The sequence below is a fragment of the Ruminococcoides intestinihominis genome (assembly GCF_040096285.1).
GTDB classification, from domain to species: domain Bacteria; phylum Bacillota; class Clostridia; order Oscillospirales; family Acutalibacteraceae; genus Ruminococcoides; species Ruminococcoides intestinihominis.
In genome coordinates, this window is record NZ_JBBMEY010000009.1 from 1 (window position 1) to 57,671 (window position 57,671).

Genomic DNA, 57,671 nt, shown 5'->3' on the forward strand with positions numbered 1-57,671 from the left:
GATCTGGGGACATCATTGATGTCCCCTACACCTGTGAGTCATAGTTTTATATAAATTTAGGGTATATATTCTCACTACAAATTTTCCTTTAACTACAATCAAAATTAAAAAGACAAACCCAAATTTATAGTGCTAATTACAACTCACCACAACAAAATCAAAATCACCTATTCAACTTTTCAATAATCTTTTCAGCACATTTGATGCCATCAACACCGGCAGAAACAATACCACCGGCATAACCTGCACCTTCGCCACAAGGATAAAGTCCCTCAACACTAACACTTTCAAGGCTTTCTCTGTCACGAAGAATTCTGATAGGTGATGAACTTCTTGACTCAACACCGGTTAGTAATGCATCATTATCAGCAAAACCTTTGAGCCTTTTATCCATCTGTATAATGCCACTTCTCATTGAATTAGTGATAAATTCCGGTAGCACATCATCCATTTTACAGAACTTTGTACCGATTTTATATGATGGCAATACTTCACCAAAGCTATCACTAACCTTATTGTTAAGGAAATCCCCAACCTTTTGTACAGGTGCTTTGTAGTCACTGCCACCAACTAAAAATGCCTTTCTCTCAATTTCTTCTTGAAAGTACATTCCGGAAAGTACATCATCACCAAAGTCATTTGGATTAACACCAACAAGTAGAGCAGAGTTTGAATTTACTTCATCTCTGGCATAATAACTCATACCGTTGGTAACAACAGTTTCTTCTGTACTTTGTGCCGGTACAACCAAACCACCGGGACACATACAAAATGTATAAACACCTCTACCGTTTTCAAGGTGACTGTTTAGCTTATATACTGATGGTGTTAGCTTTTTGCATTTTGCAAATTCACCGTATTGTGCAATGTCAATTTTTTCTTGTAAATGCTCAATTCTTGCACCTACTGCAAAAGGCTTTGCCTCAATAGAAAGGTTCATATCCTTAATCATTCTAAAGGTATCTCTAGCTGAATGACCGATTGCAAGAATAATATTGTCGCAGAAAATTTCTTTTTCTTGACCATTACTTGTAGCAATAATTGACTTAACCTTGTTGTCTTTAAGATTAATTTTACTTAAACAAGTTCCAAATAATACTTTGCCACCAAGTGACTTAATTTCTTCTCTAATGTTTTTAATAGTAGGTTTTAATTTGTCAGTACCAATGTGAGGTTTTGCATTGTACATAATGTCTTTAGGTGCACCATGACTGACAAATTCTTCAAATAACTTTCTAACTCTCTTGTCCTTAGTACCGGTAGTTAACTTACCGTCAGAAAAAGCACCTGCACCACCTTCACCAAATTGTACATTAGAATTAGTGTTTAATTGGCCACCATTCCAAAATGTATCAACATCACTTGTCCTAGTGTCAATGTCCATACCTCTTTCAATCAAAGTTACCTTAGCACCTGACCTTGCAAGTATTAAACTTGCAAATAATCCGGCAGGACCTGCACCAACAACAACTGTGTTGCTACTGTTATTTTTGCAAATAGGTTGTTCATATTTGTAGATTTTACTTTCAGAAACCTTTTTACTTTTGGTTCTTTTTAGTGTAGAATTTTCATTCTTAACCTTAACATCAACAGTAGCCAAGAAGTGAACATCACTTTTCTTTCTGGCATCAATAGATAACTTGAAAAGTTCATAGCTAACTATTTCATCTTTCTTACAGTTAAGTTCCTTAACTATTTTTTTAATCAACTCATCTTCCTTGTAATTAGGAGATAATCGTAAATTATTTATTCTTATCATTCTAAAGCACCGGCTTTCATTCCTGAGGCAAAAGCAAATTGTAAATTGTATCCACCACAAATGCCGTCAATGTCAATAATCTCACCACAAAAATATAGGTTAGGAATATATAGACTTTCCAGAGTATTAGTGTTAATTTCTTTACCTGATACACCACCACAGGTAACCTGACTTTTTGAATAATCATTTTTACCGGTAGTAACAAAGTCAAATTCATTTATTATTCCGGCAAGATTTTCAATTTCTTTGTTAGATATATCATTGCACTTTCTGTTGAAAGAACCCATTTTTCCAACCTTTAATAATGCGACAGAAAGTTTATTGTTAAACATACCAAGGAAAAAGTCCTCAATACTGTTGTCTTTAAACAAAGTTCTTCTTTCTTTTAATATATCAATAATTTCATTTTTACTGTAGTCAGGCATTAAGGAAACTCTTACTGTATCATAGTCAAGATAACTAAGATTAAATGCACAGATACCTGAAATACTTTCACCTGTAAACTGAATTTCACCACTATCACTTTTAACTACTTTACCTTTTTTCATAACAGATACTTTACCGTCAGCTCTGACACCTTTGATAGTTTTTAGAATATCAGACTTAACATTAATAGGGCAAAGTGCAGGTTTTAGCTTGGTAATAGTGTGGCCTAAGTTTTCTACAAGTGAATACATACTACCGTCACTACCAAGGTTAGGACTGCTTTTGCCACCTGTAGCAATAATTAATTTGTCACAACTGAATTTATATAAATTAGTCTTAATTTCAAAAGTCTCACCAACTGAAATATCAGTTACCCTACAGTCTGTATATATTTCAATATCCTCTTGATAAAGTCTGTTTCTAAGAATATCCAGAACTGCTGAGGCTTGTTTACATTTAGGATAAACTCTGCCACAATTATCTGCAAAGGTATATAAACCCATACTGTTAAAATAATTTACTATATATTTTGGAGAATATTCGGAAAATAAATTTTTAATTCCATAGCTAAAGCTACCATGATAATCTTTAATTTTAGCACCTATATTTGTCATATTGCATTTACCGTTACCTGTAGCTAAAATTTTCTTGCCGATTCTACTTTCCTTTTCAATAATGGCAACATTTTCGTATTGCTTTTTAGCTTCAATAGCTGCTACAATACCTGATGCACCACCACCGATTATTACAACATCATACTTCATATATTTCCTCATAAAAAACAATAGTGGGATTGCTCCCACTATCTAAAATTTTAATATTTTAATATAATTTTATTTTGCCTTTTTCTTCTTTAGAATATGTCTTACAACAAAGATACCAATTACTACTGCAACAATACCACAAAGAGCAGCTACAACAACACTTGTTGGAATGTTAAATGTTGTTACAATGTAAGGAATACCGTAAGTGATAATTGTCATAATAGTTGCTGACATACATAGTCCCAAAATAGTAGCAATAAATGTTTGCTTTAAACTAAAGTTAAATAAACCGGCTACAAGACCACCTGTCCAAGCACCTGTTACAGGAAGTGGAATACCGATAAATACTGTAAGACCGAAGGTTTTGTACTTCATAATTTTTGGAGCACTTGTGTTTGCTTTATTCTCTAAGAAGTCAACAAACTTAACAACAGGACTTAACTTAGTTTTTCTCAAGAACTTTAGTAGCTTTTCAATAAACAGTACTACGAATGGGATTGGTAAGAAGTTACCAACAATACAAATTGGCAATGCTTGCCATAGTGGTACTTTACATAGAGCAGCAGCAATCAGTCCACCACGAAGTTCCAAAATAGGGAACAATGATACTAAGAAACAGAACAACTGTCCGTTCATATGTAGCGTATCGTTTAACATATTAATAAATGATTCCATAACATTCTCCTATCGGTCATTATTACTAAAATATTATATATTAATTTATTCAATTTATCAATAGATTTCATTGACTTTCTTGTTAAATCTTTGTAAAATAATAGTGTATTGTGAAGGAGTGTGCTATGATATCTTTACATATGAGCAAAAAAGATAAATTAAAAGCAATTATACTCATAATTATGACTTTATGTGTTGTTGCTTTTATTTTTATGCATTCATTAACCCCGGCAACTCTCAGTGCTGAGGAGTCAGGTGCAGTTACTGACTGGCTAACTAATTTAATACCCTTTCAGTTAACAGACCATATTGTCAGAAAAATGGCACACTTTACGGAATATTCAGTTCTTGGGTTTGTAACCTCTTTTACTGTTTATTCTTTCTTCAAGAAACCAACCGGTGGAATTTTCATAAAATTGTTTGTTACTCTTTTTACAGCAGTAATTGACGAAACAATACAACTTAATGTACCCGGTAGAAGTGGACAAGTAACAGATGTGCTACTTGATTTTTCAGGTGCAGTTACGGGTATAATAGTATCCACCTTGTTGATTTTGATTTACTTACTATATAAAAAAAGAAAGGAAATGAAAAATGGAAGGAACTAAACAAAACAAAATGGGTACTGCCCCAATGTTCAGACTTATTTTAGGTATGAGTTTACCTGCTATGTTTAGTATGCTTATTCAGGCACTATACAACATTGTTGATAGTATGTTTGTTAGTAACTATAGCAATAGTATTTTAACCGGTAATGACTCACTACTTTCTGTTAATATTGCTTATCCGTTACAGATGATTCTTATTTCTGTAGCAGTTGGTTCAGGTGTTGGTGTTAACTCACTAATAGCCAGAAGACTTGGTGCAAGACATCAAGAACAAGCTGACTCAGCAGCAACTCATGGATTTTTCTTAACATTTATTGACTGGTTTATATTTGTTCTTATTGGTATATTTCTTGCAAAACCATTTATCTCACTATATACAAATGACCAAGCTATTATGGATGCCAGTGTAGCCTATATCAGAATTGTACTTATCGGTTCATTAGGTTCAAATATCACTTGTATGCTTGAAAAGGTATTGCAGTCAACAGGTAATATGATAATGCCAATGCTTAGTCAGTTAACAGGTGCAGTTATTAATATTATCCTTGACCCAATCTTTATTTACACATTTGACTTAGGTGTAGCCGGTGCTGCTATTGCAACAATTATTGCTCAGCATATTAGTGCTGTTCTTTGCTTGTTCTTCTTATTTGGAAAGAAACAACTTGTAAAAATCCATGTTAAAGGATTTAGATTTAGGGCAGAAACAGTAAAGAACATTTATGTAGTTGCTTTACCTGCAATGGTTATGCAAGCTATCGGTTCATTTATGGTTATGGGTATTAACTTTATTATCTCATTGGCTCATGATACAGTAGCAGCTAAGAATGCAGCAACAAATGTATTTGGTGTTTACTTCAAACTTCAGTCATTTGTATTTATGCCTGTATTCGGTCTAAACCAAGGTTCAACACCTATTATCGGTTTTAACTACGGTGCTAGAGATAAAAAGAGAATGTACAGTGCTATTAAGTGGGCTATTCTCTTTGCAGTAATTATTATGACTGCCGGTTTTATTGTATTCCAAATTGTTCCGGATGTACTACTTGGTTTATTTAACCCAACAGAAGAAATGCTTGATATTGGTACAGTAGCTTTGAGAATTATCTCTCTATGCTTTATTCCGGCAGCACTTGGTATTGTATTCTCAGGTGTATTCCAGGCAGTAGGTAAGGGTGTCAGAAGTCTTATTATGTCACTACTTCGTCAACTATGCTTAATTGTTCCTATTGCTTACTTCCTATCAAGTATCAGCCTAAAGGATATGTGGTATGCTTTTCCTCTAGCTGAAATCGGTTCACTTATTGTTGGTATTATCTTCTTTATCACTCTTGTAAAGGGTGACTTCAAGAGACTTGACCACAAGGAATAATTAACCTTTTACAGCATATATTTTAGTGGTGATAATATGCAGTATGATAGAAATGATGAAATTGTTTATGACAAAGAATTCTTAGAAACCACTAACAGAGAATATTATAATCCCGAGGACTACAAGAATAATGACGAATTTTGTAGTGAAGAAAAAGTTTTTTCCGAAAAAAAGAAAAAACCACTGCCAACTGTTATTTTGTGTCAGCTGATTATATGTATTCTTCTTGGCATTTTCCTTTATTGTTCCAGAACTTATGCACCTGACCTTTTCAGCAATATTATGAGTAGTGTCAATGATATGATTAACGATTCATTGGTTGTTGACGGTAATAACCTTAATGATTATTTTGTAAATAATGGTTAAAAGGTTTTTAGGTGTAGAAATCTCTTTTCAATTTTACTATTTTGCTTTACTTACTATAGTCCTTATATTTGATAAAAGTGGTGGAATTTTCTGTTGCTTTTTGTCTTCATTCTTTCATGAGATAGGACATCTTCTTGCCATTTTAGTTTTAAAGCAAAAGGTGGATAGAATAGAATTTTCATTATTTGATATAAAGATAAAGTCTAACTATTATGTTAGTTTTAGTAAAGAACTTATCATCACCCTTAGTGGTGTGGCTTTTAACTTTATATTATTTTTATTCTTTATAAGAACAATAAGGATTTTTGCCTTAGCAAATTTATTTATAGGAATTTTCAACTTATTGCCTGTTTCCACATTAGATGGGGGACAGGCAATAAATATTATATTAAATAAGTTTATTTCTGAAGAAAAATCTGTTATAATCTTAAATATACTTACAGTGGTTTTTGCAATACCTGTTTTCACTTTAGGTATAATAGTTTTATTTAATACAGGATATAATTTTTCTTTCTTACTTTTAGGTGTGTATTTATTCCTAACACCTATCTACAACAGAAAGGCTATTTCAAGAGGTAACTATGATTAATAAGGAAGTAGAAAAATATTTATTAAAAGTTCAGAAACCGGCAAAATATGTTGGTGGTGAACTTAATGCAGTTGTAAAAAATAAGGAAGATGTAGATGTACGATTTGCATTTTGTTTTCCCGATACTTACGAAGTAGGTATGTCCCATTTAGGAATGAAAATTCTTTACAGTCAGTTTAACAGTGTGCCATATATTTGGTGTGAAAGAGTTTTTGCACCTTGGATTGATATGGAAGATGTTATGAAAGAACATAACATTCCACTGTATGCACTTGAAAGTGGTGACCCACTATCTGACTTTGACTTTATCGGTTTTACTTTGCAGTACGAACTATCATTTACAAATGTTCTTAATATGCTAAAGCTAGGTAATATTCCGATTTGTTCAAAGGACAGAATGAACTTAGGTCTAAAGAATATTGTAGTAGCAGGTGGCCCATGTGCTTGTAATCCGGAACCAATAGCAGATTTTATAGATATTTTCTTTATCGGTGAAGGTGAAGAGGTTGATATGGAGGTTATGGAGCTTTACCGTCAATGTAGAGATGAAAATGTTTCAAGAGAAGAATTCTTGATCAGAGTATCTAAGATTAAGGGTTGTTATGTGCCATCCCTTTATGATGTAACTTATAACGAAGACGGTACAGTAAAAGCAGTAACACCAAACCATGGTGCACCAAAGAAAATTGAAAAAAGATTAATGATGAATATGGATGAATGTTATTATCCTGATAACTTTGTTGTGCCAAATACTGAGATTGTCCACGATAGAGCAATGCAAGAAATTTTCAGAGGTTGTATTCGTGGATGTAGATTTTGTCAAGCCGGTTTCCTTTATAGACCTGTTAGAGAAAAGTCACCTGAAACTATCAACAAGCAGTGCCATGACCTATGTAACAATACAGGTTATGATGAAGTTTCACTTTCATCCCTTAGTTCAAGTGACTATACACAGATTGTTCCACTACTAACCGAATTAAATAAATGGTCAGTTGATGAACAAGTCAGTATCTCTTTACCGTCATTAAGAGTTGATGGCTTTACCGATGATATTATGTCAAAAATTAAGACAGTTCGTAAAAGTGGTTTAACCTTTGCACCGGAAGCCGGTTCACAAAGATTAAGAGATGCAATCAACAAAAATGTAAAAGAAGATGAACTGTTAAATACTTGCAGAACTGCTTTCTCAGGTGGATGGACAAGAGTAAAACTGTACTTTATGATTGGTTTACCAACAGAAACAATGGACGATGTAAATGCTATTCCGGCACTGGGCAAAACGGTTGTTGATGAATATTACAAAACTGAGGATAGACCAAAGGGTAAGTCAGTTAGTGTTACAGTTTCAGCATCCAGCTTTGTACCAAAGCCATTTACTCCATTCCAATGGGAACCACAGGATACTATTCCAACAATTCACGAAAAGCAGAAAAGTATTCTTGACCATATTGAAAGTAAGAAAATTAATTTTAACTACCACGATGCTGATACTAGCTTCCTAGAAGGTGTATTTGCCAGAGGTGACAGAAAACTTTGTAAAGCTATGAAACTAGCTTGTGAAAGAGGTTTCCATTTTGATGGTTGGAACGAATGTTTTGACTTACAGAAATGGTTAGATTTATTTGAAGAATGTGGAATTGACCCATCATTCTACGCTAACCGTAGAAGAAGTTTTGATGAAGTTTTACCTTGGGACCATATTGATTATGGTATCAAAAAGCAATTTTTAATTGACGAATGTCACAAGGCTTATTGTTCTACAACTACACCAAACTGTAGACAAGAATGTAGCAAATGTGGTGCAAATCGTTACGGTGGAGGTGTTTGTTTTGAAGCCCGTTAGAATTTGGTTTACTAAAGATAATGAATGTAAGTATATAAGTCACCTTGACCTTAACCGAGTTGTAATGCGTGCATTACACAAAAGCAAACTTAACATTTGGCATACTGAGGGCTTTAACCCACACCCATTTGTAACCTTTGCTTTGCCACTTTCTCTTGGCTTTAAAGGTGTAAAGGAAACAATGGATATTAAGCTACTTGATGATGATTATAATAAGGAAGAAATTATTTCTGCCCTTAATAATTGCCTACCTTCCGGCATCAAGGTTTATGATGTTACTGAACCTGTTATGAAAGCCGGTAAAATTGCTCAGGCACTTTTTGAAATCACTTTATATCCTGAAACAGTTGACCTAGACACTCTATACAGTAATTTTACGGAACTTCTAAATCAACCTGAAATTTTAGTTATGAAGAAAACTAAGAAAAAAGGTTTGAAAGAAATTGACATTAAACCTCATATCTTAAAGGTCAATGTAACTAAAGAAGCTGATTGTGTTAAGTGTAATATGCTACTACCTGCCGGTAGTACAACCAACATTAATCCTACATTATTTATTAATGCTTATAACGAAAAGTATAGTGATGATGTAATTTATCGTATTACAAGACTTGATGTATTTAACGATAAAGGTGAAAGTTTCAAGTGATGAGGTACAATTCTTTAAACAACTATTTGCGTAATAAATTCGGCAAAAAAGTTTACAAGATTTCCATTGACGGTGGTTTTACTTGTCCTAATCGTGACGGTAAAATTTCTACAGGTGGTTGTATATTTTGTTCTGCAAAGGGTTCAGGTGACTTTGCAACAAGTAAATCCCTTTCCATAACCCAGCAAATTGAACAAGGCAAAGAGAGAGTAAGAAGTAAAACAAAGGACAATAGCTTTATTGCTTATTTTCAAGCCTTTACAAATACTTATGCACCAATAGATGTGTTGGAAAGTAAATTTACTGAGGCTATAAATCATAAGGATATTGTAGCCTTGTCAGTAGCCACAAGACCTGATTGTGTAGATGATAATGTACTTAAGTTACTTGAAAAGCTAAATAAAATCAAGCCTGTATGGGTGGAACTTGGACTTCAAACTATCAAAGAAAGTTCAGTTGATTATATCCGTAGAGGGTATGAAAATTCTGTATATGTTGATACAGCAACAAAACTTAGAAATATAGGCATAGAAGTTATAACCCATATTATTTTAGGTTTACCTAATGAAAGTAAACTTGATATGCTAAGGTCAGTTGATTTTGCTTGTAAATATTCTGACGGTATTAAACTTCAATTACTTCATATTCTAAAAGGTACAGACTTACTGAAAGATTATGAAGACAGTAAATTCAATGCCCTAACTATGGAACAGTATATTGACATCCTATGTGATGCAGTTTCTATAATTCCTAAGAATGTTATAATCCATAGACTTACAGGTGATGGGGATAAGAAGATATTAGTTGCTCCACTATGGAGTGGCAACAAAAAGGTAGTGCTAAACACAATTAACAAAACCTTTGAAGAAAGAAATATTATTCAAGGTTCAAAAACTTTACAAGATTATATTTAACTCGTAAGAACAGTAGAAAACCTACTGTTCTTTTCTTTTGTTTATAATATTAGCAATAACTACAAATTATTATATTGATATTTTCACATATTATACAATATTACTAATATACACAAAACATATCGAAATAATAGGAATACTTCTTGACATTTATGAGATGTGATAATATAATATACAACATAGCATACTAAACAGATAGGTAATGTATTAAATTATTATTGAGGTGAACAAAATGAAAAAATTATTATCAAAAAACTTAATATCATTGCTTCTAGTAATTACTTTACTATGCACTTCAGCAGTAGTTTTTTCAGGTTGTAGTTCATCAAAAGCAAAGAATGGTGAAGTGTCTATTGTAAATGTGTCTTATGACCCTACAAGAGAATTTTACGAAGAATATAACAAAATCTTTGCAAAACATTGGTACAAAACCCATCAGCAAGATGTTGAGGTTATTCAGTCACATGGTGGTTCAGGCAAACAAGCCCTTGAAGTTGCAAACGGCCTGGAGGCTGATGTGGTAACTTTAGCACTTGAATATGATATAAATTCAATACAGGATGCCGGTTTAATTAAAAAAGGTTGGGTAAATAACTTCAAGAACGACTCAGCACCATATACATCAACAATAGTTTTCTTAGTTCGTAAGGGTAATCCTAAGAACATTCACGATTGGGATGACTTAGTAAAGAATGGTGTAGGAGTGATTACTCCTAACCCTAAAACATCAGGTGGAGCAAGGTGGAATTACCTAGGTGCATGGGCTTATGCAAATGAAAAGTATAACGGTGATGAAACCAAAGTTAAAGAATTTATCAAAAAGTTATATCAGAATGTTTTAGTTCTAGATTCAGGTGCAAGAGGTGCAACAACTTCATTTATAGAAAACGGTCAAGGCGATGTGCTTATAGCTTGGGAGAATGAGGCTTACCTTTCATTACAGGATTATAAGGATGAATACGAAATTATTTCACCAAGTATTAGTATTTTAGCTCAACCATCAGTAGCAGTTGTTGATGATGTAGTTGATGACAGAGGTACAAGAAATGTTGCTACAGAATATTTAAAGTACCTTTACAGTGATGACGCTCAGCGTATAGCCGGTAAAAATTATTACCGACCTACTAATAAGAAAATTCTAAAAGAATTTAGCGATAAGTTCGATTTATCAATGAAACTTGTAACTATCAAAGATTTTGGTGGTTGGGAAAAGGTTCAGAAAAAGCACTTTGCAGATGGTGGAATTTTTGATGAAATTTATGCAAAGTAATGTATAGAAGAAATAACGGAGAATTGGGTGTAACAAAATGAAGAAAAAGGTAAATAAAAGGGTTATTCCTTTTTTTGGATTGTCAATGGGTGTCACAGTAACAATGCTGAGTTTAGTTGTTTTGATACCTCTTGCATCCCTAATAATTTATACTTCAAAATTAAGTTTTAGCGAAATTATTGCAACAATTACTGCTCCAAGAGTTGTAGCAAGTTATAAAGTCAGTTTCATAACTGCTTTCATAGCTTCACTTATTAATGCAGTAATGGGTGTTATCTTAGCATGGGTTTTAGTAAGATATAAATTTCCTTGTAAAAGAATTTTAGATGGTATTATCGAATTGCCTTTTGCTTTGCCTACAGCAGTAGCAGGTATAGCATTAACAAGTTTAACTGCCGATAACGGTTTGGTAGGTAAGTTCTTTGCTAAGTTCGGTATCAGTATTGCCTATACAAAGGTAGGTATTACAGTAGCTTTAGTTTTTATAGGTATTCCATTTGTAGTAAGAGCAGTTCAGCCTATTCTCGAAAAACTGGACTCAACTTATGAAGAAGCAGCCGGTGTACTTGGTGCTAGTAGAGTAAAAATATTTTGGAAAATTATTTTTCCGGAAATTTTCCCATCAGTGCTAACAGGTTTTGGTTTAGCATTTGGCAGATGCCTTGGTGAATATGGTAGCATAGTTTTCATAGCCGGTAATAAACCATTTGAAACAGAAATCACACCACTTATTATTATGTCAAAGTTACAAGAATTTGATTATTCGTCAGCAACTGCAATTGCACTTGTAATGCTGATAGTTTCATTCTTAGTACTATTCTTAGTTAACCTAGTTCAAATTCATAACACAAAAATTCTAAAGGGAGGTAGATAAAATGGAAAACAGTTCAAAAGGCTCAAAAGTAGTTAAGTGGGTACTAATTGGAGTTAGCTTTCTTTTCATAGCAATTATGCTTATTCTACCTTTGATTACTGTACTGACAGAGGCATTTAAAGATGGCATAAAAGTCTTTTACCAAGCAGTAACAGATAAATATACAGTAGATGCAATTGTCTTAACACTTGAAGCAACAGGTATTGCAGTAATTGTAAATACTCTTTTCGGTATCTTTGCATCATGGTCAATTACTAAGTTTCAGTTTAAAGGTAAGAAAATTTTAACTACATTAATCGACTTACCGGTAACAGTTTCTCCTGTTATTGCAGGTTTGATTTTTGTATTAACATACGGTAGACAAAGTCCTATTTATCCAATACTTGATGCACTGCATATTAAGGTTATCTTTGCAGTACCGGGTATTATTTTAGCAACAGTATTTGTTACATTCCCATTTATTTCAAGAGAGCTTATTCCTGTTCTTGAGTCACAAGGCAGTGATGAAGAAGAGGCAGCAGCTTTGATGGGTGCTAATGGCTTTACAATCTTTAGAAAGATTACTTTCCCTCATATTAAGTGGGCATTCCTATATGGTGTTGTACTTTGTGCAGCAAGAGCAATGGGTGAATTTGGTGCAGTATCAGTTCTTTCAGGTCACTTACGAGGAAGAACAAACACCCTACCATTACATGTAGAAATTTTGTTTAACGAATTTAAGTATGTACCGGCATTTGCAGTTTCAGCAATACTTGTACTAATGGCTGTGGCAATACTTGTAATAAGAAGTGTTGTAGAATATAGAGGAAAGAAGGAACTATAAGATGTATGTTGAATTAAAGAATATTAACAAAACATATGGAGATTACAAAGCATCAAGTGATGTAAACTTCGGCATAGAAAAAGGCAAACTTATCGGCTTACTAGGTCCTTCCGGTAGTGGCAAAACTACAATCCTTCGTATGATTGCAGGACTTGAAAATCCCGACAGTGGTGAAATTATTATTGACGGTGAAGTTGTTAACAATATTCCTGCAAGTAAAAGAGGTATAGGCTTTGTATTCCAAAACTATGCACTGTTTAGATATATGACCGTTTTTGATAATATTGCTTTCGGTCTGAAAATTCAGAAAAAAAGTAAGAAGTATATTAGAGAAAGAGTAAAAGAACTTATTAAGTTAATCGGTCTTGAAGGTCTTGATAACCGTTATCCAAGTCAGCTTTCAGGAGGTCAAAGACAGAGAGTAGCTTTTGCAAGAGCATTAGCACCAAACCCACATTTACTTTTACTTGATGAACCTTTTGCAGCTATTGATGCAAAGGTTAGACAGGAACTTCGTTCATGGCTAAAAGAGATGATTCAAAAGCTTGGTGTTACAAGTATTTTCGTAACACATGACCAAGATGAGGCAATTGAAGTAGCTGATGAAATCATCATCACCAACAAAGGCAGAATTGAACAAAAGGGAACACCTTTTGAAATTTACCAAAAGCCGGAAACTGCTTTTTCAGCAACATTCTTTGGTAAAACTTCTTCCCTAGAAGATTACACAAAGTTCAATACTTTTGAAAGAATTGAAGGTGCAGAAAAAGCAATTGTAAGACCTGAATTTGTAAAAATTTATAAATATGGTGAAAAGCTAAAGTACAAGACTTCTGCTTCTATCGGTAAAGTTGTGAAAACTGCCTTTATGGGCGATAGAATAGAAATTACTGTTGAATGTAACGGTAGCACACTAGTTGCCACAAGAGGACTTGATGAACCTTCAGTTTCAGTAGGTGAGGAAGTAAGAGTGTTCCTATACAAAACTATTGTAACAGTTGGCAACAAAGCCCATATCCTAGATAACCTAGCACTAACAGAGGTTTCAATGGTTATCTAATATTGACAATATTCATTTCAAGTATTAAAATTTACATTAGAATTTTAAATGGGTGAAAATATTGAATTGTATTAGTCTTAACTATAAGCAAATAAAGCTTGATATTAGAAAGTCATTTGCTTTTGATGATAATGTAAAACTAAATATTATGAAACAACTTACACTGGGTGACAAAATCACCCAGTGCATTTTACTATGTACTTGTAACCGTACAGAAGTTTATTTTGACGGTAGTAAAATGTACTTTGATTATGTAATAAATGTATTGTCACAGTATTCTAATGTGTCAAAAGATGCAATCAAAAAGTACGCTATGTTCTTTGAAAATGAAAAAGCTACTTTCCATCTTTTTAAAGTAACAAGTGGAATTGACTCAATGGTTATGGGTGAGGATGAAATCCTTAGCCAAACAAGAAGTGCATATATGTTCTCTAAAAATAATAACTTTACAAGTTATGAATTCAATATGATTTTCCAAAAGTCATTTGAATGTGCAAAGATTATTAAGAATGAAACACCTTTATCCACAACATCAATTTCAGTAGCTACATTAGTAGGTAATGTTGTGTCAAAATTAGGGGACAACACAAATGTACTTGTAATCGGTGCAAGTGGTAAAATCGGTACAACAGTTGTAAAAAATCTTCTTTCACATAAAAATATAAATGTAAAAATTACTATAAGAGAACACAATAAGCAACTGTCAACTGTTGATGATAATATTGAGGTTGTACCTTATAATGATAGATATAATTATATTAACAATTCTGATTGTATAGTAAGTGCAACAAAAAGTCCTCATTATACTATTACTAAGTATGATGTTGATAATAGTGATATTAATACAAAGTCAAGATTACTTATTGACCTTGCAGTACCACCTGATATTGACAGTGAACTTGACGGTTACAATGGTTTTTCAATTTTAAACATTGACCACTTTGAAGAAATAGCAAATTACAATAATAAAATCAAAGAGTCAAGTGTTGAGTCAGCGTTGAAAATTATCTGCAGTGAAATTGATGAACTAAAGAAAGATATTATCTTTCATTCATTTTTACCTAAGATGAAGAATATGGATGATAAAGAGAAGAAAATTATTTATAAGATGAAGTCAAATTTATCTTCAAAGTCATTTGAAGAATTTATTTCAGTATATGAGAAAGAGAGTTAGTATGGGGTATTTTCCATTTTTTGTAGATGTAGAAAATCAAAATTGCCTTGTTGTAGGTGGTGGTGTGGTAGCTTTGAGAAAGATTGAAAAGTTACTGCCTTTTAACCCAAACATTACTGTTGTTTCTCCTAAAGTACATAAAGAAATTTTATCAATAAAAAATATAAATATAATTAAGAGAAAATTTGATTTTAATGATTTAAAAGAAAAATCATTTGTAATTACTGCAACTGATGATAAAGTCCTCAATAAAGAGATTTATAATTCTTGTAAAGAAAATAATATTCCTGTAAATACTGTTGATGACAAGGACAATTGTTCCTTTATTTTCCCTGCACTAGCTAGGAATAATGGTGTAACTGTTGCAATCTCAACATCAGGAAAAAGCCCTATATACGCAAAGTATCTTCGTAAAAAGATAGAAAGCTTAATCCAAGATAGCGAAAGTATAGTTGATAACCTAAGCAAATACAGAGAGAAAATTAAGAATGAAATTTCTTTAGAAGAAAATAGAAAGGTAGCATTTGAAAAGCTACTTGAATATTCTCTAAGTAATGAAAGTATTACAGATGATTTAGTAGATAAAATAATTAAGGATTTGTCAGTATGAATATAAAGATAGGTACAAGAAAAAGTAAATTAGCACTTGCACAAACAAATATGGTTGTAAATGAAATCAAAAAGCACTTTCCCTCAATTAATATTGAGGTAGTACATTTTACAACTAAAGGTGATAAAGTCCTTAATAAACCACTTATAAATATAGGTGGCAAAGGTGTCTTTGTAACAGAAATTGAAGATGCTTTATTAAATAAAGAAATTGATTTAGCAGTTCATAGTGCTAAGGATTTACCACTAAAGTTGCAAGATAATTTAACTATTTCTTCAGTTTTAAAGAGAGGAAATTATCGAGATACTTTAGTAACTGTTAAGGGTAAAGAAATAGATTTTTCTAAGGAAACTGTAATCGGTACAGGCAGTAACCGTAGAAAGTTAGCTTTTAAAAATTTATATCCAAATGCTACTTTTAAGGATATTAGAGGTAATGTAGATACTCGTTTAAATAAACTTTATAATGGTGAATATGACGGTATTATCCTTGCAATGGCAGGTCTTGAAAGGTTAGATTTATTAAGTGACAGTAGGTTTACTTTCACACCGTTTGACTATAAAGATTTTGTACCGGCACCATGCCAAGGTATAATTGCTATTGAGTCAAGAAACAATGATTTAACGGAAATTTTATCTAAAATAAATCATAAAGATACCTTTTATTCGTTCCAAACCGAAAGACATATTTTAAACATTCTTAATGCAGATTGTGGAATGCCACTGGGTGCACATAGCTTTGTAGAAAATAATAAAATCAATGTAGTATATACAAGTGACAGTAAAGAGATAATCACAAAAAGTGATTTAATAGAAAATAGATTTAACCTTGCAGAAAGTGTGGTGAGATAGTGGGGGTAGTATATTTAGTAGGTGCCGGTTGTGGTGATTATGACTTAATCACTATGAGAGGCTATGAACTAATCAAGAAGTGCGATGTATTGGTTTATGATAGTCTAATAGACAGTAAATTCCTTGACTTTGTAAAGGATAATTGTGAAAAAATTCCTGTAGGCAAAAGAGCCGGTCAAAAAAGTGCAAAACAAGAAGATATAAACAATATCCTAGTTACAAAAGGAAAAGAAAACAATATTGTTGTAAGACTAAAGGGTGGTGACCCATTTGTCTTTGGCAGAGGTGGAGAAGAAATTTTTTCTTTAAAAGAAAATAATATTCCATATGAAGTAGTACCGGGAATTACTTCCTCAGTAGCAGTACCGGAGCTTTCAGGAATTCCTGTAACTCATAGAAAAACTGCAAGAAGTTTCACCGTAATTACAGGTCATACAAAGGATGATTTGTTACCTGAGAATATGGAGCATTTTGCAAAGTTAAAGGGTACATTAGTATTTCTAATGGGACTAAATAATATTGAGAAAATTACCCAAAGTTTAATTGCAAATGGCAAAGATAAATCTACACCGTCTGCAGTAATTTCAAATGGTGCAACTAAAAATCAAGTTGTAGTAAAAGGTACTTTGGAAAATATCGCAGAAAAAGTTAAAGAAAATAATGTAAAGTCACCGGCAATTATAACTGTGGGAGAAACTTCTTCCTATGACTTTTCAAGAACAATTAAACTTCCACTTGACAACACCTCAGTTACAGTAACAGGTACTAAGAGATTTTCAGAAAAATTACAACAGAAACTTTATGAAAAAGGTGCGTCTGTAACTCACCTAAATTATCTAAAGGTAGAAAAGTATAATCAAAATAGAAATTTAGAAAATGCACTAAAGAATTTATCTGACTATTCTTTAATAGTGCTGACAAGTATTAACGGTGCAGAAATTTTCTTTGAAAAGTTAATTGAATATAAGATTGATGTACGAAAATTATCCAACATTAAGTTTGCAGTAATAGGCTCAGGAACTGCCAAAACTATGGAGAACCATGGTATTATTCCTGACATGGTACCGGCAGAATTTACTTCATTGGCACTGGGTAACTTAATTGCAAAAACCTATGAAAACGGAAAAGTACTAATCCTAAGAGCAGAGAAAGGCTCAAAGGACTTAACAGAAGTTTTGTCAAAAAATAATATTGACTATGATGATATAAAGACTTATGATGTAATTAACAGTAGCAAAAGTATGGAAAAGGAAGTAACAACCGACTACATTACTTTTGCAAGTTCTTCCGGTGTAGAAGAATTTTTCAAAAACAATTTTACAATATCAGATAGAACAAAGATTGTTTCAATCGGTAACATAACTTCAAAGTCACTGCTAAAGCATAATGTAAAGGACTTTATAACTTCACAAGTTGCCGATACAAATGGTCTTTTAAGTGCTATAATTAATGATGTGAAATTTAGAAAATAGGGGAATAGATAATGGAAAGAATGAGAAGACTTCGTCAGTCAAAAGCAATTCGTGATATGGTGGAGGAAACAAGAGTTAACAAAAAGGATTTAATCTATCCTATCTTTGTTGCTGAAGGTGAAAATATCAAAACACCTGTTGACTCAATGCCCGGTGTTTATCAGTATTCAATAGATAACCTTGACCCAATTTTAAAGGAAATAAATGATAGTAAAATTTCAGGACTTTTAATTTTCGGTGTACCTAAACATAAGGATGAAGTAGGTTCATCAGCTTATGACGACAACGGTATTACCCAAAATGCCATTAGATATATTAAGTCAAAGTATCCTAATATGATTGTTGTTGCAGATGTATGCTTATGTGAATACACTTCTCATGGTCATTGTGGTGTAGTAGACGGTGATGAAATTCTAAATGATGCAACCTTACCACTACTTTGTAAAATGTCTGTTAGCCTAGCAAAAGCAGGTGCAGATATTATTGCACCGTCAGATATGATGGATGGTAGAGTAGAGGCTATCAGAGACAGCCTTGACCATAACGGTTTTATTAACACACCTATTATGGCTTATAGTGCAAAGTTTGCATCAGCCTATTATTCACCGTTTAGAGATGCAGCAGATTCTTGTCCACATTTCGGTGACAGAAAGTCATATCAAATGAATGTAGCAAACGGTAGAGAGGCTTTAAGAGAAATTTTAGCTGATGACTATGAGGGTGCTGATATGTTAATGGTAAAACCTGCTTTAGCTTTCCTAGATATTATTGCTAAAGCTAAGGAATATACCAACAAGCCTATTGTTACTTACAATGTTAGTGGTGAGTATTCAATGGTAAAAGCAGCAGCACAAAACGGTTGGATTGATGAAAAGAAAATTGTAATGGAAAATATGATTGGAATGAAAAGAGCCGGTGCTGATATTATTATTACATATCACGCATTAGATGTAGCAAAATGGCTTGATGAAGAGGAATAATATGATTACTACAAATTCAGAAAATTTATATAATGAAGCACAAAAGTTTATGCCCGGTGGTGTAAACAGTCCTGTAAGAGCTTGTCGTTCAGTAGGCAGAACACCACTATTTATTGATAAAGCAAAGGGCAGTTATATCTATGATGTTGACGGAAATAAATATATTGACTACATTTGTTCTTGGGGTCCTAATATTTTAGGTCATTGTAGGGAAGAAGTTATTAATGCAGTTAAAGCAACTTGTGACAAAGGACTAACATTCGGTGCTTGTCATAAGGGAGAAATTACTTTAGCAAAGTTAATTCAAAAGCACTTCCCATCAATGGAAATGTTGCGACTTGTTAATTCCGGTACAGAAGCAGTTATGAGTGCCATCAGAGCAGCAAGAGGCTATACAGGCAAGGACAAGATTATTAAGTTTGAGGGTTGCTACCACGGCCATTCCGATGGATTACTAGTAAAGGGTGGTTCAGGACTTTTAACAAACTCAATCCCTAATAGTGCCGGTGTACCAAAGGGTTACACAGATACAACCTTACTTGCAAAGTACAATGATGAAAATTCTGTAGAAGAATTATTCAATGCTAACAAAGGTGAAATTGCTTGTGTTATTGTAGAGCCTTGTGCAGCTAATATGGGTGTTGTACCACCAAAGGAAGGCTTTTTACAGTTCCTAAGAGATATTACAAAGAAAAATAATGCACTTCTGATTTTTGATGAAGTTATTACAGGTTTTAGACTTTCAATAGGTGGTGCTCAAAAGTATTACAATATAACACCTGACCTTACTACACTTGGTAAAATTGTTGGTGGTGGTATGCCACTTGCAGTTTATGGTGGTAAAAGGGAAGTAATGGAGTGTGTTGCACCACTAGGCTCAGTATATCAAGCAGGTACACTTTCAGGTAATCCGGTAGCAGTTACTTCCGGTATAGAAACTATCAAGATTCTTGAAAATAGTGTATCTGAGTATGATGTACTAAATGAAAAGTCAGCAAAGATTGAAAAAACTATGAAAGAAATAGGTCTTAATGTTAACAGAGTAGGTTCAATTATGACACCATTCTTTACTGACAAAATGGTTATTGACTACGATACAGCAGTAACTTCAAATACAGAAAATTTTGCAAAGTTTTTTAACCATATGCAAAGTAACGGTATCTATTCAGCACCATCACAGTTTGAAGCAATGTTTGTTTCAATGGCTCATTCCGATGAAGATATTGATTACACTTGTGATGTAATTAAATCATTTAAGCTATAATGAATTTTATATAACAAAAAAGTGGGGACTACTTATTAATTTAAGCAGTCCCCATTTTTAGGAGTATAATAGTAGATTAAATATAATACATAAACTCAGATTCTTTTTTACCACTCTTCTGTTTACACATTTCTGTAATATCAGAAAGAGTAATTTTTTCTGTAAAATTCTGAAGAAAAGCAGTAATGTTATCCCAAACTTCTGACTTTAAGGTTTTTACAATGACAGAGTCTTCATTAACATTATAGAAGTTTACATTTTCAAGTACAGAAATATCAAGTGTATCAATAATTTCCTTTAATGTGATTTCATCACTTGGTCTTGCAATGTTATATCCACCACGAGAACCTTTGATACCTCTAATCAAATTACCTTGTCTGAGAATTGTCATTATCTGTTCAAGGTATTTGCTTGATATGTTGTGTCTTTGAGAAATGCTATACATTGTAACTGCCTCATTCTTGCCGGAGTTAAGAGCAATATCTACAAGAGCAATAATTCCAAATTCAACTTTAGTAGAGATTTTCATACAAATCCTCCCTTCTTACAATACATACAATACATATCAACTTACTAGTATTATAACACACCTTATTTTTATATTCAATATGGTAGTTTTCAGTATTAATCACGAAGAATTTTGTAGAAATAAAGAAAATTATGTATAAATTACTGAAAATACACTAAACCTATTGAAATAATAGGATTACTATATTATAATAACTACAAAATCTACTGAAAACGTAGGAAATAAAAATTAGTGGGTGATATAATGAAGTTCAATACTAAGTTACTTCATAAGGGTTTTAATGGCGACAAAGAAACCGGAGCAACAGTAACCCCAATTTATCAGGTAAGTGCTTTTAAGCATGAGTCACCTGAAAAACTGGAAAAGGTTTTTAACAACACTGCTCCGGGTTTTGCTTATACAAGAATTAGTAACCCTACAGTTTCTTCTTTTGAAAATCGAATAACTGCAATAGAAAATGGTATAGGTACAGTTGCTTGTGCCTCAGGTATGGCAGCAGTTACAATGTCACTACTAAACATTTTGCAGTCAGGGGATGAAGTTATTGCAGGTTCAGGACTTTTTGGTGGAACAATTGATTTGTTCGGTGACTTAAGTAGTTTTGGAATCAATACTAAATTTGCAAAGCATATTACAGTTGAAGATGTAGAACCTTTAATAACTGATAAGACAAAAGCAATTTTTGCTGAGCTAATCGGTAATCCTGCACTTGATATTGTAGATATTAAAAGTGTGGCTTCTTTAGCACACAGTAAGGGTATTCCTCTTATTTTAGACAGTACAACAGCAACACCTTATCTTATCAATCCATTTAAGTATGGTGCTGATATAGTTATTCATTCATCATCAAAGTACATTAACGGTGGTGGTAACTCAATCAGTGGTGTAATTGTTGACAGTGGTAATTTTAAATGGGATTATGAAAAGTATCCTAACTTAAAGGAATATTCAAAGTATGGCAAGTTTGCTTATTTAGCAAAATTAAGAAATGGCATTTGGAGAAACACAGGTTGTTGTCTTTCACCAATGAATGCCTTTATGAATAGTGTAGGCCTTGAAACTTTAGGTTTAAGAATGGAAAGACTTTGTAGTAACTCCTATAAACTTGCAAAGTTTTTTGAAGACGAAACTCCTCTTGAAGTTAACTATCCCGGTCTAGAGAGTAGTCCTTATTACTCTTTAGCCAAGAAGTACTTTAACGGCAAGGGTGGTGCTATTGTAACAATCCGTACTGGAGGCAAGGAAAAAGCATTTAAATTAATGAATAACTTGCAAATTCCTTCAATAGCGACTAATATAGGAGATACGAGAACCTTGGTAATTCATCCGGCCAGTACAATTTATATACACAATACACCGGAACAAATGGAAAATGCCGGTGTGTATGATGATACAATCAGAATTAGTGTTGGCATTGAAGATATTGAGGATCTTATAGATGACTTTAGTCAGGCTATAAAAAATATTTAAGGTATTAATTAGGAGAAAAGGTATGGCAGTAGATTACAAAACCCTAAAAAAGGGTGGCTTTATGAGACAGAAGCAGAAGAACAATTTTTCACTTAGACTAAGAGTAGTTGGTGGTAACTTAACTGCAACCCAACTTGCAAAGGTTGCAGAAGTTGCAGAAAAGTACGGTGACGGTTATGTTCACCTAACTTCTCGTCAAAGTGTTGAAATTCCTTTCATAAAGCTTGATGATATTGAAGATGTAAAGAATGCTTTAGCAGAAGGCAATGTTGAACCCGGTGCTTGTGGACCGAGAGTCAGAACAATCACAGCTTGTCAGGGTAAAGAGATTTGTCCTAGTGGTTGTATTGATACATACGCTTTAGCTAAAGAACTTGATGAAAGATATTTCGCAAAGGAACTACCTCATAAGTTTAAGTTTGGTATTACAGGTTGCCAGAACAACTGTCTAAAGACAGAAGAAAACGACCTTGGTATCAAGGGTGGTATGAATGTAAGCTGGAGAGAAAGCGACTGTATTCATTGTGGACTTTGTGAAAAGGTTTGTAGAAGTAAAGCTATCACAATTGAAAATGATGAAATCAAGATTGATAAGTCAAAGTGTAACTTCTGTGGCAGATGTGTTAAGTCTTGTCCAACAGATGCTTACGATACAGTGGAAGGTTACATTGTTTCATTTGGTGGTCTTTTCGGTAACTCAATCAATAAGGGTGAAACAATCATTCCTTTCATTGACAACAAAGAAAAGTTACTTGAAATTTGTGACACAACAATTAATTTCTTTAACGAAAATGCAAACCCTGGAGAAAGATTTAAGTTTACACTTGACAGAGTAGGCAGAGAAAAATTTGTAGATAAGATTTTGGAGGTTTATAATGGCTGATTTTAAGATTGATGATACAGTAGATATTACTGATGTTGTTTGCCCAACAACATTTGTAAAGGTAAAGATTGCCCTTGAAGAACTGGAAGAAGGAGAAATCCTTTCAGTTAAGATGAACGACGGTGAACCTGTACAGAATGTACCAAGAAGTATCAAAGAAGAAGGTCATCAGATTCTAAAGCTAATTGATAACGAGGATGGTACTTATAACTTAATTGTTAAAAAGGTTGGTGATTAACTTGGCAACAAGAATTAGCAGTGACGATTTTGAAACACAGGTGCTTTTATCAGAAACACCGGTATTGACAGAATTTTATTCTGACAGTTGTATTCCTTGTAAGCGAATGTCACCATTACTTTCACAGATTGAAAGTCAGTATGGTGATAGCCTAAAGGTAGTAAAGGTTAACATTAACTTTGATGCCGAGTTAGCAAAAGAATACGGTGTGCTTTCAGTACCAACAGTAGTATTCTTTGATAAGGGTGAAGAAGTTGAAAGACTAAACGGTCTACAACCTAAAGACTCATTAACAGAAATTATTGATACATTAGTATAAAGGGGAACAATATAATGGTTATTACAGTAGCAGGAAACAAGAAAGAAGTAAAAGACGACCTAACAGTTGCACAACTAGTAGTTGATGAAAAGGTAGAAACACCTGAATATGTAACTGTAACAATCAATGATGAATTTGTTGAAAGTGGCACATTTGATACAACTGTTCTAAAAGACGGAGATACAGTTGAATTCCTATACTTCATGGGAGGTGGACAGTAATGGCGTTTACTAACGAACAGATTGAACGTTATTCACGCCATATCATCCTAAAAGAAGTTGGTGCAAAAGGCCAGAAGAAACTTCTTAATGGTAAGGTGTTGATTATCGGTGCAGGTGGCTTAGGTGCTCCTGTAGCAATGTACCTAGCAGCAGCCGGTGTAGGTACAATCGGTATTGCAGATGCTGATGAAGTTGACCTATCTAACCTACAAAGACAGATTATCCACGCAACTAAGGATGTTGGCAAACCAAAGGTTCAGTCAGCTAAAGAAACAATGGAAGAAATGAACCCTGATGTAAAGGTTATCACTTACCATACATTTGTTACAAGTGAAAACATTATGGACCTTATTAAGGACTATGACTTTATCATTGACGGTACAGATAACTTCCCGGCAAAATTCTTAATCAATGATGCTTGTGTAATGGCTAAGAAGCCTTTCTCTCATGCCGGTATCATTCGTTTCAAAGGTCAGCTAATGACTTATGTACCCGGTGAAGGTCCATGTTACAGATGTGTATTCAAGAATCCACCACCAAAGGATGCAGTTCCAACTTGTAAACAAGCCGGTGTTATCGGTGCAATGGGTGGTGTTATCGGTAGCCTACAGGCTATGGAAGCAGTTAAGTATCTATTAGGTGTTGGTGATTTGTTAACAGGTTACCTACTAACTTACGATGCACTAAAGATGGAATTTAGAAAGGTTAAGCTACCACAGGATACTCATTCTTGTGCAGTATGTGGTGACCACCCAACTATCACAGAATTAATCGACTACGAACAAGCTGAATGTGATGGTGTATTATAATTTATAAAAATTGAGGTTGTTATGATTAAACTATCAAAATCAGATTATAATAAAATACTAGACCATGCTATTAAGGACTTGCCTGATGAGGCTTGTGGCTTAATAGCCGGTACAGTTGAAGGTGAAGACAAAATCATCAAGAAGGTTTATCTTCTAACAAATATTGACCATTCCAACGAACACTTTTCTCTAGACCCAAAGGAACAGTTAATGGCAGTTAAGGATATGCGTCAGAACGGATTTGTGCCACTTGGCAATTGGCACAGTCATCCTGAGTCGCCTTCAAGACCTTCTGAAGAGGACAAGCGTCTTGCTTATGACAGCAAGGCAAGTTATATGATTCTTTCATTAATTGATAGAGAAAACCCTGTTTTAAACTCATTCCATATTGAAAATAACACTTCACAAAAGGAAGAACTTGTGATAGAATAATTGGAGGACTTATGTACGATATAGTTATTATAGGTAGTGGACCGGCAGGATTATCTGCTTCTGTATATGCAAAAAGAGAAATGCTCAATTCAATAGTAATAGAAAAGGAATTTATGGGCACAGGTCAAATTGCAGAAAGTGACCGAGTTGATAACTATATAGGTCTTTATGGCGAAAGTGGTTATGACCTTGGAGAAAAGTTTCGTGACCATGCCATAAAGCTGGGTACAGAGTTTGTTGAAGGTAAAGTGGAAAGTATCCTTAAACAAGACAATCATTATAAACTAAAACTTTCAAATGGCGAAAATATAGAAACAAAAACTATTATTTTAGCTACCGGTACAAGCCGTAGAAAGTTGGGAATTAAAGGTGAAAAGGAACTTACCGGTAAAGGTGTTACTTACTGTGCAATATGTGACGGTGCTTTTTATAAGGACTTGCCGGTTGCAGTAGTAGGTGGAGGAGATACTGCTTTACAGGATGCACTTTTACTTTCAAAAATTGCCTCTAAGGTATATTTAATCCATAGACGAGATGAATTTCGTGGAAACAAAATTCTCTCTGAAAAGGTTAGCAATACAGAAAATATTGAACTTGTACTTTCTTCTACACCAAAAGAAATTGTAGGGGAAAAGCAAGTGGAGAAAATCATTGTTACTAAAGATAACAGTGATAGAGAAATCATTGTGTCAGGTGTATTTGTTGCAGTTGGCAGTGTTCCAAATTCAGATTTATTAAAAGAACTGGTAAAGTTAGATAATGGCTATGTTGTAGCATCAGAAGACGGTGTTACCTCAGCAGATGGTATTTTTGTTGCAGGTGATGTTCGTACCAAGAAGTTGCGACAGGTAGTTACAGCAGTATCAGACGGTGCAAATGCAGTAATGTCTGCTGAAGACTATTTGCTAAAAAGTAACTTGTAAATATCGGGAGAAGAGAGTTAACTATGAGAATAGAAAATTTACAAACTGATGTTCTGATAATTGGTGGTGGCACTGCCGGATGTTATGCAGCACTGACTATCTCAGAACATAGTGATGCAAAAGTGCTTATTTGTGAAAAAGCACATATCAAGAGAAGTGGTTGCCTTGCAGCAGGTGTTAATGCACTTAACGCTTATATTGTAGAGGGCAGAACTCCTCAAGACTATGTTGATTATGCCAGAAAAGATGCTGACGGTATTGTAAGAGGTGACTTGTTGCTTACAATGTCCGAAAGACTAAATAGTGTAACAGAAAGACTGGAAAAGCTTGGTCTTGTTATTCTAAAAGATAAAGAGGGTAAGTATGTTACAAGAGGTAACAGAAACCTAAAAATCAATGGTGAAAACATTAAGCCTATTTTGGCTGATGCAGTAAATGAATTGGATAATGTTACTGCTCTTAACAGAGTTAACATTACTGATTATGCAGTAGAAAATAACCACATTAACGGTGCTTTTGGTATTGGTATCGAGAATGATACATTCTATGTTATCAAAGCAAAAGCAGTTATTATAGCAACCGGTGGTGCAGCAGGTCTTTACAAGCCTAACAACCCGGGTTTCTCACGACACAAAATGTGGTATCCACCATTTAATACCGGTGCAGGTTTTGCAATGGGTATCAATGCCGGTGCTGAAATGACAACATTTGAAATGCGTTTCATTGCACTAAGATGTAAAGATACAATTGCTCCTACAGGTACATTAGCTCAGGGTGTTGGTGCTAAACAGATTAATTCACTTGGTGAAGTGTATGAAACTAAGTACGGTATTACAACATCTCAAAGAGTTTACGGTACAGTAAACGAAAACCTAAACGGTAGAGGTCCTTGTTATTTACAGACAGAGGGCATAACAGAAGAACAAGACGAATCTTTGCTAAAGGCTTACTTAAATATGGCACCATCTCAAACCATTAAGTGGATTGAAAGTGGCAAGAACCCTAGTCAGCAGAATGTTGAAATTGAGGGTACAGAACCTTACATAGTTGGTGGTCATACAGGAAGTGGATATTGGGTAGATACTAACAGAAAGACTACTATTGACGGACTATATGCAGCAGGTGATGTTGCAGGTGGTTGTCCTCAAAAGTATGTTACAGGTGCATTAGCCGAAGGCGAAATTGCAGCACTTTCTGTAGTTGAATATATCAAAGATAAAAATGTTGCTACTATTGATGATAAGGTAGTTAACAACCACATTGATGAGGTGGAAAACTTCCTAAAAGATAAACATTGTAAGTTTACTACCGAACAACTGGAAGAGGCTATGCAGACAGTAATGGACTCTTATGCCGGTGGTATCAAAACAAATTATCGTTTCAATGAAAAGCAACTTGAAATAGCAGATTACAAAATCAAGCAGTTAATGGAACTTTCAAAGGATTTGTATGCAGAAGATTTCCAAGAACTAATGTATATTTACGAACTGAGAGAAAGACTTACTGTTTGCAGAAGTGTAATCGCTCACCTAAAAGCAAGAAAAGAAACTCGTTGGCATAGCTTTGCAGAAAATCTTGATTACCCTGAGAAGGATAATGAACATTGGAACAAGTATGTTAACTCTATTCTTGAAGATGGTGAAATTAAGATTATTACAAGAGAATTAGTGGAGGAGGGTACAAACTATGAGCATTTCAATTGATAAGGATAAATGTATCGGTTGTGGTAAGTGTAGAAATGTTTGTCCCGGTACACTAATCAAAATGGATGAAAACAAAAAAGCATATATAAAGTATCCAAAAGATTGTTGGGGATGTACTTCCTGTATTAAGGAGTGTCCTGTCTATGCAATTAACTTTTTCTTAGGTGCCGATATTGGTGGTATGGGTAGTAATGTCCATACAGAAAAAGAAGGAGATATTCTCCATTGGATAATCAATAAACCTGATGGCAAAACAATAAACATAGACATTAATCAGAAAGAGTCAAATAAGTATTAAAGAGGAAAGAAGGAAAGATTATGAGTTATGATTCACATCTTGATGCTCTTGAAGCAGAAGCAATTTACATAATGAGAGAGGTTGCAGCAGAGTGTGAAAAACCGGTAATGCTTTACTCAATCGGTAAGGATAGCTCAGTTATGCTACACCTTGCTATGAAAGCTTTCTATCCTGAGAAACCACCATTCCCATTCCTACATGTTGATACAACATGGAAGTTTAAGGAAATGATTGAGTTCCGTGATAGAATTGCTAAGAAGTATGGCATTGATATGCTGGTTTATACTAACCAAGATGGTGTAAAACAGGGTATTAACCCATTTGACCATGGTTCATCTTATACAGATATTATGAAAACTCAGGCTCTAAAACAAGCCCTAAATAAATACGGCTTTACTGCTGCTTTTGGTGGTGGCCGTAGAGATGAAGAAAAATCTCGTGCTAAGGAAAGAATTTTCTCATTCCGTAACAAGGCACAGGCTTGGGACCCTAAGAATCAGCGTCCTGAAATGTGGAAACTTTACAACACTAAGATTGAAAAAGGCGAATCAATCCGTGTATTCCCAATTTCAAACTGGACAGAAAAAGATATTTGGCAGTATATTAAGAGAGAAAATATTGAGATTGTTCCTCTTTACTTTGCTGATGTTCGTCCTGTTGTTGAGAGAGATGGCAACCTAATTATGGTTGATGATGACCGTATGCGTCTAAAAGAAGGCGAAAAGCCAATGATGAAGTCAGTTAGATTCAGAACACTTGGCTGTTATCCACTAACAGGTGGTGTAGAATCTACTGCTCATACTCTTGACGAAATTATTGACGAAACATTAAGTGCAGTATCATCAGAAAGAACTTCCAGAGTTATTGACAATGAGGCTGCCGGTAGTATGGAAAGAAGAAAGAGAGAGGGATATTTCTAATGAAAGGTTTACTAAAATTTATTACTTGTGGTAGTGTTGATGACGGTAAGTCCACTCTAATCGGTCATATTCTTTATGACTCAAAGCTACTATATGCAGACCAAGAAAAAGCCCTTGAACTAGACAGTAAGGTCGGTTCAAGAAACGGTAAAATTGACTATTCACTTCTTCTTGACGGTCTAATGGCAGAGAGAGAACAGGGGATCACAATTGATGTAGCATACCGTTACTTTACAACAGATAACCGTTCTTTCATTGTTGCCGATACTCCCGGTCACGAAGAATATACTCGTAATATGGCAGTTGGTGCATCATTTGCCGATCTTGCAGTTATTCTAATTGACGCTTCACAAGGTGTTCTTGTACAGACAAGAAGACATGCAAGAATTTGCTCACTAATGGGTATTAAGTACTTTGTTTTTGCAGTAAACAAGATGGACCTTGTAAAGTATGACAAAGCTACTTTTGATAAAATCACAGACCAAATTAACGAACTAAAGGCTGAACTAGACCTTGAAAATGTTGTTATTATCCCACTATCAGCTACTGAGGGTGACAATATTACTGTTAAGTCAGAGAACATTCCTTGGTATGATGGCAAGACACTTCTTGATTATCTTGAAACTGTTGATATTAAGTCATCAGATAACGAAAAAGGTTTCTATATGCCTGTACAGAGAGTATGCCGTCCTGACCATACATTCAGAGGTTTTCAGGGACAAATTGAGTCAGGTGAAATTTCTGTCGGTGATGAAATCACAACACTTCCAAGTAATGAAAAAGCAAAGGTTAAGCAGATTCTTGTTGTTGATAAAGATAGCAAAACTGCAAAGGTTGGTCAACCTGCCACAATTACACTTGATAAAGAAGTGGATGTATCAAGAGGTTGCGTACTAACTAAAGACTCAGAAATCGGTGTTTATAAGAAGTTAAGAGCTTCACTTCTATGGATGGATGACAATACACTAACAGAGGGTACTGACTACCTTGTAAAGCTAGGTACAAAGACTATTCCTGCTATTGTTACAAAGATTGAATATGCAGTTGATGTAAACACAGGTGAACATATTCAGAAGGATGAACTAAACAAGAACGAAATTGCTCTATGTGACATTCTTCTAACAGAACCAATCGTTGTAGATAAGTTTGATAACCACAAAACTCTAGGTGAACTTATCCTTATTGACAGAGTTACAAATATGACATCAGCTTGCGGTGTTGTAGAAGAAACTCTTGAAAAGGCTGATTACGGCACACATAAAGCATCATTTAAGAAAGGTGAAGTTGAAGCCAGAGGCGATATTTTTGAAGAATTCTATTATGACTCAGCTAGTCAGAATGTTCTAAAGTATCAGCCTGTTAACAACACTTATTCTGTTGGTGATACTATTCCTACTGTTGGTGACTCTTATAATTACCCTGATAGCTTTGACATTATCGTACTAAGAGATAGTGTTGCTGTTAAGGTTAGAGATAAGAAGATTACAGAGATTATCCCAACTTCTGAATATCAGTATGGTAATGTACCTGTAGTTAACGGCAGAGGCTTTGAAGTAAATGCATCTTCTGATGAAGATATTAAGTCATTCTTAGCAGAATATAAGGCTTACGAAGAAGATAATAATAATGACTTCTTTACTAAGTGGCTAGACTTTGATACATACCGTAAGGTTGTTTTCAGCGTAAAGTAAGTTTTTCTGTAACAAGAAATTAAGATTATCTAAAATGGATTATCTGAAAATGATTATCTAATAATTAAAATTATTTTCAATTAAATAGAATAATTGTTTCTCTAAATTGCTGATGTATTTTGCATCAGCAATTTTTTATGCCTGATTTTATTTGACTCTAATAATTTCAATAATTAAAATAATGATAACAATTTGTTGGAGGTAAATAACTTGAAAGAAAAATTGGCTCTATAATAAATGTTGGGGTAAGAAAAATAGAGCCTACGAAAAAATATAAAAAGTAGAGCATAAATTTGAAAAATCCGTTAAAATGGAATTGACAAAAAACCAGAACGGAGGTCAAAATTATGCTCTACATTCATTTTATCGAAAAGCTAACAGGATTGCAAGGCATAACAATAAATAACATTGAAAGCAATGAAATAGCAAAGAACCACTTAATCAAAAAGGAAAAGTGCAGAGAATCATATTTCAATTACTATACTTCCTATGAATGGGGTAAACCTCAGTATTATGACTTGTGTGTAAATACAAGCAGTATGGATTTAGATGATTTGGTTCATCATGTAGAATCTTATATTAATACGAATATAAGTAATCATATTGGAAAAAAGTAATAGATATAAAGGCTAAGGAGAATTTTCTATGAGAAGGTTCTCCTTATAGCCATATCATAAATAAAATGAAAATAGAGGAATTGTTATGAGTTCAATTTTTATAATTATTGCAGGTATATTGTGGGGGATAATCTCAGTATTTGTCACATCTCTAAAGTCAATAGGTTTTTCTTCAATGGAAGTAGTAGCCCTAAGAGTTATCTTTTCAGCAATTATTTTATTAATATACCTACTAGTTACTGATAGAAGTAAATTGAAAATAAAGCTAAAGGATATACCTCTATTTTGTGGTACAGGTATTTGCAGTATAGTGTTCTTTAATTTTTGTTATTTTCAGTCAATAGAAATTATTGGTGGTGCAGCAATTCCGGCATTGTTGCTTTATACTGCTCCTATATTTGTTATGTTTATGTCACTGTTTTTATTTAAAGAAAATATAACAGTAAAGAAAGTTATTTCACTTTTAGTAACTATTCTTGGAATGTGTTTTTTGACAGGTGTGTTTTCCGGTAAAGAAACCATTACACTAGAAGGTTTTTTATATGGTTTAGGAGCAGGTTTTGGTTATGCACTTTACAGTATTTTGGGAAAGTTCTTATTGAAAAAATATGACTCTATGACTATTACAACATATACATTTGTAGTGGCATCTGTAGCAGTAATTCCGTTTTCAGGGATAATCAAAGACTATAATTTAATGCTAAATACAGAAAGCCTTTTGTGGTCACTGGGTCTAGCTTTAGTATGTACAATTTTACCTTTTATTTTATATACAAAAGGTCTACTGAAGATTGAGGCAGGCAAGGCGTCAATCGTTGCAACAGTAGAACCATTTGTAGCTGCAATAATTGGTGTAACAGTATTTAGCGAAAGTATAACAGTAGAAAAAATTATAGGTATGGTTTTAATTTTATTCGCAATCATACTTTTAAATATAAGAAAAGCAAAGTAATAATGTAATGGAGGTATTTGTATGGATATAAAAAATGTTATCAATCAGTATTATGATATGGTTCATAAAATTGCTTATAGCAAAACTCAAAGTGTTAATGATGCTGACGATTTAACACAAGAAGTATTTTTAAAATATCTTCAGTCAGACAAAAAGTTTGATAGTGATGACCATATTAAAAATCGGTTAATAAGGGTTACAATCAATACCTATTTCCATAAAAAAGGCAAAGAAAAATTAAAACTTAATGGCAGAAAAATTCCGGCAGAAAATCTTGAAGTGGAAAATTATTGGACAGAAATTGATGATACACTTGATGTTCAAGATTGTGAAATGGTAATGACAAAGTATTGTATGAGTTGTTTTGGCAAACCTGAATTTGAAAAGTATCTTCAAATTATGGATATAGATACTATAATGATTGCAGGTGTAACTGCCTCAGGTGCAATTAGATATACTGTAATGGATGCCCACTGTAGAGGTTATAATGTTATTGTAGTAAAAGATGCAATAGCCGATAGAATCCCGGTGCAGTGTATTGGAATTTGTTTGATATGGAAATGAACTTTGCCAAGACTATGTCAACAGATAATGCAATTAAACTAATTGAGCAGTATTCATAAGAAAACCTCCCTAATGTTTTAACGATAGGGAGGTTTTCTTAATCAAAAAATTCATTTTTTAGTAGCAATTTATATTTGCCTGAAAGTTTATCGTCAATTTCCATTTTGTTATGAAGATAAACACTTTGTACAAGTCCAACACCAAAGAACATTGACATTACAGATGTACCACCTTGTGAGAAGAATGGAAGTGTAATACCTACAACAGGCAAGAATCCAAGTACCATTCCAAGGTTAATGATTGTTTGAGTTGTCAGCATACCGAAAAGACCATAACAAATGCACCTACCAGCAATATCCTTTGATTTTATGGCAATTACAATAATCTTAACCATCAGCAAAATTAGAATTAGTATAAGCACAATGCACCCAACAAATCCCAATTCTTCACCTGCTACAGTAAAGATAAAGTCGTTCTGTTGTTCAGGCACAATGTTGTTCTGTACTCTAGTACCCTTACCTATTCCTGAACCGAATATTCCACCTGATGCAATAGAAACCTTACCTTGATATTGTTGCCAACCATAGTCAGTTAGTGCATTACCGTCAAGGTCAAACAGTGCAAGTATTCTGTTTCTGTGTTCATCATTCATTACAAAGCTCCAAATAAACGGAATACAGATGACCACTGCACCTAAAGCAATAGCAAAGTATCTTAACTGTACACCGGCAGTAAATGCCATAATAGCAAACATCATTAAGAAAATTAATGCTGAACCGTCATCACCTTGAAAGTGAATAATAACAATAGGTATCATAGCATGAATAAATAAAAGTAACACACCTTTTATATACTTAATAAGACCATTTTCCACAGTATAAGCAAGGTGCTTAGAAAAAGTGATAATAAAGCAAATTTTCATTAATTCAGATGGCTGAAATGTCATACCACCCGGTAGCCTGATCCAAGCAGTATCATCAGTACCGGTAACTGTAATACCGAATAAAAATACAGATACTGCAAGTAGTATCCCAACAATAGTCCAAATGTACCAGTATTTCAAAAGATTAATGTAATCAATAACAGAAAAAATTATTGCTCCTAAAATACCAATACCTACTGCAATAATCTGAGATTGTAAGTAGTTTGAGTCAGTAGCCCTCTGCAAACTATAAATCAAAATAAAGCTATATACGGTAGCACTTAGTGTTAAAAGCCATAACAACTTGTCTGTATTTGCTATGTAATCTTTAATAGAGTGTATTAAGTTTTTTATCTGTGCCACCACCTTTCTAAAATATTATAATAAAAAAATATGTCATAATCAAGAAATTATTGAAATAACTGATTTATATTTCTTTTAAGACAATTTATTATTACTACTTCTATGATATAATCAAAATGTTAATTTAGTATTCAAATTTGATATAAGGAGAGTTGTTATGCTAACAGATATTGAAATTGCACAACAGGCTAAACTAAGACTTATTAAAGATGTTGCATCTGACATTGATATTAATGAAGATGAACTGGAATTTTACGGTAAATATAAAGCTAAACTTTCTGATGAACTTTCAGAAAGAGTTAGCAAGAATAAAGACGGTAAACTTGTTCTCGTAACTGCTATTAACCCAACACCTGCCGGTGAAGGTAAAACAACTACTTCAGCAGGTTTAGGTCAGGCTATGGCTAAAATCGGCAAGAAGGCAATTATTGCATTAAGAGAACCTTCCCTAGGTCCTGTATTTGGTATCAAGGGTGGTGCAGCAGGTGGTGGTTATTCACAGGTTCTACCTATGGAAGAAATTAACCTACACTTTACAGGTGATATGCACGCTATCACTTCAGCTAACAACCTACTATGTGCTATGCTTGATAACCATATGCAACAAGGCAATGTTCTTGGTATTGACCCAAGAAGAATTCTATTTAAGAGATGTCTTGATATGAACGATAGAGCACTTAGAAATGTTGTTATCGGTTTAGGTGGCAAGGTTAACGGTGTACCAAGAGAAGACGGTTTCATCATTACTGTTGCATCAGAAGTTATGGCTATCCTATGTTTAGCAAATGATATTTCTGATTTAAAGAAAAGATTGGGCAACATTCTTGTTGCTTATACATATGACGGCAATCCTGTGTTCTGTAAGGATATTAAGGCTGACGGTGCTATGACTGCACTATTAAAGGATGCTCTAAAGCCTAACCTAGTACAGACACTAGAGGGTACACCTGCTATTATGCATGGTGGTCCTTTTGCAAATATTGCTCATGGTTGTAACTCAGTAAGAGCAACAAAACTTGCACTAAAGCTAGGTGACTATTGTATCACAGAAGCAGGTTTCGGTTCTGACCTTGGTGCTGAAAAGTTCCTAGACATTAAGTGTAGATATGCCGGTATTGCTCCATCATGTATTGTTATTGTTGCTACTTGTAGAGCATTAAAGTATAACGGTGGTGTGCCAAAGACAGAAGTTTCTGAACCTAACCTAGATGCACTAAAGGATGGTATTGTAAACCTAGGTGTTCATATTGATAATATGAACAAGTACGGTGTACCTGTAGTAGTTGCTATTAACCGTTTCTATACTGACTCAGATGAAGAATTAAAGTATATTGAAGACTATTGCCACCAAAGAGGTGCAGAGTTTGCACTTTCTGATGTATTCTGTGAAGGTGGTAACGGTGGTGTTGACCTAGCTAAAAAGGTTGTTGAAGCTTGTGAAAAGCCATCTGACTTTAAGTTACTATACGATAACGACTTAACAATTAAAGAAAAGATGAACCGTATTGCAACAGAAATTTACGGTGCAGATAAAGTTAACTACACACCACAGGCTGAAAAAGCTCTAAAGGATGTTGTTGCTTTAGGTGGTGACAAACTTCCTGTTTGTGTAGCTAAGACTCAGTATTCTCTATCTGATAATCCGGCACTTCTAGGAGCACCAAAGGGCTTTGATATTACAGTTAGAGATGTTAGAATTTCTAACGGTGCAGGTTTTGTAGTTGTTTATACAGGCAACATTATGACAATGCCGGGACTACCAAAAGTACCTGCAGCAAACAACATTGATGTTGACAAAAATAATGTAATTAGTGGATTGTTCTAATATGGAATATATAACTCATTCTGTTGAAGAAACAGAGAACCTAGCAAGTAAATTAGCCAAGAAACTAAAGGGTACAGAAGTAATTGCATTCTTTGGTGGCTTAGGTATGGGCAAAACTGCCTTTACCAGAGGTCTTTGTAAAGGTCTAAATTACTTTGACGGTGTACAAAGTCCAACATTTTCATTGGTAAATCAGTATAATGCAGATTATACTGTTTACCACTTTGATATGTACCGTATAAACACTTATGACGATTTGTACAGTACAGGATTTTTTGATTATCTAGACACAGGTATTCTTGTTATTGAGTGGAGCGAAAATATAGAAAATGCTTTACCTGATGACTATATCAGTGTTGAAATCAAAAAAGGCGAAAATGATGACGACAGAATTATTAAAATTGAAGGAATTGAACTTTAATGAAAATTTTAGGTATTGATACTTCAGCCAAAACATCTTCAGTAGGTATTGTTGAGGATGGTAAGGTAGTAGATGAAGTTTTTGTCAATGAGGGTTTAACTCATAGTGAAACAATAATGCCTATGATTGACAAATTACTAAAACAAAATAACATAAGTGTTGATGATATAGATGCCTATGCAGTTAATAACGGTCCCGGTTCTTTTACCGGTGTTAGAATAGGTGTTGCAGTAGTTAAGGGTATGGCTTTTAAGGATAACAAAGATTGTTATGAAGTTTCTACACTAGACTCTATTGCTTATAACTGTATTTATAAAGATGGTAAAGTTGTATCTTGTATTGATGCAAGAAGAAACCAAGTTTTTAATGCAGTTTATTCTGTATCAAATGGCAAACTTACAAAAGAAGTTAATGACCGTTCAATACTTATTAAGGATTTGTACGAAGAACTTAAAGATGTAGAAGAAAACATTTATTTTGTCGGTGATGGTCAAGATAAAGTACTTGATTATTTCTCAGAAAATGATATGCTTAAAGAGAACTTTAAGTTTCCGGAATATTTAGAAAATGTTCAGAGAGGTACTAATACTGCTATGATTGCTTATAATAATCAGTCTGGTAAGAAGAAAGGTAAGGATATTTTGCCTCAGTACCTAAAGCTAACTCAAGCTGAACAAGAATTAAGAAAGAAGAGGGAAAAGTAATGATAGCTATTGGTTGCGATCACGGTGGACTAGATATTAAAAATGCAGTAATCGAATACCTAAAGAAGAATGGTATTGAATACAAGGATTACGGTTGTTATACATCAGAAAGTGTTGATTACCCTAAGTATGCTTATAAAGTAGCTACAGCAGTAGCAAATAAAGAAGCTGAACTGGGTATCCTATGTTGTGGTACAGGTATCGGTATCTCTATTGCAGCAAACAAGGTTAAGGGTATCAGAGCAGCAGTTGTTAGTAATGAATTCTGTGCAGAAATGACTCGCCGTCATAATGATGCAAATATCCTATGTATGGGTGGCAGAGTTATTAACGAAGAACAGGCAGTTAAATTTGCTGACATTTTCCTAAACACACCATTTGAAGGTGACAGACACAACAGAAGATTGGATATGGTAAGTGCTATCGAAAACGGTACTTATGAAGATAAATAATTATTAGAAAGCAGGATTAATATGGAAAATCAAGTTACAGTTTTTGACCATCCTCTAATTCAACATAAGTTGACTCATATGAGAGATGAAAAAACAGGTAGTAAACTATTTAGAGAACTTGTATCAGAAGTTTCAATGCTAATGTGCTATGAAGCTACAAGAGATTTACCACTAAAGGAAGTTGAAGTACAAACTCCTCTTGTAAAGACAAAGTCAAAGGTTATTGCAGGTCGTAAACTAGCATTTGTTCCTATTCTTAGAGCAGGTCTTGGTATGCTGGAAGCAATGCTAGAGATGGTACCGGCTGCAAAGGTTGGTCATATCGGTCTTTATAGAGATGAAGAAACTCATGAACCTGTTGAATATTACAACAAGTTACCATCAGACATTGAAGAAAGAGATGTATTTGTTCTTGACCCAATGCTAGCTACAGGTGGTAGTGCAGTTGATGCTATCAACATTATTAAGAAGAGCCATCCTCATTCAATTAAGTTCCTTTGCATTATTGCAGCTCCTGAAGGTATTAAGGCACTAACTGAGGCTCATCCTGATGTTCAGGTATTTTGTGCAGCTAAGGATGAAGGCCTAAATGAAAACTGCTACATTATGCCTGGTCTAGGGGATGCAGGTGACAGAATTTTCGGTACAAAGTAATCTGTATTGTAAATTTTAAACTTAATAAAAATCAGTCGGTACACCATAAATGTACCGACTTTTCTTTTAATATAATCATATATACAAAAACACCCACACAATTAAGTGTGGGCGTAGCTTTACTCTGTAAAAGAATTATTCAATTTCATTATCACAGTAATCACAAATTTTATGATTATCTTTTAAGTAATATTTCTTAGGTAGGTAAGCCTCTTGATTAACAATACATCTAGGGTTTTTACACTTAACATCAGAAATAAACTTTTTGTCATTGCTATGGAAGAAGTAGTCTTTGTCTTCAAGTAGTAGCATAATCAGTGCCATTCTGCCGTACATACCATAAACAGCTTGTTTGAAATAACAAGCTCTTGGGTCATCATCAACTTCAACAGTAATTTCATCAACTCTAGGTAGTGGGTGAAGTACAATCATATCCTTTTTAGCATATGACATTTTTTCTGTATCAAGAATGTATTGACCTTTTTGTGATTGATAATCTTCTTCACTGGCAAATCTTTCCCTTTGAATTCTTGTCATATAAAGAACATCAAGGTCTGCAATATTGCTTTGTAAGTCATCAACTTCTTCATAAGGACAACCGGCATTATCCATAATATCCTTAATATAGTCAGGAATACTTAGTTCCTTAGTTGAGATAAGTACAAAGGAATTACCCTCAAAGTGGCTCATTGTCTTAATAAGTGAATGAACAGTTCTGCCATTCTTTAAGTCACCACAAAGACCAATCTTTAGGTGGTTTAATCTGCCCTTTTCATTAGAAAGGGTAACTAAGTCTGTAAGTGTCTGAGTAGGATGTAGGTGACCACCATCACCTGCATTAATAACAGGTACGCGACTGTAAAGTGAAGCTGCCTTTGCAGAACCCTCAACAGGATTTCTCATTGCAATAATATCAGCATAACCACTAACAATAGTAATAGTATCTTTTAGGTTTTCACCTTTAGAAACTGAAGAGTTCTGTGGATTATCAAAACCGATAATTTTACCACCTAATCTCATCATAGCAGTTTGGAAAGACATCTGTGTACGAGTTGATGGCTCATAAAAAAGAGTTGCCATGATTTTACCATCACAAACATGGCTATACTTTACCGGATCTGCCTTTATCTTTCCAGCCAACTCAATAGTTTGCTGAAGCTGTGTAAAAGTTAAATCCTCAAGATCAATGACATGTCTATGTTTCATGACAACTTCCCCCAATATTATTAAATTTGGTGCCGGTGACCGGACTCGAACCGGTACGATATCGCTATCGGTGGATTTTGAGTCCACTACGTCTGCCAATTCCGTCACACCGGCAAATCAACCGTATGTTATTATATAATAAGTATGGCTAAAAAGCAAGAATTTTTTTAATTTTTTTATTATTTAAGGACAAAACTATATTTTTATACCGGTGAAATACTGTTTTTTTCAGAAATTTTAAGTTTTATGATATTTTTTGTTGATTATGGAGCATTTTTATTATATAATGTATCTGTGTTTTTATGAAACACTTAATTTGTTAATCTATGTTTAAAAACATATAGGAGGAATAAAGGATGGAAATTAAAGAACAACTTTACGAAGGTAAGGCAAAGAAAGTTTTTGCTACAGATGACCCTGATCTATGTGTAGTATCTTATAAGGATGATGCTACTGCTTTTAACGGTAAGAAAAAGGGTACTATCGTTGGTAAAGGTGTAGTAAACAACAGAATGAGTAACTTTATGTTCAAAATGCTAGAAGAGAACGGTATTCATACTCACTATGTTGAAGAACTAAATGACAGAGATACTGTTGTTAAAAAGGTTGAAATTGTTCCACTAGAAGTTATCGTAAGAAATAGAGCAGCTGGTTCTTTCTCAAAGAAGTATGGCGTTCCTGAAGGTTCTGACCTTGCTTCTCCTATTCTTGAATTTGACTATAAGAGTGACCCTCTGGATGACCCACTGGTTAATAACTATCATATTCTTGCTCTTGGCCTAGCTACTCAGGAAGAAATTGATACTATTGCTTCAATGGCTCTAAAGATTGACCAGCTAATGATTGACTTCTTCAAGAAGTGTAATGTTGAACTAGTTGACTTTAAGCTGGAATTCGGTCGTTTCCATGGTGAAATCGTTCTTGCTGACGAAATATCTCCTGATACATGCCGTTTCTGGGATCTAGATACTCATGAAAAACTAGACAAAGACCGTTTCCGTCGTGATATGGGTGGCGTTGAAGAAGCTTACGCTGAAATGATGAAGAGAATTGGTCTTGCTTAATTTTTAATTTATTAATGGATGGTGACTCCCTTGAGCATAAATTTTAACAATTATCACAGTGAAGGTCTTCACGAAGAATGTGGTGTATTTGGTATTTATGGCAACGATGCAATAAAGCCATCGTATGCTTGTTATAACGGACTTCTTGCACTTCAACACCGTGGACAGGAAAGTTGTGGTATTGCTGTAAGTGATTGTGGTGTTATTGATTACCACAAAGATATGGGACTTGTTACCGAAGTATTCAACAATAAAATATTAGACAAACTTGACGGACAGATTGCACTTAGTCATGTCCGTTATTCAACTGCAGGCGGCTCTGTGCGTGAAAACTCACAGCCGCTTGTTATGCGTTATAAAAAAGGCACACTTGCAATTGCACATAATGGTAACCTTACCAATGCTGCCGAAATTAAGCATACTCTTGAACACAGAGGTGCTATTTTCCAAACAACTATTGACTCTGAGGCTATTGCTTATGTTATTGCTCGTGAAAGACAAAAGGTTCATTCCGTTGAAGAAGCAGTAAGAAACACTATGAATACAATCAAAGGTGCTTATTGCTTACTTGTTATGAGTCCTAGAAAGCTTATTGCTGCCAGAGACCCTAACGGATTTAGACCACTTTGTATTGGTAAAATCAACAATTCATATTGTTTTGCCAGTGAGTCTTGTGCCCTTGACGCAGTAGGTGCTGATTTTGTCAGAGATGTAGAACCGGGTGAAATCGTTATTGTTGATGAAGACGGTATCAGAAGTGATAAAACCCATTGTGGCAAGAAAAAGTCAATTTGTATTTTTGAGTATATTTATTTTGCTCGCAGTGATAGTAATATTGACGGTATTTCTGTTTACGAATCAAGAAAAGAAGCCGGTAGAATCCTTGCAAGATGTCATCCTGTAGAGGCTGACCTTGTTATTGGTGTCCCTGAGTCCGGTATTGACGCAGCAATTGGTTATAGTGAAGAATCAGGTATTCCTTATGAAAAGGGTATCGTTAAGAATAACTATATTGGTAGAACCTTTATTAAACCAACCCAGGGTGAAAGAATGAAGAGTGTTAAGATTAAACTTAACCCACTAAGTTCTATTAAGGGTAAGAGAGTTGTTGTAATTGATGACTCAGTTGTTAGAGGTACTACTGTTGATAGAATTGTTACCATGCTTAGAGAAGCAGGTGCAAGCGAAGTACATATGAGAATTTCTTCTCCACCTTTTATGTGGCCTTGTTATTATGGTACAGATATTCCTTCAAAAGGTGAGCTTATTGCTTGTAACCATACTATAGAAGAAATCAGACAAATTAGTGGTGCAGATTCCTTTGGATATTTGCCGGTTGAACATCTTAGAGAACTTACTTTCTCTGATGATGTATGTTACTGTGACGGTTGTTTCACAGGACAGTACCCAGCAGACATTACCCACAACCAGCTTGAGGGTAAAAAGCGTGGTGGTATGAATTTTAAAAATACAAAAATCAAGGAGAAAGTATAATGAGTAAAGATTGTTACGAATCCCCATTGTCTTCAAGATATGCAAGTAAAGAAATGAAGTATATCTTCAGTCCGGATATGAAGTTCCGTACATGGAGAAAACTTTGGATTGCTCTTGCAGAAAGTGAAATGGAACTAGGACTTCCTATTACACAGGAACAGATTGATGAACTAAAGGCTAATGCTGATAATATTAATTATGAAGTTGCAGAAGCTAGAGAAAAGCTTGTTCGTCACGATGTAATGAGTCATGTTTATGCTTATGGTCAGCAGTGCCCAAAGGCTAAAGGTATCATTCACCTAGGTGCTACTTCTTGTTATGTTGGTGATAACACAGATGTTATCATTATGACAGAAGGTCTAAAGTTAGTTAGAAATAAGCTTGTTACTGTTATTCGTGAACTTGCTAAGTTCGCCGATAAGTACAAGGATTTACCTACACTTGCTTTTACACATTTCCAACCTGCACAGCCTACAACAGTAGGTAAGAGAGCATCTCTATGGTTACAGGAATTATTAATGGACCTTGAAGATGTTGAATATCAGCTAAGTAAGGCAAAGTTACTAGGTTGTAAGGGTACAACAGGTACTCAGGCTAGTTTCCTTGAATTATTTGAAGGTGACCACGAAAAGTGTAAGGAACTTGACAGAAGAATTGCAAAGAAAATGGGCTATAGTGCTTGTTTTGCAGTGTCAGGTCAGACTTATTCAAGAAAACTTGATACACAGGTTCTAAATGTTCTTTCCGGTATTGCTCAGAGTGCTGCTAAGTTCTCTAACGATATTAGACTACTTCAACACCTAAAGGAAGTTGAAGAACCATTTGAAAAGAACCAAATCGGTTCTTCTGCTATGGCATACAAGAGAAACCCTATGCGTTCAGAAAGAATCGGTTCTCTATCAAGATATGTTATGGTTGATGTACTTAACGGTGCATTTACAACTGCTACACAGTGGTTTGAAAGAACACTTGATGACTCTGCAAACAAGAGATTAAGTATTCCTGAAGCATTCCTAGCTATTGACGGAATCCTTAACCTATATGCTAATGTTACAGATGGTCTTGTTGTTTATCCAAAGGTTATTGAACAGCGTCTAAGAAAAGAACTACCATTTATGGCTACAGAAAATATTATGATGGATGCCGTAAAGCGTGGTGGTGACAGACAGGAACTTCACGAAAAAATCAGACAACACTCTATGGCTGCTTCCAGAGTAGTCAAAGAAGAGGGTGGTGAAAATGATCTTCTTGAAAGAATTGCAAATGATAAGTCATTTGGTGTTACTCTTGAAGAACTAGAGGCTATTCTTCAGCCTTCAAAATATGTTGGTCGTGCTCCACAGCAGACAACAGACTTCTTAAACGAAGTTGTATATCCTGCTATTGCTCCTTACGAAAATATTGAGGACGAAAAGGCAGAAATCACAGTATAAACAAATGATGCAAATTATTTGCATTTTGAAAGGATGTCAAACAAATGGTTAAAGCTATAGTTGGTGCTAACTGGGGCGATGAAGGTAAGGGCAAAATTACTGATGTATTAGCTCAGAACTCTGATGTAGTAATTCGTTTTCAGGGTGGTGCTAATGCAGGACATACTATCGTAAATGAATACGGTAAGTTTGCACTTCACCAGTTACCATCAGGTGTATTTAATGGCAATGTTACAAATATTATCGGTAATGGCGTTGCATTCTCAGTAGAGAATTTTGTAAAAGAAATGAAGGAATTAAAGGACAGAGGTGTTCCTGAACCAAAGATTTTAATTTCTGACAGAGCTCAAATCGTAATGCCTTATCATGTTGCATTTGACTGCTATGAAGAAGAAAGACTAGGCAAGAACTCTTTTGGTTCAACAAAGAGTGGTATTGCTCCTTTCTATTCAGATAAGTATAGCAAAATCGGTTTCCAGATTAATGAACTTTATGATGATATTGATTATCTAAAGGAAAAGATTGCAAGAACTCTTGAAGTTAAGAATGCAACACTTAAGAATCTATACAACAAACCTCCAATTTCAGTTGACGAAATCTTCAACAAGCTAATGGAATACAGAGATGCTCTTGCTCCATATGTTGCAGATACATTTACTTTCTTGCATGATGCTTGTAAAGATGGCAAGAATATTCTATTAGAGGGTCAGCTAGGCTCACTAAAAGATACTGACTTTGGTATCTATCCAATGGTTACTTCCAGTAACACAATTGCCGGTTATGGTGCAGTTGGTGCAGGTGGTATTCCTCCTTACGAAATCAAGGATATTGTTACAGTTGTTAAAGCTTATTCAAGTGCAGTAGGTGCAGGTGAATTTGTTTCTGAAATCTTCGGTGAAGAAGCTGACGAACTTCGTAGAAGAGGTGGCGACGGTGGCGAATTTGGTGCTACAACAGGTCGTCCTCGTAGAATGGGTTGGTTAGATTTAGTTGCTACAAGATACGGTTGTCGTGTACAGGGTGCTACTCAGGTTGCATTTACTGTTCTTGATGTTCTTGGTTATCTTGATGAAATCCCTGTTTGTGTTGGTTACGAACTAGACGGTGAAGAAATCGACTACTTCCCATCAACAACAAAGCTAAAGAGATGTAAGCCAATTCTTAAGAAACTTCCTGGTTGGAAGTGCGACATTAGTGGTATTAAGAATTACGAAGACCTACCTGAGAACTGCCGTAACTATATTGAATTTGCAGAAAAAGAAATCGGTGTGCCAATTACTATGGTTTCTAACGGTCCTGCAAGAGAAGATATTATTTACAGATAATTTTGAGGTGTGTAATGGCGAAAGCAAAAGAAAAAGTTCTTGTTCTTGACTTTGGTGGTCAGTACAACCAGCTTATTGCAAGACGAGTTCGTGATCACCATGTATATGCTGAAATTAAGCAGTACACTACAGATATAGAAGAAATTAAGGCCGAAAATTATAAGGGCATTATTTTTACAGGTGGACCAAACTCAGTTTATGATATGAGTTCACCACATTATTCAAAAGAAATTCTTGAACTGGGTATTCCGGTTCTTGGCATTTGTTATGGCTGTCAGCTAATCACATGGATGTGTGACGGTAAGGTTGAATCAGCTATTAATAGCGAATATGGTAAAATTCAAATTGATATTTCAAAGTCTGATAGCAAACTATTTAAGGATGTTCCTAAGGAAAATATTGTTTGGATGAGCCACACTGACTATGTTAGTGAAATTCCAAAAGGTTTTGAAGTAACTGCATCATCAAAGGATTGCCCTTGTGCAGCTTTTGAAAATGTAGATAAGAACCTATACGCAGTACAGTTCCATCCGGAAGTTACTCACTCAGAATATGGTAATGTAATTCTAAAGAACTTTCTTTATGATGTTTGCCATTGTTCAGGTGACTGGCAGATGGATAGCTTTATCGACAATACAGTTAATGCACTAAGAGAAAAGATTGGTGATAAAAAGGTTGTCCTAGGTCTTTCCGGTGGTGTTGACAGTTCTGTTGCAGCTGCACTTCTAAGTAAGGCAGTAGGTAAGCAATTAACTTGTGTATTTGTTGACCAAGGTTTAATGCGTAAAAACGAAGGTGACTTTGTAGAAGAAACTTTCACAAAGTTATTTGATATGAACTTTGTTCGTGTAAATTGTGGCCACGAATTTATCTCTAAGTTAAAGGGTGCAACAGACCCTGAAGACAAGAGAAAGATTATCGGTACAGAATTTTATAAGGTATTCTGGGATAAAATCAGAGAAGAAGCTGATGGTGGTTTCTTTGCTCAAGGTACAATTTATCCTGACTGTATCGAAAGTGGTAAGGGTAACGCAGACAAAATCAAAACTCATCACAATAAGGTTGCAATGCCTGAAGACATTAAGTTTGATGATGTTGTTGAACCACTTTGTGACCTGTTTAAGGATGAAGTTAGAGTTGTTGGCGAAAAGCTGGGTATCCCTAAGGAATTAGTTTGGAGACAACCATTCCCGGGTCCCGGTTTAGGTGTTAGAATTATTGGCGAAATCACAGAAGAAAAGATTAAAATTCTTCAAGATGCCGATGCAGTTTTCAGAGATGAAATTGCAAAGAGTGGTATCGCACAGGATTTAAGCCAGTTCTTCTGCGTACTACCGGATGTTAGAACAGTTGGTGTTATGGGTGACCATAGAACATATGACCACCTTGTAGCAATTCGTGCAGTTACTACCGATGACTTTATGACTGCCGACTTTGCAAGAATCCCTTATGATGTCCTTGCAAGAGTCTCTAATCGTATCGTTAACGAGTGCGAACATATCAATCGTGTAGTTTATGATATTACATCAAAACCCCCTGGTACGATCGAGTGGGAATAGTTCCCTTTGGTTTATATGTGCCGAAAAAACCAGTATTAACTGGGTTACCATAAGGATACCTTTGTTTAATCGGGCGCCGAATGGCAGGTAGTGCATATGCACCGCCTGTCTTTCGCCTTTTTTATGATCTTTACATTTCGGTGACATTGCCGATGTAACGGAAATAAATATCAATCTGCTGTTTAAACTCTGGGGTGTATGATTTTTGATTTTTAGCCATTGTGTTGAACTCCTTTTTCTATAAGTATAGCTTGTTTAACATTTCGTGTCTATGGTTATATTCTAGCACCAGTATAGTTCTGCGATACCGTTTCTTACACCACCCTGTACGAAAAAATACACTACCGAAATAACTTGACCGTGTAGGCGTTGCTTGTGTTTGATCCGTCCTGTCTGCAGCGCTTTTTCTTTTTCAAGACTTCGGATTGCTGCGTCCACCGTCTTTTTGTCAATCAGCATTCCTCGGCGATCAGCCGCCGTGACGGAAAGCAGACACCGTTTTTATCGCTGTGTTTTACAAGGCAGCAGTAGACGGCGTAATCTCTCGGCTTTAATCGGTAGTCGCTTATGCGGTTTGAAATGATTGAAAATTTTATCCCCTCACTTTTCATGCCGAAAATCGGGTGTTCTAACACCTTAAAATTGAGAATTTACAAAATGTTCAAAATCTCGAGGGCTATCCGCCAAAAGAAAACAGGTAAAGGACGGTGAGATTCTCTGCCTGTTGCAGTATATATTTTCGAAACAGAAACAGAATCGTGCGATCCCGTTTCCGATTATCTTACTTTGTTACGGTTCTAATTCAGGTGTCGGCTCGTACACTTCCATCATCAGCCGTGATGTAAATCGAAATCCGTTTGTGAACGCTTGTAGCTCATGCCGGTTATAATTTCTGCATCCGTTTTTTAATTTGTTCGAACGGAACCTTTTGCTGTTCTGTGAGAGTGGCTCTGAGTTCCGTTTCAAGCCGCACAACGGTTACAAACGATCCGCCTTTGTCTGTGCCTTTTTGCTATACTCTGCACTGTTTTTTGAAAGAATGAGCGTCTTAATGCAATCTTAATACAGAGCGCTGAATCATTACACCGTTTTATTATGTTTCACGGTATTCTCTTTATAAACAAGAAGAAATAGGAGAAGTATATATGTCTGAAATTACACATAGAAAAAAGAGGCTGTCATCCTTTAAGCTGATCGTTTTGGGCTTTGCCAGTGTCATAGTGCTTGGAGCGCTGATATTGATGCTGCCGTTTTCATCGACTGCCGGAGTTGTTACGCCGTTTCATGAGGCGCTGTTCACATCGACCTCCGCCGTTTGCGTTACGGGGCTGGTCGTGCAGGATACAGGTAGCTATTGGTCCGCTTTCGGGCAGACGGTAATACTGCTGATGATCCAGATAGGCGGGCTCGGTGTTGTGACAGTTGCGGCATTTTTCGCTATGCTGTCCGGCAGAAAAATATCGCTGATGCAGCGCAGTACCATGCAGGACGCCATCTCTGCCCCGAAGGTCGGCGGGATCGTCCGCCTGACCCGCTTTATTGTACGGGGAACTTTTTTGATCGAGCTTATCGGAATGCTCGTCATGCTGCCGACATTTTGCGGAAAATTCGGTATCAAGGGAATTTGGATGGCGGCATTTCATTCGATTTCCGCCTTTTGCAACGCCGGCTTTGACATACTCGGCACCGCAGAAAACAAATACCCGTCTCTTACGGAATACATCGGAGAGCCTACAATAAACATTGCAATTATGCTTTTAATTATTGTGGGCGGTATTGGATTTTTGACCTGGGACGATATTTACACAAACAAGTGGCATTTCAAAAAATACCGTATGCAAAGTAAAGTCATATTGGTAACAACGGCAATCCTCATTATCGCTCCCGCAGTATTCTTTTTCTTCTGTGATTTTACGGGGATGCCGCTCGGCGAAAGGATTCTTGCGTCGCTTTTTCAGTCTGTCACACCGAGAACCGCCGGTTTCAATACCGCCGATCTTCCCGCTATGACCGGTTCCTCTAAGGCAATTATGATTCTGCTGATGCTCGTCGGAGGATCGCCCGGCTCCACGGCAGGCGGTATGAAAACGACCACGTTTGCCGTTCTGATTCTGAGTGCATTCTCCGTCTGTCGCAAAAAGGATGATGCCGAAGTCTACGGCAGGCGCATTGATGGTTCGACAGTGAAAAACGCCGTAACCATTGCCGTAATGTATTTCCTGCTGTTTTTTATCGGTGGCATTGTTATCAGCATGGCAGAGGGTCTGCCGCTTAGCACTTGTCTTTATGAAACGGCATCCGCCGTCGGAACGGTCGGGCTTACGCTCGGGATCACACCGCAGCTCGGCATTCTGTCTCAGCTTATTTTAATCGTCTTAATGTATCTCGGTAGAGTCGGTGGACTCACCCTGATTTATGCGGCGATCTCCAATAAAAATCAGAGCGTCGCAAAGCTGCCGCTCGAAAAGATCACAGTTGGATAAAGGAGTTAGTATATTATGAAAAACATATTGTTAATAGGCCTCGGCAGATTCGGAAAGAATATCGCTTTGCAGCTTAACAAGTTAGGACACGAGGTGATGGCAGTAGACAACAACGAAGAAAGAGTCAATGACATTCTGTCGATCGTTACCAATGCGCAGATCGGCGACAGCACAAACACGGAGTTTTTAAAGTCGCTCGGCATCAGAAACTTTGATGTGTGCATCGTCACCATCGGTGGAGATTTTCAAAACTCGCTGGAAACCACTTCTTTGCTGAAGGAGCTCGGTGCAAAATTAGTTGTGTCCCGCGCCGAGCGTGATGTGCAGGCAAAATTTCTTCTGCGCAACGGAGCGGACGAGGTCGTTTCCCCAGAAAAACAGGTAGCAAATTGGGCTGCTATTCGGTACACCGCCGACCACATTCGGGATTATATTGAGGTTGATGAGGCTCATGCCATTTTTGAGGTAGAGGTGCCGGAGGGATGGGTCGGCAAATCCGTCGGGGAACTGGATATCCGCAGAAAATACAGCATCAATATTATGGCGACTAAGGAGAACGGAAAAATTAATATGGCAGTTACGCCGGAAACCGTTCTTACGGACAAGATCACCCTTTTGGTTCTCGGTGCTTATAAAGAACTGCAAAAGTGTTTTCACATTTGACAGAGGTGAACGGAATTGGCTGAGTTATTGCTGATTGTCAGTCTGCTTGGCATATTTGCTTTCGGATTTTATCTTATGATCAGGCTGGACCGATTTCTTGAAGAAAACAGAAAGGCATTGTTAAGGGAAAACGAATCCTGCAAGCCTTCCGAAGTTCTGCTGCCACATGGGCTGTCCGACAGTGAGATATTAAGCGAGATCCACCGCTTTCGGGAAACGCACGGAAAGGTCGATATTATTCTTTCCGACAGCAAAGAGAATACATTTTAGTTTGCGGTAGATTATTTCACGATTTTGATGTATAATAAAACAAAAGGACGGTGACCAGATGAAAACACAAACCGAGCAGTCAAAAAAAGGCGCAGACGAGCATATCCTTGTCTGCCTATCCTCTTCGCCGTCCAATGCAAGGATCATACACACCGCCTCAAAGATGGCTAAGGTCCTTCATGCAAGATTTACCGCCATCTATGTGCAGACGGATACGGTTATAAATGATGAGGATCAGTCCCGACTTTCGCAGAACATACAGCTCGCGCAAAAGCTCGGCGCCGAGATCGTTATGACGCATGGCGAGGATGTACCACTTCAGATCTCGGAATATGTCAGGCTTTCCGATGTCACAAAAATCGTGATTGGTCAAAGCAGCGCCAGACGAAGATGTCTGTTTGGGATACCAACTCTCACCGAAAAGCTGATTTTCTCCGCCCCTGATGTTGACATTCATATTATTCCAGACACGCTGAACTACACAAAGCCTCACAGACGCCGTCTGTTCTTTGGTACAGAGATACCTTCGCTGCGGAATATTGCCGTGACCGTTCTGGCGCTTGCCGTATGCACGGCGATCGGGCTTCTGTTCGATCATCTCGGCTTTTCCGATACCAATATCGTTACGGTATATATCCTCGGTGTGCTGATGATCTCCGTTTTGACCAAAGGATACCTTTGCAGTATGGCAGGCTCATTTCTAAGTGTTGTATTGTTCGGATTTTTCCTTACCGAACCCAGGTTGTCCTTTCAGACCTATGCCGTAGGCTATCCCGTTACCTTTGCAGTCATGCTGGCATCTTCCATTCTCACCGGCACGCTTGCCTCGAAGCTGAAAGATCATGCAAGGCTCTCGGCTCGCTCCGCGTTCCGTGTGCAGGTGCTGTTCGACACTGACCGTCTGCTGCAAAAAGCAAAAAGCAACGATGATGTTTTAAGCGTCACCTGTATGCAGCTCTCGCGACTGCTTGACCGAAGCATTGTTGCCTATATGAAAGGCGAAAACGGAATGTTGTCCGGTCGGCTGTATGCCGAAAAAAAGGATACACACGCTGAAAAGCTGCTAAGCGATGCAGAGCGGCAAACCGCAGAATGGGTGTTTCAAAATGGTTGCCGTGCAGGAGCAACGACCGCACAGTTTAGAAAATCCGAATGTCTTTATCTTGCGATCCGTGCAGGCGGCAGAGTCTACGGGGTGATCGGAATACCGATGAAACCCGAAAAGCCCGATTCATTTGAAGGCAGCATCGTACTTTCGGTTGTGAACGAATGTGCTCTGGCAATGGATAATGCTCACAACGCCGCCGAAAAGGAACGGGTGGCAGATCTTGCAAAAAGCGAGCAGCTGCGTGCCGACCTTTTGCGGTCAATCTCACACGATCTGCGCACGCCGCTTTGCTCCGTTTCTGGTAATGCGGACACGCTTTTGCATAACGGAAGCTGCCTGGACGAAGCAACCAAACAGCAGATCTATAAAGATATTTATGACGATTCCGAATGGTTGATCGGCGTAGTGGAAAATCTTTTGTATGTCACAAGACTGAATGACGGACGCCTAAAGCTGGAACTTACCGACCAGCTTGTGGACGAAGTGGTCAACGAAGCCGTTTCGCATTTGAAGAAAAAATCGGTCGGACACAAGGTGACGGTAAGGTGCGACGATCTGATCCTTGCCCGTATGGACGCACAGCTTATCGTGCAGGTCATCGTCAATCTTATTGACAACTCCTTGAAATATACCGAACAAGGCTCCGAGATCTGCGTAAGTGTCGAAAAACAGGGTGGGAATGCCGTGATCCGTGTCGCCGATGACGGAAACGGAATTGCAGACGATGTGAAACCGCACATTTTTGAAATGTTTTACACCGGAAAAAACACAGTCGCAGACAGCCGCAGAAGCTTTGGAATCGGGCTTACCTTGTGCAAAGCGATCGTCGAGTTGCACGGCGGGACGCTGACGCTTGCCGACAATGTACCGCACGGCTGTGTATTTACCTTTACTTTACCACTTAGCGAGGTGACTCTGAATGAATAAACCCCTTGTTCTCGTTGTGGAGGACGACCGTCCTGTCCGCAATCTGATCGTAACAACATTAAAGGCGCACGATTACCGCTATCTGACTGCAGAGAACGGACGCGGTGCCATTATGGAGGTGACCTCCCATAACCCGGATATCGTTCTGCTGGATCTGGGGCTGCCGGATATCGACGGCACACAGGTGATCGAAAGCATCCGCTCATGGTCAAATATGCCCATTATTGTGATCAGTGCGCGTAGCGAGGATAAAGACAAAATCACGGCGCTGGATGCCGGGGCGGACGACTATCTGACAAAGCCATTTTCCGTAGAGGAGCTTTTGGCACGGCTTCGTGTCACGCAAAGAAGACTGTTGCTTTTGCAGGCAAACAGTGACACCGACTCACCAATTTTCCAAAACGGCGAGCTTAAAATTGATTATGCCGCCGGCTGCGCTTATTTAAACGGGGAGGAATTGCACCTGACCCCGATTGAATACAAGCTTTTGTGTCTGCTCTCTCATAATGTCGGAAAGGTGCTGACGCACACCTTTATCACGCAGCAGATTTGGGGCAGCAGCTGGGAAAACGATATTGCTTCTCTGCGGGTGTTTATGGCGACCCTACGCAAAAAGCTGGAGCTGCAAAAGGACAGTCCACAATACATTCAGACGCATATCGGCGTCGGTTACCGTATGCTGCGGGTAGACTGAGAAAAGCGTGGACTTTGTTTCTCACCTTTCTTAAAATCGGCGCCTTTACCTTCGGCGGCGGATATGGGATGGTTGCCCTTGTAAGAGAAACAGTCTTTTTCGGCTCTATAATAAATGTTGGGGTAAGAAAAATAGAGCCTACGAAAAAATATAAAAAAGTAGAGCATAAATTTGAAAAATCCGTTAAAATGGAATTGACAAAAAACCAGAACGGAGGTCAAAATTATGCTCTACACTTATTCTATCGAAAAACTAACAGGATTGCAAGGCATAATAATAAATAATATTGAAAGCAATGAAAAAGAGGTCCATATTCATTGTGAATTGGAAAGAAAACCTCATAAGTGCCCTAATTGTGGTTGTGTAACAGATTGTGTTCATGACTACAGAGTACAACTAATTAAGGATATTCCATCCTTTGGTAAGTTCGTGTATATTCATCTGAGGAAAAGAAGATACCGTTGTAAATGTGGAAAAAGGTTTGCTGAAGATAATAATTTTCTTGCTAAATACCAAAGATATACAACAAGATTTATCATATATATAAATGTATGATTTAATCAAGTATTTTAAGGAGTTCCTAAAGAAAACAGGATGGAAGTTGAGTTATTTGTAAGTGATATGTGGAAAACATATTCAAATGTATCCGAAACTTGGCTTAAAAATGCAACACAGGTAGTGGATAAATACCATTGGATAAGGCAGATAATATGGGCATTTGAAAGAGTACGAAAAGAGGAACAGAAGAAGTTTCCAAAGAGTGAAAGAAAGTATTTCAAACACTCAAGAAAGCTGTTATTAAAACGATTTGATGAATTAAATGATGAACAAAAGCAACAAGTAAATATTATGTTGTATAAATCAGCAAACCTGAATATTGCACACTGGTTTAAAGAAGATTTTCTCAAAATACTTGATTGCAATGACAGAGAAGAAGCCAAGAAAAGAATGTCTGAATGGATAAATTCAGCACTTGATAGTGGAATTGCACATTTAGAGAAATGTGCAAAAACAATGCTTAATTGGCAGAATGGTATATTAAATTCATTCTTAACACCGATAACTAATGGTTTTACAGAAGGCTGCAACAACAAAATCAAAGTTCTAAAAAGGAATGCTTATGGTTATCAAAATTTTAATAGATTTCGTAACCGTATTTTACATATGTTTTCGCTACAAAAGCAAAAACAAGTGATAGCTTAATACTATCACTTGTCTATCTAATCTATTTCATTTTATTGGATTTACCCCAACTATTGACATAGAGCCGGAATAAAAAGACTCAAGAATTTTTAATTCTTGAGTCTTTTTTATATATGAATTGTGAATATAATTCAATATATAATTAAAAAAATACAAATACATATTGAAATGTTTATTGTACTATGATATAATATCACTAAATTATTTAAAATATATAAAAAATAATTATGTACAGTATATTATCTGTGTAAAATTACAAAAGATAAGTCCCATAAATGGGACAGTAAAATAAAAAAAGACCTGCTTTTGCAGGTCTTAAATCACACAATGTGACAGTTGCAAATTAATGCAACGATTTGAATAAATTTTTATTTGAACTCGTAGTGTAATCTCATAAGGTTTTAAGATTGTCTTAATTATATACTTAAAATTTTTAGTTGTCAATACAAAAGGAGAAATTTTTATGAAAGATTATTATGTTGGCTTTGATATAGGTACTGAATCAGTAGGATGGGCAGTGTCTGATTTTTACTACAATTTATGTAAATTCCATGGGAAGTCTATGTGGGGCTATGAACTCTTTGATGAATGTAATACTGCTGTTGACAGGAGAACTTTCAGAAATTCTAGAAAAAGAATTGATAGAAAGAAGCAAAGAATTGCATGGTTACAAATGCTGTTTAACGAGGAAATATCCAAAGTAGATATTGCTTTTTTTCAAAGACTGAAAGAAAGTAATCTTTATCTTGAAGATAAATCAACCAATGTGCCTTATGCAGTATATGCAGATAAAAATTATACTGATGTTGATTATCATAATGCTTATCCCACAATTTATCACCTTAGGAAGGATCTCATTGAAAGAGAGGATCCACATGATATTAGATTGGTTTATCTTGCATTGCATCATCTAATTAAGAATAGAGGTCACTTTTTGTTTGATAATCTAAATTCTGATTATGATAGTGATTCTTCTTTTGATTTTCTTTATGATGATTTAGTTACCTATTTAAGTGAGGAAATGGGTATTGTACTTGAATGTAGTGATTCCTCAAATGTTGCTGATGTTCTCAAGGATAAAAGCAAGAGTAGAAGTGTTAAGAAAAAAGAACTTAGTAATTATTTTCAAATTACTAAGAAGAACAACCCACAGGAAGTTGAGATTATTACTTTGCTTTGTGGACTGAAAGGAACTTTATCTACTATTTTTAGTGATAAAACTTTGGATGATGCCGAAAAAAATAAAATTGTTTTTGATAACAGTTTTGATGAAAATGAAGATGATTACATTGCTATATTGCAAGACAGATATGAACTTATTGAAAAAGTAAAAGCAATTTATGATTGGGCTGTTTTAGCTGATATTCTAAACGGTGAATCTTATATATCTTTTGCTAAGGTTAAAACATATGAAGAACATAAGAATGATTTGAGAATGTTGAAGGACTATGTTAAAGAAAGATGTTTTGACAAGTATGATGAAATTTTTAGGGTTTCATCCGATATTCCAAACTACACTTCATATAGTGGAAAGTATAAGGAAAACGGTAAAACAGGAGTTTTAGCAAGAAAGAACAAAGCAACACAGGAAGAATTTTGTTCATACCTATTGAAGTCCTTTAAGAATCTTGACCATTCCGGTTATGAAGATATGTTCCTGAAAATTGAGAATAACACCTTTATGCCTAAGATAGTGGTAAAAGATAATGGTGTTATTCCAATGCAAGTTAATGAAAAAGAAGTAAAGATGATTCTGAATAATGCCTCAAAATATCTTCCTTTCCTAAGTGAAAAAGATTGTGATGGCATTTCTGTTAGTGACAAAATTCTAAAGATTTTTCAGTTTAGAATCCCTTACTATGTTGGTCCTTTAAATACTCATAGTGATAATTCTTGGCTTATTAGAGGTAAAGAAAAAATTTATCCTTGGAATTTTGATAAGGTTGTAGATGTTGAAAAGTCAGCAGAGGCTTTTATTACTAATCTAACAAGTAAGTGTACATACTTATTTGATAGGGATGTTATTCCTAAAAATTCAATTCTATATAGCAAGTTTATGGTTCTTAATGAACTAAATAATTTGCGTCTTGATGGTGAGAAACCTGATGTTCAGTTTAAGCAAGATATATTTAATGATCTTTTTATGCATCACAAAAAAGTGACAAGAAAGAGTCTTGTAAATTATATCAAATCAAAGACAGGTGAAACACCTGACATTACAGGAATTGATGGTGACTTCAAAACAAGTATGCGTTCAGCTATTGAACTTTCTTCTTATGATTTAGATTTAGAAGAAAAGGAAATGATTATTTCTTCTATTACCATTTTTGGTGACGATAAAAAGTTACTGAAAAAAAGATTGAAGAAAAACTTTGCTGATAAGTTATCTGATGATGATATTAAGAAGATAAGCAAGTTAAAATATAAAGATTGGGGAAGATTTTCTAAAGATTTATTAACTGAAATTTATGATTTTGATGAAAATACCGGTGAAGTAAAGGATAATATCATTAATTCCCTTTGGAATACTAATGATAATTTTATGGAACTCTTAGGCTCAAAATATAATTTCCAAAAGAGCATAGAAAATGCTAATAGAGAAATTCAAAACAGTACTTCTATTAGAAAAATGGTAGAAGCATTATATGTATCTCCAAAGATAAAAAGACCTATTTATCAGTCTTTACTTATTATGAAAGAAATTGAGAAGATACAAAAGAGCCAACCTAAGAAGATATTTGTGGAAATGACTCGAAGTGATGGTGTTAAAGGGGATAAAGGACGTAAACACTCTCGTAAAAAGCGTCTTGAAGAACTTTACAAAAATTGCAAAGAAGATTCCGGTGAACTTTGGGAAAGTTTAGAGAAAACACCTGACAATGAATTTCAACAGGATAAGTTGTATTTGTATTACACTCAATTTGGAAAATGTATGTACACCGGAGAAAGCATTGATATTTCAGATTTGTTTAATCAAAATATCTATGATATTGATCATATTTTCCCTAGATCAAAGGTAAAAGATGATAGCCTTGATAACCGTGTATTAGTTAAGAGAACAGTGAACTCTCATAAGGATAATGACTATCCTTTAGATAAGTCTATTAGAGATAAGATGAAATCTTTTTGGTATGTACTTTATTCTAAAGAGTTAATCAGTAAGAAAAAGTTTGAAAGACTTACAAGGTCAACAAGCTTAACAGACAGTGAACTTTCCGACTTTATTGCTCGTCAACTTGTAGAAACTTCACAGTCAACCAAAGCTGTAGCTGATATTCTTAAAATTTTATATCCAAATACTGAAATTGTTTATGTTAAGGCTAGATATGCTTCTGAATTTAGAAAAAAATACGATATGCTAAAATGCAGAACAGTCAATGATATGCACCATGCAAAGGATGCATACCTTAATATTGTTGTTGGTAATGTGTACAATGAAAGGTTTACTCATAATAGAATTAACTTTATAAAGGGTTTGCAGACTAAGAAATATAGTATGAACAAAATGTTTAGTTATGATGTTAAAAATGCATGGATTGCTGAAGATAATTATTCTTTGAATATTGTTAAGAAAACAATGAATAAGAATAATCCTATCTATAGGAGATACTCTTTCGTTCAGCATGGAGCACTTTTTAAAGTTTTACCTCTTAAAAAGAGCAAAGGACAAGCACCGTTAAAGGGAAATTCACCACTTTCTAATATTAACAAGTACGGTGGTTATGATAAGCCAACCTCTTCTTACTTCTCATATGTTGAATTTGAAGGTAAGAAAGGAAAGAAAAGTCGTCAATTTGTACCTATCGATAGCTACTTAAGAAAAGAATATGAAGGAAATCCTATTCAGTATTTAACAGAAAGATTAGGTCTAGTTAATCCGAAAATTCTTATTCCAATTGTGAAGTACAATGCTTGTATTGAAATTGATGGATTTAGAATGAATATTAGCAGTAAGTCAAATGGTGGTAAGACAATAGTATATAAATCAG

Annotated in this window: 56 protein-coding genes, 1 tRNA gene and 2 pseudogenes (1 of these 59 running past the window's edge); 51 read left to right on the forward strand and 8 right to left on the reverse strand. The window is 35.5% G+C overall.

Going from position 1 to position 57,671, the window contains the following annotated elements:
* Positions 1-163 precede the first annotated feature (163 nt).
* The 3 genes from WMO18_RS03655 to WMO18_RS03665 all read right to left on the reverse strand — a co-directional run bounded on the left by WMO18_RS03655 (position 164) and on the right by WMO18_RS03665 (position 3,624).
* Positions 164-1,708: an NAD(P)/FAD-dependent oxidoreductase gene (locus tag WMO18_RS03655; RefSeq protein WP_437127958.1), complete on the reverse strand. Its 1,545-nt coding sequence runs from the start codon at positions 1,706-1,708 to the stop codon at positions 164-166.
* A 47-nt stretch (positions 1,709-1,755) separates the two neighbouring features.
* On the reverse strand, positions 1,756-2,949 hold the full coding sequence (locus tag WMO18_RS03660; protein ID WP_211148358.1) for an aminoacetone oxidase family FAD-binding enzyme: 1,194 nt from the start codon (positions 2,947-2,949) through the stop codon (positions 1,756-1,758).
* Positions 2,950-3,018: 69 nt separating this feature from the next.
* Positions 3,019-3,624, reverse strand: coding sequence for a COG2426 family protein (locus WMO18_RS03665; protein WP_022505576.1), 606 nt, complete (start codon positions 3,622-3,624; stop codon positions 3,019-3,021).
* 125 nt (positions 3,625-3,749) lie between these two features.
* Here WMO18_RS03665 and WMO18_RS03670 point away from each other — a divergent pair, with 125 nt between their 5' ends.
* From WMO18_RS03670 to hemL, 17 genes are all read left to right on the forward strand, one after another.
* Positions 3,750-4,232, forward strand: coding sequence for a VanZ family protein (locus WMO18_RS03670; RefSeq protein ID WP_211148359.1), 483 nt, complete (start codon positions 3,750-3,752; stop codon positions 4,230-4,232).
* Positions 4,219-5,604 carry an MATE family efflux transporter gene (locus tag WMO18_RS03675; RefSeq protein WP_211148360.1) on the forward strand — a complete coding sequence of 462 codons (1,386 nt, stop codon included), beginning with the start codon at positions 4,219-4,221 and terminating at the stop codon, positions 5,602-5,604. Before WMO18_RS03670 ends, WMO18_RS03675 begins: the two co-directional genes overlap by 14 nt.
* Before the next feature lie 36 nt (positions 5,605-5,640).
* Positions 5,641-5,970 carry a hypothetical protein gene (locus WMO18_RS03680; RefSeq protein ID WP_211148361.1) on the forward strand — a complete coding sequence of 110 codons (330 nt, stop codon included), beginning with the start codon at positions 5,641-5,643 and terminating at the stop codon, positions 5,968-5,970.
* Positions 5,963-6,559: a site-2 protease family protein gene (locus tag WMO18_RS03685; RefSeq protein ID WP_367286368.1), complete on the forward strand. Its 597-nt coding sequence runs from the start codon at positions 5,963-5,965 to the stop codon at positions 6,557-6,559. The genes WMO18_RS03680 and WMO18_RS03685 overlap by 8 nt, the downstream gene beginning before the upstream one ends.
* Complete coding sequence (locus WMO18_RS03690; RefSeq protein ID WP_211148530.1) at positions 6,552-8,402, forward strand: TIGR03960 family B12-binding radical SAM protein; 1,851 nt, start codon at positions 6,552-6,554, stop codon at positions 8,400-8,402. The genes WMO18_RS03685 and WMO18_RS03690 overlap by 8 nt, the downstream gene beginning before the upstream one ends.
* Positions 8,389-9,051, forward strand: a complete 663-nt coding sequence (locus tag WMO18_RS03695; RefSeq protein WP_211148531.1) for a TIGR03936 family radical SAM-associated protein — start codon at positions 8,389-8,391, stop codon at positions 9,049-9,051. The genes WMO18_RS03690 and WMO18_RS03695 overlap by 14 nt, the downstream gene beginning before the upstream one ends.
* Positions 9,051-9,965, forward strand: a complete 915-nt coding sequence (gene mnmL / locus WMO18_RS03700; protein WP_022505583.1) for a tRNA modification radical SAM protein MnmL/YtqA — start codon at positions 9,051-9,053, stop codon at positions 9,963-9,965. Before WMO18_RS03695 ends, mnmL begins: the two co-directional genes overlap by 1 nt.
* Before the next feature lie 232 nt (positions 9,966-10,197).
* On the forward strand, positions 10,198-11,235 hold the full coding sequence (locus WMO18_RS03705; RefSeq protein WP_022505584.1) for a sulfate ABC transporter substrate-binding protein: 1,038 nt from the start codon (positions 10,198-10,200) through the stop codon (positions 11,233-11,235).
* A gap of 37 nt (positions 11,236-11,272) precedes the next feature.
* Positions 11,273-12,109 (forward strand): sulfate ABC transporter permease subunit CysT, encoded by an 837-nt coding sequence (gene cysT, locus WMO18_RS03710; protein ID WP_211148464.1) that lies wholly within the window; start codon positions 11,273-11,275, stop codon positions 12,107-12,109.
* Position 12,110: 1 nt separating this feature from the next.
* Positions 12,111-12,932, forward strand: a complete 822-nt coding sequence (cysW, locus tag WMO18_RS03715; protein WP_022505586.1) for a sulfate ABC transporter permease subunit CysW — start codon at positions 12,111-12,113, stop codon at positions 12,930-12,932.
* Position 12,933: 1 nt separating this feature from the next.
* Positions 12,934-13,992, forward strand: coding sequence for a sulfate/molybdate ABC transporter ATP-binding protein (locus tag WMO18_RS03720; RefSeq protein ID WP_022505587.1), 1,059 nt, complete (start codon positions 12,934-12,936; stop codon positions 13,990-13,992).
* A gap of 61 nt (positions 13,993-14,053) precedes the next feature.
* Positions 14,054-15,166, forward strand: a complete 1,113-nt coding sequence (gene hemA / locus WMO18_RS03725) for a glutamyl-tRNA reductase (protein WP_367286369.1) — start codon at positions 14,054-14,056, stop codon at positions 15,164-15,166.
* Position 15,167: 1 nt separating this feature from the next.
* Positions 15,168-15,776: a precorrin-2 dehydrogenase/sirohydrochlorin ferrochelatase family protein gene (locus tag WMO18_RS03730; protein ID WP_367286370.1), complete on the forward strand. Its 609-nt coding sequence runs from the start codon at positions 15,168-15,170 to the stop codon at positions 15,774-15,776.
* Positions 15,773-16,627, forward strand: coding sequence for a hydroxymethylbilane synthase (gene hemC, locus WMO18_RS03735; protein WP_022505590.1), 855 nt, complete (start codon positions 15,773-15,775; stop codon positions 16,625-16,627). The genes WMO18_RS03730 and hemC overlap by 4 nt, the downstream gene beginning before the upstream one ends.
* A complete protein-coding gene (gene cobA, locus WMO18_RS03740) occupies positions 16,627-18,099 on the forward strand; it encodes a uroporphyrinogen-III C-methyltransferase (protein ID WP_211147926.1) in 1,473 nt (490 codons plus the stop codon). Before hemC ends, cobA begins: the two co-directional genes overlap by 1 nt.
* Positions 18,100-18,110: 11 nt before the next feature.
* The gene (gene hemB / locus WMO18_RS03745) at positions 18,111-19,079 is read left to right on the forward strand and encodes a porphobilinogen synthase (RefSeq protein WP_022505592.1); all 969 of its coding nucleotides are present in this window, start codon (positions 18,111-18,113) and stop codon (positions 19,077-19,079) included.
* Between the two features lies 1 nt (position 19,080).
* Positions 19,081-20,343 carry a glutamate-1-semialdehyde 2,1-aminomutase gene (hemL, locus tag WMO18_RS03750; protein ID WP_211147925.1) on the forward strand — a complete coding sequence of 421 codons (1,263 nt, stop codon included), beginning with the start codon at positions 19,081-19,083 and terminating at the stop codon, positions 20,341-20,343.
* A 76-nt stretch (positions 20,344-20,419) separates the two neighbouring features.
* Here hemL and WMO18_RS03755 read toward each other — a convergent pair whose 3' ends face one another.
* On the reverse strand, positions 20,420-20,872 hold the full coding sequence (locus WMO18_RS03755) for an RrF2 family transcriptional regulator (protein WP_211147924.1): 453 nt from the start codon (positions 20,870-20,872) through the stop codon (positions 20,420-20,422).
* Positions 20,873-21,115: 243 nt separating this feature from the next.
* Between WMO18_RS03755 and WMO18_RS03760 the strand changes: the two genes are divergently transcribed.
* The 15 genes from WMO18_RS03760 (at position 21,116) to WMO18_RS03830 (ending at position 32,912) form a co-directional block, all read left to right on the forward strand.
* Positions 21,116-22,342, forward strand: coding sequence for an O-acetylhomoserine aminocarboxypropyltransferase/cysteine synthase family protein (locus WMO18_RS03760; protein ID WP_211147923.1), 1,227 nt, complete (start codon positions 21,116-21,118; stop codon positions 22,340-22,342).
* Positions 22,343-22,364: 22 nt separating this feature from the next.
* The gene (locus tag WMO18_RS03765) at positions 22,365-23,225 is read left to right on the forward strand and encodes a ferredoxin-like domain-containing protein (RefSeq protein ID WP_211147922.1); all 861 of its coding nucleotides are present in this window, start codon (positions 22,365-22,367) and stop codon (positions 23,223-23,225) included.
* On the forward strand, positions 23,218-23,463 hold the full coding sequence (locus WMO18_RS03770) for a sulfurtransferase TusA family protein (RefSeq protein ID WP_211147921.1): 246 nt from the start codon (positions 23,218-23,220) through the stop codon (positions 23,461-23,463). Before WMO18_RS03765 ends, WMO18_RS03770 begins: the two co-directional genes overlap by 8 nt.
* Before the next feature lies 1 nt (position 23,464).
* Positions 23,465-23,782: a thioredoxin family protein gene (locus WMO18_RS03775; protein WP_022504956.1), complete on the forward strand. Its 318-nt coding sequence runs from the start codon at positions 23,465-23,467 to the stop codon at positions 23,780-23,782.
* A 14-nt stretch (positions 23,783-23,796) separates the two neighbouring features.
* Positions 23,797-24,003: a sulfur carrier protein ThiS gene (gene thiS / locus WMO18_RS03780; RefSeq protein WP_211147920.1), complete on the forward strand. Its 207-nt coding sequence runs from the start codon at positions 23,797-23,799 to the stop codon at positions 24,001-24,003.
* Positions 24,003-24,812 carry a thiazole biosynthesis adenylyltransferase ThiF gene (gene thiF, locus WMO18_RS03785; RefSeq protein WP_138157580.1) on the forward strand — a complete coding sequence of 270 codons (810 nt, stop codon included), beginning with the start codon at positions 24,003-24,005 and terminating at the stop codon, positions 24,810-24,812. The genes thiS and thiF overlap by 1 nt, the downstream gene beginning before the upstream one ends.
* A gap of 21 nt (positions 24,813-24,833) precedes the next feature.
* Positions 24,834-25,244 carry a M67 family metallopeptidase gene (locus WMO18_RS03790; protein ID WP_211147919.1) on the forward strand — a complete coding sequence of 137 codons (411 nt, stop codon included), beginning with the start codon at positions 24,834-24,836 and terminating at the stop codon, positions 25,242-25,244.
* Positions 25,245-25,255: 11 nt separating this feature from the next.
* Positions 25,256-26,167 (forward strand): NAD(P)/FAD-dependent oxidoreductase, encoded by a 912-nt coding sequence (locus WMO18_RS03795; RefSeq protein WP_211147918.1) that lies wholly within the window; start codon positions 25,256-25,258, stop codon positions 26,165-26,167.
* A gap of 23 nt (positions 26,168-26,190) precedes the next feature.
* Positions 26,191-27,870, forward strand: coding sequence for an adenylyl-sulfate reductase subunit alpha (locus WMO18_RS03800; protein ID WP_211147917.1), 1,680 nt, complete (start codon positions 26,191-26,193; stop codon positions 27,868-27,870).
* On the forward strand, positions 27,854-28,168 hold the full coding sequence (locus tag WMO18_RS03805; RefSeq protein ID WP_022504950.1) for a 4Fe-4S dicluster domain-containing protein: 315 nt from the start codon (positions 27,854-27,856) through the stop codon (positions 28,166-28,168). The genes WMO18_RS03800 and WMO18_RS03805 overlap by 17 nt, the downstream gene beginning before the upstream one ends.
* 20 nt (positions 28,169-28,188) lie before the next feature.
* Positions 28,189-29,088: a sulfate adenylyltransferase subunit CysD gene (cysD, locus tag WMO18_RS03810; protein ID WP_022504949.1), complete on the forward strand. Its 900-nt coding sequence runs from the start codon at positions 28,189-28,191 to the stop codon at positions 29,086-29,088.
* A complete protein-coding gene (locus WMO18_RS03815) occupies positions 29,088-30,779 on the forward strand; it encodes a sulfate adenylyltransferase subunit 1 (protein WP_211147916.1) in 1,692 nt (563 codons plus the stop codon). The genes cysD and WMO18_RS03815 overlap by 1 nt, the downstream gene beginning before the upstream one ends.
* Before the next feature lie 347 nt (positions 30,780-31,126).
* Entirely contained in the window at positions 31,127-31,396 is a 270-nt protein-coding gene (locus WMO18_RS03820; protein WP_367286371.1) for a cytidylate kinase family protein, read from the forward strand.
* Between the two features lie 85 nt (positions 31,397-31,481).
* Entirely contained in the window at positions 31,482-32,348 is an 867-nt protein-coding gene (locus WMO18_RS03825; protein ID WP_367286372.1) for a DMT family transporter, read from the forward strand.
* 21 nt (positions 32,349-32,369) lie between these two features.
* Positions 32,370-32,912 carry an isochorismatase family protein gene (locus WMO18_RS03830; RefSeq protein ID WP_211147722.1) on the forward strand — a complete coding sequence of 181 codons (543 nt, stop codon included), beginning with the start codon at positions 32,370-32,372 and terminating at the stop codon, positions 32,910-32,912.
* Between the two features lie 97 nt (positions 32,913-33,009).
* Here WMO18_RS03830 and WMO18_RS03835 read toward each other — a convergent pair whose 3' ends face one another.
* A complete protein-coding gene (locus WMO18_RS03835) occupies positions 33,010-34,137 on the reverse strand; it encodes an FtsW/RodA/SpoVE family cell cycle protein (RefSeq protein ID WP_367286373.1) in 1,128 nt (375 codons plus the stop codon).
* 217 nt (positions 34,138-34,354) lie between these two features.
* Between WMO18_RS03835 and WMO18_RS03840 the strand changes: the two genes are divergently transcribed.
* The 5 genes from WMO18_RS03840 to upp are packed head-to-tail and all read left to right on the forward strand — an operon-like array spanning position 34,355 to position 38,253.
* Positions 34,355-36,022: a formate--tetrahydrofolate ligase gene (locus WMO18_RS03840; RefSeq protein ID WP_211147724.1), complete on the forward strand. Its 1,668-nt coding sequence runs from the start codon at positions 34,355-34,357 to the stop codon at positions 36,020-36,022.
* A 1-nt stretch (position 36,023) separates the two neighbouring features.
* A complete protein-coding gene (gene tsaE / locus WMO18_RS03845) occupies positions 36,024-36,443 on the forward strand; it encodes a tRNA (adenosine(37)-N6)-threonylcarbamoyltransferase complex ATPase subunit type 1 TsaE (protein WP_022505175.1) in 420 nt (139 codons plus the stop codon).
* Positions 36,443-37,147, forward strand: a complete 705-nt coding sequence (gene tsaB, locus WMO18_RS03850; RefSeq protein WP_211147725.1) for a tRNA (adenosine(37)-N6)-threonylcarbamoyltransferase complex dimerization subunit type 1 TsaB — start codon at positions 36,443-36,445, stop codon at positions 37,145-37,147. Before tsaE ends, tsaB begins: the two co-directional genes overlap by 1 nt.
* Positions 37,147-37,599 carry a ribose 5-phosphate isomerase B gene (gene rpiB / locus WMO18_RS03855; RefSeq protein ID WP_022505173.1) on the forward strand — a complete coding sequence of 151 codons (453 nt, stop codon included), beginning with the start codon at positions 37,147-37,149 and terminating at the stop codon, positions 37,597-37,599. Before tsaB ends, rpiB begins: the two co-directional genes overlap by 1 nt.
* Before the next feature lie 21 nt (positions 37,600-37,620).
* The gene (gene upp, locus WMO18_RS03860) at positions 37,621-38,253 is read left to right on the forward strand and encodes a uracil phosphoribosyltransferase (protein ID WP_022505172.1); all 633 of its coding nucleotides are present in this window, start codon (positions 37,621-37,623) and stop codon (positions 38,251-38,253) included.
* Between the two features lie 135 nt (positions 38,254-38,388).
* Here upp and pyrB read toward each other — a convergent pair whose 3' ends face one another.
* Positions 38,389-39,459 carry an aspartate carbamoyltransferase gene (pyrB, locus tag WMO18_RS03865; protein ID WP_211147726.1) on the reverse strand — a complete coding sequence of 357 codons (1,071 nt, stop codon included), beginning with the start codon at positions 39,457-39,459 and terminating at the stop codon, positions 38,389-38,391.
* A gap of 27 nt (positions 39,460-39,486) precedes the next feature.
* Positions 39,487-39,573, reverse strand: a tRNA-Leu gene (locus WMO18_RS03870).
* A gap of 242 nt (positions 39,574-39,815) precedes the next feature.
* Between WMO18_RS03870 and purC the strand changes: the two genes are divergently transcribed.
* Genes purC through guaA form a run of 5 tightly spaced genes read left to right on the forward strand, consistent with a single transcriptional unit; the run spans position 39,816 to position 46,334 of the window.
* The gene (gene purC, locus WMO18_RS03875) at positions 39,816-40,523 is read left to right on the forward strand and encodes a phosphoribosylaminoimidazolesuccinocarboxamide synthase (RefSeq protein ID WP_022505170.1); all 708 of its coding nucleotides are present in this window, start codon (positions 39,816-39,818) and stop codon (positions 40,521-40,523) included.
* A gap of 18 nt (positions 40,524-40,541) precedes the next feature.
* On the forward strand, positions 40,542-42,017 hold the full coding sequence (gene purF, locus WMO18_RS03880) for an amidophosphoribosyltransferase (protein ID WP_022505169.1): 1,476 nt from the start codon (positions 40,542-40,544) through the stop codon (positions 42,015-42,017).
* Positions 42,017-43,450, forward strand: coding sequence for an adenylosuccinate lyase (purB, locus tag WMO18_RS03885; protein ID WP_022505168.1), 1,434 nt, complete (start codon positions 42,017-42,019; stop codon positions 43,448-43,450). The genes purF and purB overlap by 1 nt, the downstream gene beginning before the upstream one ends.
* A gap of 44 nt (positions 43,451-43,494) precedes the next feature.
* Positions 43,495-44,775, forward strand: a complete 1,281-nt coding sequence (locus WMO18_RS03890) for an adenylosuccinate synthase (RefSeq protein WP_211147727.1) — start codon at positions 43,495-43,497, stop codon at positions 44,773-44,775.
* A 14-nt stretch (positions 44,776-44,789) separates the two neighbouring features.
* The gene (guaA, locus tag WMO18_RS03895) at positions 44,790-46,334 is read left to right on the forward strand and encodes a glutamine-hydrolyzing GMP synthase (RefSeq protein WP_367286374.1); all 1,545 of its coding nucleotides are present in this window, start codon (positions 44,790-44,792) and stop codon (positions 46,332-46,334) included.
* Between the two features lie 452 nt (positions 46,335-46,786).
* On the opposite strand, the gene WMO18_RS10955 is transcribed toward guaA, so the two are convergent.
* A complete protein-coding gene (locus WMO18_RS10955; RefSeq protein ID WP_211147729.1) occupies positions 46,787-46,945 on the reverse strand; it encodes a helix-turn-helix domain-containing protein in 159 nt (52 codons plus the stop codon).
* Between the two features lie 534 nt (positions 46,946-47,479).
* Between WMO18_RS10955 and WMO18_RS03900 the strand changes: the two genes are divergently transcribed.
* From WMO18_RS03900 to cas9, 9 genes and pseudogenes are all read left to right on the forward strand, one after another.
* Positions 47,480-48,817 carry a TrkH family potassium uptake protein gene (locus WMO18_RS03900; RefSeq protein ID WP_211147730.1) on the forward strand — a complete coding sequence of 446 codons (1,338 nt, stop codon included), beginning with the start codon at positions 47,480-47,482 and terminating at the stop codon, positions 48,815-48,817.
* A gap of 15 nt (positions 48,818-48,832) precedes the next feature.
* A complete protein-coding gene (locus WMO18_RS03905; protein WP_211147731.1) occupies positions 48,833-49,480 on the forward strand; it encodes a potassium channel family protein in 648 nt (215 codons plus the stop codon).
* Between the two features lie 15 nt (positions 49,481-49,495).
* Positions 49,496-49,750, forward strand: coding sequence for a hypothetical protein (locus tag WMO18_RS03910; RefSeq protein WP_211147732.1), 255 nt, complete (start codon positions 49,496-49,498; stop codon positions 49,748-49,750).
* Positions 49,751-49,808: 58 nt separating this feature from the next.
* A complete protein-coding gene (locus WMO18_RS03915; RefSeq protein WP_211147733.1) occupies positions 49,809-51,785 on the forward strand; it encodes an ATP-binding protein in 1,977 nt (658 codons plus the stop codon).
* Positions 51,778-52,479, forward strand: a complete 702-nt coding sequence (locus tag WMO18_RS03920) for a response regulator (RefSeq protein WP_211147734.1) — start codon at positions 51,778-51,780, stop codon at positions 52,477-52,479. The genes WMO18_RS03915 and WMO18_RS03920 overlap by 8 nt, the downstream gene beginning before the upstream one ends.
* Positions 52,476-52,574, forward strand: a pseudogene (locus tag WMO18_RS10990) (chromate transporter); the annotation flags it as partial. The gene WMO18_RS03920 and the pseudogene WMO18_RS10990, both read left to right, overlap by 4 nt.
* 130 nt (positions 52,575-52,704) lie before the next feature.
* Positions 52,705-53,034 (forward strand): transposase family protein, encoded by a 330-nt coding sequence (locus tag WMO18_RS03930; protein WP_248004684.1) that lies wholly within the window; start codon positions 52,705-52,707, stop codon positions 53,032-53,034.
* 36 nt (positions 53,035-53,070) lie between these two features.
* Positions 53,071-53,682 (forward strand): annotated as a pseudogene (locus tag WMO18_RS03935) (ISL3 family transposase); the annotation flags it as partial.
* Between the two features lie 463 nt (positions 53,683-54,145).
* A protein-coding gene (gene cas9, locus WMO18_RS03940) for a type II CRISPR RNA-guided endonuclease Cas9 (protein WP_367286375.1) crosses the window boundary here: on the forward strand, positions 54,146-57,671 show its 5' portion. It continues 449 nt past the right edge of the window; 3,526 of the gene's 3,975 nt are visible here — the first part of the coding sequence; the start codon lies at positions 54,146-54,148; its stop codon lies off the right edge, out of view.

Bases quoted from the DNA above. Each gene is read 5' to 3' on its own strand.
- WMO18_RS03660 (WP_211148358.1), bottom strand. From the start codon at position 2,949: ATGAAGTATGATGTTGTAATAATCGGTGGTGGTGCATCAGGTATTGTA.
- WMO18_RS03665 (WP_022505576.1), bottom strand. From the start codon at position 3,624: ATGGAATCATTTATTAATATGTTAAACGATACGCTACATATGAACGGA.
- WMO18_RS03670 (WP_211148359.1), top strand. From the start codon at position 3,750: ATGATATCTTTACATATGAGCAAAAAAGATAAATTAAAAGCAATTATA.
- WMO18_RS03675 (WP_211148360.1), top strand. From the start codon at position 4,219: ATGGAAGGAACTAAACAAAACAAAATGGGTACTGCCCCAATGTTCAGA.
- WMO18_RS03680 (WP_211148361.1), top strand. From the start codon at position 5,641: ATGCAGTATGATAGAAATGATGAAATTGTTTATGACAAAGAATTCTTA.
- WMO18_RS03685 (WP_367286368.1), top strand. From the start codon at position 5,963: ATGGTTAAAAGGTTTTTAGGTGTAGAAATCTCTTTTCAATTTTACTAT.
- WMO18_RS03690 (WP_211148530.1), top strand. From the start codon at position 6,552: ATGATTAATAAGGAAGTAGAAAAATATTTATTAAAAGTTCAGAAACCG.
- mnmL (WP_022505583.1), top strand. From the start codon at position 9,051: ATGAGGTACAATTCTTTAAACAACTATTTGCGTAATAAATTCGGCAAA.
- WMO18_RS03705 (WP_022505584.1), top strand. From the start codon at position 10,198: ATGAAAAAATTATTATCAAAAAACTTAATATCATTGCTTCTAGTAATT.
- cysT (WP_211148464.1), top strand. From the start codon at position 11,273: ATGAAGAAAAAGGTAAATAAAAGGGTTATTCCTTTTTTTGGATTGTCA.
- cysW (WP_022505586.1), top strand. From the start codon at position 12,111: ATGGAAAACAGTTCAAAAGGCTCAAAAGTAGTTAAGTGGGTACTAATT.
- WMO18_RS03720 (WP_022505587.1), top strand. From the start codon at position 12,934: ATGTATGTTGAATTAAAGAATATTAACAAAACATATGGAGATTACAAA.
- WMO18_RS03730 (WP_367286370.1), top strand. From the start codon at position 15,168: ATGGGGTATTTTCCATTTTTTGTAGATGTAGAAAATCAAAATTGCCTT.
- hemC (WP_022505590.1), top strand. From the start codon at position 15,773: ATGAATATAAAGATAGGTACAAGAAAAAGTAAATTAGCACTTGCACAA.
- hemB (WP_022505592.1), top strand. From the start codon at position 18,111: ATGGAAAGAATGAGAAGACTTCGTCAGTCAAAAGCAATTCGTGATATG.
- hemL (WP_211147925.1), top strand. From the start codon at position 19,081: ATGATTACTACAAATTCAGAAAATTTATATAATGAAGCACAAAAGTTT.
- WMO18_RS03755 (WP_211147924.1), bottom strand. From the start codon at position 20,872: ATGAAAATCTCTACTAAAGTTGAATTTGGAATTATTGCTCTTGTAGAT.
- WMO18_RS03760 (WP_211147923.1), top strand. From the start codon at position 21,116: ATGAAGTTCAATACTAAGTTACTTCATAAGGGTTTTAATGGCGACAAA.
- WMO18_RS03765 (WP_211147922.1), top strand. From the start codon at position 22,365: ATGGCAGTAGATTACAAAACCCTAAAAAAGGGTGGCTTTATGAGACAG.
- WMO18_RS03770 (WP_211147921.1), top strand. From the start codon at position 23,218: ATGGCTGATTTTAAGATTGATGATACAGTAGATATTACTGATGTTGTT.
- thiS (WP_211147920.1), top strand. From the start codon at position 23,797: ATGGTTATTACAGTAGCAGGAAACAAGAAAGAAGTAAAAGACGACCTA.
- thiF (WP_138157580.1), top strand. From the start codon at position 24,003: ATGGCGTTTACTAACGAACAGATTGAACGTTATTCACGCCATATCATC.
- WMO18_RS03790 (WP_211147919.1), top strand. From the start codon at position 24,834: ATGATTAAACTATCAAAATCAGATTATAATAAAATACTAGACCATGCT.
- WMO18_RS03795 (WP_211147918.1), top strand. From the start codon at position 25,256: ATGTACGATATAGTTATTATAGGTAGTGGACCGGCAGGATTATCTGCT.
- WMO18_RS03800 (WP_211147917.1), top strand. From the start codon at position 26,191: ATGAGAATAGAAAATTTACAAACTGATGTTCTGATAATTGGTGGTGGC.
- WMO18_RS03805 (WP_022504950.1), top strand. From the start codon at position 27,854: ATGAGCATTTCAATTGATAAGGATAAATGTATCGGTTGTGGTAAGTGT.
- cysD (WP_022504949.1), top strand. From the start codon at position 28,189: ATGAGTTATGATTCACATCTTGATGCTCTTGAAGCAGAAGCAATTTAC.
- WMO18_RS03815 (WP_211147916.1), top strand. From the start codon at position 29,088: ATGAAAGGTTTACTAAAATTTATTACTTGTGGTAGTGTTGATGACGGT.
- WMO18_RS03820 (WP_367286371.1), top strand. From the start codon at position 31,127: ATGCTCTACATTCATTTTATCGAAAAGCTAACAGGATTGCAAGGCATA.
- WMO18_RS03825 (WP_367286372.1), top strand. From the start codon at position 31,482: ATGAGTTCAATTTTTATAATTATTGCAGGTATATTGTGGGGGATAATC.
- WMO18_RS03830 (WP_211147722.1), top strand. From the start codon at position 32,370: ATGGATATAAAAAATGTTATCAATCAGTATTATGATATGGTTCATAAA.
- WMO18_RS03840 (WP_211147724.1), top strand. From the start codon at position 34,355: ATGCTAACAGATATTGAAATTGCACAACAGGCTAAACTAAGACTTATT.
- tsaE (WP_022505175.1), top strand. From the start codon at position 36,024: ATGGAATATATAACTCATTCTGTTGAAGAAACAGAGAACCTAGCAAGT.
- tsaB (WP_211147725.1), top strand. From the start codon at position 36,443: ATGAAAATTTTAGGTATTGATACTTCAGCCAAAACATCTTCAGTAGGT.
- rpiB (WP_022505173.1), top strand. From the start codon at position 37,147: ATGATAGCTATTGGTTGCGATCACGGTGGACTAGATATTAAAAATGCA.
- upp (WP_022505172.1), top strand. From the start codon at position 37,621: ATGGAAAATCAAGTTACAGTTTTTGACCATCCTCTAATTCAACATAAG.
- pyrB (WP_211147726.1), bottom strand. From the start codon at position 39,459: ATGAAACATAGACATGTCATTGATCTTGAGGATTTAACTTTTACACAG.
- purC (WP_022505170.1), top strand. From the start codon at position 39,816: ATGGAAATTAAAGAACAACTTTACGAAGGTAAGGCAAAGAAAGTTTTT.
- purF (WP_022505169.1), top strand. From the start codon at position 40,542: ATGGTGACTCCCTTGAGCATAAATTTTAACAATTATCACAGTGAAGGT.
- purB (WP_022505168.1), top strand. From the start codon at position 42,017: ATGAGTAAAGATTGTTACGAATCCCCATTGTCTTCAAGATATGCAAGT.
- WMO18_RS03890 (WP_211147727.1), top strand. From the start codon at position 43,495: ATGGTTAAAGCTATAGTTGGTGCTAACTGGGGCGATGAAGGTAAGGGC.
- guaA (WP_367286374.1), top strand. From the start codon at position 44,790: ATGGCGAAAGCAAAAGAAAAAGTTCTTGTTCTTGACTTTGGTGGTCAG.
- WMO18_RS10955 (WP_211147729.1), bottom strand. From the start codon at position 46,945: ATGAAAAGTGAGGGGATAAAATTTTCAATCATTTCAAACCGCATAAGC.
- WMO18_RS03900 (WP_211147730.1), top strand. From the start codon at position 47,480: ATGTCTGAAATTACACATAGAAAAAAGAGGCTGTCATCCTTTAAGCTG.
- WMO18_RS03905 (WP_211147731.1), top strand. From the start codon at position 48,833: ATGAAAAACATATTGTTAATAGGCCTCGGCAGATTCGGAAAGAATATC.
- WMO18_RS03915 (WP_211147733.1), top strand. From the start codon at position 49,809: ATGAAAACACAAACCGAGCAGTCAAAAAAAGGCGCAGACGAGCATATC.
- WMO18_RS03920 (WP_211147734.1), top strand. From the start codon at position 51,778: ATGAATAAACCCCTTGTTCTCGTTGTGGAGGACGACCGTCCTGTCCGC.
- WMO18_RS03930 (WP_248004684.1), top strand. From the start codon at position 52,705: ATGCTCTACACTTATTCTATCGAAAAACTAACAGGATTGCAAGGCATA.